This is a genomic window from Streptomyces sp. NPDC050564, assembly GCF_044457265.1.
In the GTDB taxonomy this organism is placed as follows: domain Bacteria; phylum Actinomycetota; class Actinomycetes; order Streptomycetales; family Streptomycetaceae; genus Streptomyces.
Genome location: NZ_JBITGS010000001.1, coordinates 57672 through 113489 on the forward strand (window position 1 = coordinate 57672; position 55818 = coordinate 113489).

The 55818-nt window shown below is 70.6% G+C and carries 51 protein-coding genes, 3 pseudogenes and 2 riboswitches (1 of these 56 cut by a window edge); of the genes and pseudogenes, 32 read left to right on the forward strand and 22 right to left on the reverse strand.

The window, feature by feature from the left end; translation table 11 throughout:
• From ACIBK0_RS00240 to ACIBK0_RS00255, 4 genes are all read left to right on the forward strand, one after another.
• Positions 1-817, forward strand: partial view of an ATP-binding cassette domain-containing protein gene (locus ACIBK0_RS00240; protein WP_399073954.1) — the 3' portion only. Its footprint begins 107 nt before the window's first position; the window shows 817 of its 924 coding nt (coding positions 108-924); its start codon lies off the left edge, out of view; it ends in the stop codon at positions 815-817.
• Complete coding sequence (locus tag ACIBK0_RS00245; RefSeq protein WP_399073956.1) at positions 817-1536, forward strand: ABC transporter permease; 720 nt, start codon at positions 817-819, stop codon at positions 1534-1536. The genes ACIBK0_RS00240 and ACIBK0_RS00245 overlap by 1 nt, the downstream gene beginning before the upstream one ends.
• 17 nt (positions 1537-1553) lie before the next feature.
• On the forward strand, positions 1554-2813 hold the full coding sequence (locus tag ACIBK0_RS00250; RefSeq protein ID WP_399073958.1) for a histidine kinase: 1260 nt from the start codon (positions 1554-1556) through the stop codon (positions 2811-2813).
• 97 nt (positions 2814-2910) lie between these two features.
• Entirely contained in the window at positions 2911-3543 is a 633-nt protein-coding gene (locus tag ACIBK0_RS00255; RefSeq protein ID WP_399075073.1) for a response regulator, read from the forward strand.
• 94 nt (positions 3544-3637) lie between these two features.
• Here ACIBK0_RS00255 and ACIBK0_RS00260 read toward each other — a convergent pair whose 3' ends face one another.
• The 4 genes from ACIBK0_RS00260 to ACIBK0_RS00275 form a co-directional block, all read right to left on the reverse strand.
• Positions 3638-4474 (reverse strand): hypothetical protein, encoded by an 837-nt coding sequence (locus ACIBK0_RS00260; RefSeq protein ID WP_399073960.1) that lies wholly within the window; start codon positions 4472-4474, stop codon positions 3638-3640.
• Positions 4474-5013, reverse strand: a complete 540-nt coding sequence (locus ACIBK0_RS00265) for a SigE family RNA polymerase sigma factor (RefSeq protein ID WP_399073962.1) — start codon at positions 5011-5013, stop codon at positions 4474-4476. Before ACIBK0_RS00265 ends, ACIBK0_RS00260 begins: the two co-directional genes overlap by 1 nt.
• A 75-nt stretch (positions 5014-5088) precedes the next feature.
• Entirely contained in the window at positions 5089-6528 is a 1440-nt protein-coding gene (locus ACIBK0_RS00270) for an MFS transporter (RefSeq protein WP_399073963.1), read from the reverse strand.
• A gap of 89 nt (positions 6529-6617) precedes the next feature.
• Positions 6618-7130, reverse strand: a complete 513-nt coding sequence (locus ACIBK0_RS00275) for a Fic family protein (protein ID WP_399073964.1) — start codon at positions 7128-7130, stop codon at positions 6618-6620.
• Between the two features lie 11 nt (positions 7131-7141).
• Here ACIBK0_RS00275 and ACIBK0_RS00280 point away from each other — a divergent pair, with 11 nt between their 5' ends.
• Positions 7142-7690: a Mu transposase domain-containing protein gene (locus ACIBK0_RS00280; protein ID WP_399073966.1), complete on the forward strand. Its 549-nt coding sequence runs from the start codon at positions 7142-7144 to the stop codon at positions 7688-7690.
• Complete coding sequence (gene istB, locus ACIBK0_RS00285) at positions 7687-8478, forward strand: IS21-like element helper ATPase IstB (RefSeq protein WP_399073968.1); 792 nt, start codon at positions 7687-7689, stop codon at positions 8476-8478. Before ACIBK0_RS00280 ends, istB begins: the two co-directional genes overlap by 4 nt.
• Positions 8479-8616: 138 nt before the next feature.
• Here istB and ACIBK0_RS00290 read toward each other — a convergent pair whose 3' ends face one another.
• The gene (locus tag ACIBK0_RS00290) at positions 8617-8910 is read right to left on the reverse strand and encodes a hypothetical protein (RefSeq protein ID WP_399073969.1); all 294 of its coding nucleotides are present in this window, start codon (positions 8908-8910) and stop codon (positions 8617-8619) included.
• A 1018-nt stretch (positions 8911-9928) separates the two neighbouring features.
• Between ACIBK0_RS00290 and ACIBK0_RS00295 the strand changes: the two genes are divergently transcribed.
• Positions 9929-10096, forward strand: a complete 168-nt coding sequence (locus tag ACIBK0_RS00295) for a hypothetical protein (RefSeq protein ID WP_399073971.1) — start codon at positions 9929-9931, stop codon at positions 10094-10096.
• A 173-nt stretch (positions 10097-10269) separates the two neighbouring features.
• Here the strand turns inward: ACIBK0_RS00295 and ACIBK0_RS00300 are convergent, their stop codons facing one another.
• Both ACIBK0_RS00300 and ACIBK0_RS00305 read right to left on the reverse strand, forming a co-directional pair.
• Positions 10270-11889: an ABC transporter substrate-binding protein gene (locus tag ACIBK0_RS00300; RefSeq protein ID WP_399073973.1), complete on the reverse strand. Its 1620-nt coding sequence runs from the start codon at positions 11887-11889 to the stop codon at positions 10270-10272.
• A gap of 237 nt (positions 11890-12126) precedes the next feature.
• Entirely contained in the window at positions 12127-12432 is a 306-nt protein-coding gene (locus ACIBK0_RS00305; protein ID WP_399073975.1) for a hypothetical protein, read from the reverse strand.
• Between the two features lie 251 nt (positions 12433-12683).
• Between ACIBK0_RS00305 and ACIBK0_RS00310 the strand changes: the two genes are divergently transcribed.
• On the forward strand, positions 12684-14048 hold the full coding sequence (locus tag ACIBK0_RS00310) for an ISNCY family transposase (RefSeq protein WP_399073977.1): 1365 nt from the start codon (positions 12684-12686) through the stop codon (positions 14046-14048).
• A 183-nt stretch (positions 14049-14231) separates the two neighbouring features.
• On the opposite strand, the gene ACIBK0_RS00315 is transcribed toward ACIBK0_RS00310, so the two are convergent.
• Positions 14232-16112 (reverse strand): protein kinase, encoded by a 1881-nt coding sequence (locus tag ACIBK0_RS00315; RefSeq protein WP_399073979.1) that lies wholly within the window; start codon positions 16110-16112, stop codon positions 14232-14234.
• A gap of 216 nt (positions 16113-16328) precedes the next feature.
• Between ACIBK0_RS00315 and ACIBK0_RS00320 the strand changes: the two are divergent.
• Positions 16329-16685: pseudogene (locus tag ACIBK0_RS00320) on the forward strand (DUF2867 domain-containing protein); the annotation flags it as partial.
• Positions 16686-16716: 31 nt separating this feature from the next.
• Here ACIBK0_RS00320 and ACIBK0_RS00325 read toward each other — a convergent pair.
• Positions 16717-17905 (reverse strand): annotated as a pseudogene (locus tag ACIBK0_RS00325) (lipid-transfer protein).
• Between the two features lie 10 nt (positions 17906-17915).
• Positions 17916-20249 (reverse strand): acyl-CoA dehydrogenase, encoded by a 2334-nt coding sequence (locus ACIBK0_RS00330; RefSeq protein ID WP_399073981.1) that lies wholly within the window; start codon positions 20247-20249, stop codon positions 17916-17918.
• Between the two features lie 264 nt (positions 20250-20513).
• On the opposite strand from ACIBK0_RS00330, the gene ACIBK0_RS00335 reads away from it, so the two are divergent.
• From ACIBK0_RS00335 to ACIBK0_RS00355, 5 genes are all read left to right on the forward strand, one after another.
• The gene (locus ACIBK0_RS00335; protein WP_399073983.1) at positions 20514-22253 is read left to right on the forward strand and encodes an MFS transporter; all 1740 of its coding nucleotides are present in this window, start codon (positions 20514-20516) and stop codon (positions 22251-22253) included.
• 94 nt (positions 22254-22347) lie between these two features.
• Positions 22348-22998, forward strand: a complete 651-nt coding sequence (locus ACIBK0_RS00340) for a class I SAM-dependent methyltransferase (RefSeq protein WP_399073985.1) — start codon at positions 22348-22350, stop codon at positions 22996-22998.
• Positions 22999-23020: 22 nt separating this feature from the next.
• Positions 23021-23986 carry an N-acetylmuramoyl-L-alanine amidase gene (locus tag ACIBK0_RS00345; RefSeq protein ID WP_399073987.1) on the forward strand — a complete coding sequence of 322 codons (966 nt, stop codon included), beginning with the start codon at positions 23021-23023 and terminating at the stop codon, positions 23984-23986.
• 158 nt (positions 23987-24144) lie between these two features.
• Positions 24145-24963, forward strand: coding sequence for a hypothetical protein (locus tag ACIBK0_RS00350; RefSeq protein ID WP_399073989.1), 819 nt, complete (start codon positions 24145-24147; stop codon positions 24961-24963).
• Positions 24964-25078: 115 nt separating this feature from the next.
• Positions 25079-26089, forward strand: a complete 1011-nt coding sequence (locus ACIBK0_RS00355) for an LLM class F420-dependent oxidoreductase (protein WP_399073991.1) — start codon at positions 25079-25081, stop codon at positions 26087-26089.
• Between the two features lie 4 nt (positions 26090-26093).
• Here ACIBK0_RS00355 and ACIBK0_RS00360 read toward each other — a convergent pair whose 3' ends face one another.
• Positions 26094-26654 carry a hypothetical protein gene (locus tag ACIBK0_RS00360; RefSeq protein WP_399073993.1) on the reverse strand — a complete coding sequence of 187 codons (561 nt, stop codon included), beginning with the start codon at positions 26652-26654 and terminating at the stop codon, positions 26094-26096.
• 184 nt (positions 26655-26838) lie between these two features.
• On the opposite strand from ACIBK0_RS00360, the gene ACIBK0_RS00365 reads away from it, so the two are divergent.
• A complete protein-coding gene (locus tag ACIBK0_RS00365) occupies positions 26839-27132 on the forward strand; it encodes a hypothetical protein (protein ID WP_399073995.1) in 294 nt (97 codons plus the stop codon).
• A gap of 25 nt (positions 27133-27157) precedes the next feature.
• On the opposite strand, the gene ACIBK0_RS00370 is transcribed toward ACIBK0_RS00365, so the two are convergent.
• Genes ACIBK0_RS00370 through ACIBK0_RS00380 form a run of 3 tightly spaced genes read right to left on the reverse strand, consistent with a single transcriptional unit; the run spans position 27158 to position 30410 of the window.
• The gene (locus tag ACIBK0_RS00370) at positions 27158-28228 is read right to left on the reverse strand and encodes a prenyltransferase (protein WP_399073997.1); all 1071 of its coding nucleotides are present in this window, start codon (positions 28226-28228) and stop codon (positions 27158-27160) included.
• Positions 28225-28959, reverse strand: coding sequence for a class I SAM-dependent methyltransferase (locus ACIBK0_RS00375; RefSeq protein WP_399073999.1), 735 nt, complete (start codon positions 28957-28959; stop codon positions 28225-28227). The genes ACIBK0_RS00370 and ACIBK0_RS00375 overlap by 4 nt, the downstream gene beginning before the upstream one ends.
• The gene (locus ACIBK0_RS00380; protein ID WP_399074001.1) at positions 28953-30410 is read right to left on the reverse strand and encodes a glycosyltransferase family 4 protein; all 1458 of its coding nucleotides are present in this window, start codon (positions 30408-30410) and stop codon (positions 28953-28955) included. Before ACIBK0_RS00380 ends, ACIBK0_RS00375 begins: the two co-directional genes overlap by 7 nt.
• Before the next feature lie 239 nt (positions 30411-30649).
• Here ACIBK0_RS00380 and ACIBK0_RS00385 point away from each other — a divergent pair, with 239 nt between their 5' ends.
• Complete coding sequence (locus ACIBK0_RS00385) at positions 30650-31333, forward strand: TetR family transcriptional regulator (RefSeq protein ID WP_399074003.1); 684 nt, start codon at positions 30650-30652, stop codon at positions 31331-31333.
• A gap of 38 nt (positions 31334-31371) precedes the next feature.
• Positions 31372-31547: riboswitch (TPP riboswitch) on the reverse strand.
• A gap of 62 nt (positions 31548-31609) precedes the next feature.
• Here the strand turns inward: ACIBK0_RS00385 and ACIBK0_RS00390 are convergent.
• Positions 31610-31843, reverse strand: coding sequence for a ferredoxin (locus tag ACIBK0_RS00390; protein ID WP_399074005.1), 234 nt, complete (start codon positions 31841-31843; stop codon positions 31610-31612).
• 2 nt (positions 31844-31845) lie between these two features.
• Positions 31846-33303, reverse strand: coding sequence for an aldehyde dehydrogenase (locus tag ACIBK0_RS00395; RefSeq protein ID WP_399074007.1), 1458 nt, complete (start codon positions 33301-33303; stop codon positions 31846-31848).
• A 211-nt stretch (positions 33304-33514) separates the two neighbouring features.
• On the opposite strand from ACIBK0_RS00395, the gene ACIBK0_RS00400 reads away from it, so the two are divergent.
• Together ACIBK0_RS00400 and ACIBK0_RS00405 are read left to right on the forward strand one after the other, a co-directional pair.
• Positions 33515-34552: an MBL fold metallo-hydrolase gene (locus ACIBK0_RS00400; RefSeq protein ID WP_399074009.1), complete on the forward strand. Its 1038-nt coding sequence runs from the start codon at positions 33515-33517 to the stop codon at positions 34550-34552.
• Positions 34553-34716: 164 nt separating this feature from the next.
• Positions 34717-35157, forward strand: a complete 441-nt coding sequence (locus ACIBK0_RS00405) for a nuclear transport factor 2 family protein (RefSeq protein WP_399074011.1) — start codon at positions 34717-34719, stop codon at positions 35155-35157.
• Positions 35158-35305: 148 nt separating this feature from the next.
• Here ACIBK0_RS00405 and ACIBK0_RS00410 read toward each other — a convergent pair whose 3' ends face one another.
• A complete protein-coding gene (locus tag ACIBK0_RS00410) occupies positions 35306-37378 on the reverse strand; it encodes an ATP-binding protein (RefSeq protein ID WP_399074013.1) in 2073 nt (690 codons plus the stop codon).
• Between the two features lie 186 nt (positions 37379-37564).
• Between ACIBK0_RS00410 and ACIBK0_RS00415 the strand changes: the two genes are divergently transcribed.
• Positions 37565-39187: a PP2C family protein-serine/threonine phosphatase gene (locus ACIBK0_RS00415; protein ID WP_399074015.1), complete on the forward strand. Its 1623-nt coding sequence runs from the start codon at positions 37565-37567 to the stop codon at positions 39185-39187.
• A 6-nt stretch (positions 39188-39193) separates the two neighbouring features.
• A pseudogene (locus tag ACIBK0_RS00420) lies at positions 39194-39475 on the forward strand (serine hydrolase); the annotation flags it as partial.
• On the opposite strand, the gene ACIBK0_RS00425 reads toward ACIBK0_RS00420, so the two are convergent.
• Complete coding sequence (locus ACIBK0_RS00425; protein WP_399074017.1) at positions 39469-40131, reverse strand: phosphotransferase; 663 nt, start codon at positions 40129-40131, stop codon at positions 39469-39471. The pseudogene ACIBK0_RS00420 and the gene ACIBK0_RS00425 sit on opposite strands and share 7 nt — an antisense overlap.
• Before the next feature lie 120 nt (positions 40132-40251).
• Positions 40252-40323: riboswitch (cobalamin riboswitch) on the forward strand.
• A 132-nt stretch (positions 40324-40455) separates the two neighbouring features.
• On the opposite strand from ACIBK0_RS00425, the gene ACIBK0_RS00430 reads away from it, so the two are divergent.
• The 6 genes from ACIBK0_RS00430 (at position 40456) to ACIBK0_RS00455 (ending at position 47248) form a co-directional block, all read left to right on the forward strand.
• Positions 40456-41682 carry a prenyltransferase/squalene oxidase repeat-containing protein gene (locus ACIBK0_RS00430; protein ID WP_399074019.1) on the forward strand — a complete coding sequence of 409 codons (1227 nt, stop codon included), beginning with the start codon at positions 40456-40458 and terminating at the stop codon, positions 41680-41682.
• A 56-nt stretch (positions 41683-41738) separates the two neighbouring features.
• The gene (locus ACIBK0_RS00435) at positions 41739-42332 is read left to right on the forward strand and encodes an SCO2322 family protein (RefSeq protein WP_399075075.1); all 594 of its coding nucleotides are present in this window, start codon (positions 41739-41741) and stop codon (positions 42330-42332) included.
• A gap of 466 nt (positions 42333-42798) precedes the next feature.
• Positions 42799-43899, forward strand: a complete 1101-nt coding sequence (locus ACIBK0_RS00440; protein WP_399075077.1) for a CbiQ family ECF transporter T component — start codon at positions 42799-42801, stop codon at positions 43897-43899.
• Positions 43896-45623: an ABC transporter ATP-binding protein gene (locus ACIBK0_RS00445; protein WP_399074021.1), complete on the forward strand. Its 1728-nt coding sequence runs from the start codon at positions 43896-43898 to the stop codon at positions 45621-45623. Before ACIBK0_RS00440 ends, ACIBK0_RS00445 begins: the two co-directional genes overlap by 4 nt.
• A complete protein-coding gene (locus ACIBK0_RS00450) occupies positions 45620-46483 on the forward strand; it encodes an ECF transporter S component (protein WP_399074023.1) in 864 nt (287 codons plus the stop codon). The genes ACIBK0_RS00445 and ACIBK0_RS00450 overlap by 4 nt, the downstream gene beginning before the upstream one ends.
• A gap of 339 nt (positions 46484-46822) precedes the next feature.
• A complete protein-coding gene (locus ACIBK0_RS00455; RefSeq protein ID WP_399074025.1) occupies positions 46823-47248 on the forward strand; it encodes a transglycosylase SLT domain-containing protein in 426 nt (141 codons plus the stop codon).
• A 197-nt stretch (positions 47249-47445) separates the two neighbouring features.
• On the opposite strand, the gene ACIBK0_RS00460 is transcribed toward ACIBK0_RS00455, so the two are convergent.
• Positions 47446-48387 carry a LysR family transcriptional regulator gene (locus ACIBK0_RS00460; protein WP_399074027.1) on the reverse strand — a complete coding sequence of 314 codons (942 nt, stop codon included), beginning with the start codon at positions 48385-48387 and terminating at the stop codon, positions 47446-47448.
• Between the two features lie 204 nt (positions 48388-48591).
• Here ACIBK0_RS00460 and ACIBK0_RS00465 point away from each other — a divergent pair, with 204 nt between their 5' ends.
• Positions 48592-49464 (forward strand): SDR family oxidoreductase, encoded by an 873-nt coding sequence (locus ACIBK0_RS00465; RefSeq protein WP_399074029.1) that lies wholly within the window; start codon positions 48592-48594, stop codon positions 49462-49464.
• Between the two features lie 74 nt (positions 49465-49538).
• On the opposite strand, the gene ACIBK0_RS00470 is transcribed toward ACIBK0_RS00465, so the two are convergent.
• Together ACIBK0_RS00470 and ACIBK0_RS00475 are read right to left on the reverse strand one after the other, a co-directional pair.
• On the reverse strand, positions 49539-49931 hold the full coding sequence (locus tag ACIBK0_RS00470) for a hypothetical protein (RefSeq protein WP_399074031.1): 393 nt from the start codon (positions 49929-49931) through the stop codon (positions 49539-49541).
• 188 nt (positions 49932-50119) lie between these two features.
• The gene (locus tag ACIBK0_RS00475; RefSeq protein WP_399074033.1) at positions 50120-50560 is read right to left on the reverse strand and encodes an ATP-binding protein; all 441 of its coding nucleotides are present in this window, start codon (positions 50558-50560) and stop codon (positions 50120-50122) included.
• Between the two features lie 92 nt (positions 50561-50652).
• Between ACIBK0_RS00475 and ACIBK0_RS00480 the strand changes: the two genes are divergently transcribed.
• From ACIBK0_RS00480 to ACIBK0_RS00495, 4 genes are all read left to right on the forward strand, one after another.
• Complete coding sequence (locus tag ACIBK0_RS00480; protein ID WP_399074035.1) at positions 50653-51501, forward strand: helix-turn-helix domain-containing protein; 849 nt, start codon at positions 50653-50655, stop codon at positions 51499-51501.
• Positions 51461-51739, forward strand: coding sequence for a DUF397 domain-containing protein (locus ACIBK0_RS00485; protein WP_399074037.1), 279 nt, complete (start codon positions 51461-51463; stop codon positions 51737-51739). Before ACIBK0_RS00480 ends, ACIBK0_RS00485 begins: the two co-directional genes overlap by 41 nt.
• A gap of 407 nt (positions 51740-52146) precedes the next feature.
• On the forward strand, positions 52147-52572 hold the full coding sequence (locus tag ACIBK0_RS00490) for a transglycosylase SLT domain-containing protein (RefSeq protein ID WP_399074039.1): 426 nt from the start codon (positions 52147-52149) through the stop codon (positions 52570-52572).
• A 111-nt stretch (positions 52573-52683) separates the two neighbouring features.
• Positions 52684-53559: a PhzF family phenazine biosynthesis protein gene (locus ACIBK0_RS00495; RefSeq protein WP_399074041.1), complete on the forward strand. Its 876-nt coding sequence runs from the start codon at positions 52684-52686 to the stop codon at positions 53557-53559.
• 95 nt (positions 53560-53654) lie between these two features.
• Here ACIBK0_RS00495 and ACIBK0_RS00500 read toward each other — a convergent pair whose 3' ends face one another.
• The gene (locus ACIBK0_RS00500; RefSeq protein ID WP_399074043.1) at positions 53655-54920 is read right to left on the reverse strand and encodes an alpha/beta hydrolase family protein; all 1266 of its coding nucleotides are present in this window, start codon (positions 54918-54920) and stop codon (positions 53655-53657) included.
• Between the two features lie 105 nt (positions 54921-55025).
• Between ACIBK0_RS00500 and ACIBK0_RS00505 the strand changes: the two genes are divergently transcribed.
• A complete protein-coding gene (locus ACIBK0_RS00505) occupies positions 55026-55712 on the forward strand; it encodes a YoaK family protein (protein ID WP_399074045.1) in 687 nt (228 codons plus the stop codon).
• The last annotated feature ends 106 nt before the right edge of the window (positions 55713-55818 follow it).

Below are 55818 nucleotides of genomic sequence, written 5' to 3' on the forward strand. Positions count from 1 at the left end.
CGAGACGGTCGCGCTGCTGGGGCGCAACGGAGCGGGGAAGTCGACGACGATCTCGTTGCTCCTGGGCCTGGACGAGCCGGACGAGGGCTCGGTCACGCTCTTCGGCGGGCCCCCGCAGGAGGCGGTGCACGCCGGGAAGGTCGGCGCGATGCTGCAGGAGACCCGGCCGGTGCCACGCGTCACCGTCCAGGAGCTGGTCTCCTTCGTCGCCGGGCGCTATCCGGCGCCGCTGCCGGTGACCGACGCGCTGGAGCTCGCCGGCATCGCGGAGCTGGCCGGGCGGCGCGTCGACCGGCTCTCCGGCGGGCAGGCACAGCGGGTGCGGTTCGCGGTGGCGCTGGCCGGGAACCCCGCGCTGATCGTGCTCGACGAGCCGACCGCCGCGCTGGACGTGGAGGCGCGGCACGCCTTCTGGGAGTCGATGCGAGCGTATGCCCGGCGCGGCCACACGGTCCTCTTCTCCACGCACTATCTGGAGGAGGCCGACGCGCACGCCGACCGGATCGTCGTCATCGACCACGGCCGCATCGTCGCCGACGGCACCGGGGAGCAGCTGAAGCGGTCGGTGGGCGGCAATCTGGTCTCCTTCGACCTGGCGGGCCGCGGCACGGAGGGCCTGACCCTGCTGCCCGGCGTGGTCTCCGTGGAGGTGCGCGGGGACCGGGCCCATCTGCGCACCGACGACTCGGACGCGACGGTGATCGCGCTGGCCGAGCAGGGGGCGATACGCGGCCTGGAAGTCGTCCCCGCGTCCCTGGACGAAGCGTTCATGGCGCTCACCTCGGCTGCGCCGTCGGATGTCCTGGAGACGGTGTGATGCTGGACTATCTGCGGCTCGAAGTACGCCGGACGCTGCGCGACACCGGATTCGTCATCGGCGGCATCGTGATGCCGGTGATGATGTACCTCCTCTTCACCAACCTCGGCGGCGGCGATGACGGCGACTGGAAGACCGCCTCCATGGTCGGCATGGCCGCCTACGGCGCGGTGGGCTCCGCCCTGAACACCGGCGGCGGGGTCGCCGAGGACAAGGTGATCGGCTGGCTGCGGCAGCTGCGGGTGACACCGATGACGCCGCGCGAAGTGGTGCTGGGGCGGGCGCTGACCGGCTCGGTGACCGTACTGCCCGCGATCACCGCGGTCCTGGCGGCGGGCGGCCTGGTCAACGGCGTACGGCTGGACATCTGGCAGTGGGCGGCGATCGCGGTGCTGCTGTGGCTCGGCTCGATACCCTTCACGCTGCTGGGCCTCGGCAACGGCTACCGGCTCACCGCGCAGACGACGGGCGTCGCCAACATGGTGTGCAACCTGGGGCTCTCGGTGATCGGCGGTCTCTGGTTCCCGCTCGCCCTGTTCCCGGGCTGGCTGCAATCCCTGTCGGCGTACACCCCCACGAACCGGTTCGCGCAGCTCGGCGTCTCGGTCGCGGACGGCCACGCTCCGGGCCTCGGCGCGATGGGGGTGCTGGCGGCCTGGCTGCTGGCGTTCGGTTCCTACGCTGTGTTCTCGTACCGTCGGTCCGCACGGACCGTCTGAACCGGGGGGAGTGGGCGATGTCCTGGATGCGAGGGGTCACCTGCCAGGTGCAGGAGTGGCGGGCGGCGCGGGCGCGCTGGAAGGCCGACATGGAACGCTTCAAGGCCGAGCAGCGGGCCGCCCGCAAGAGCGGCGGGAAGATGCCCGAGAATCCGGGTCCGCCCCCCACCGGCTTCGCCCTGCTGCCGTGGCTGCTGATGGGCATGGGCGCCTTCTCCAACCTGTTCCAGGGCAAGACGCCACAGCCCTGGATCGGCGCCATCGGCCTGCTCGCCTTCAACTCCCTGTACATCTTCGTGACCTTCCGGTCCTTCGTGAAGGACAAGCGCGAGTCCCGCTCCACATTGGTGGCGCTCGTCCTGATGGCCCTGGTCACCTGCGGGCTGGCCATCGGGTACGGCGGCAGCTGGCTGTACTTCTTCCCGCTGCTGGGGCTCGCCACCGGCGCCGTCCTGCGCGGCCCGTGGCTCGGCAAGATCGGCCTCGGTCTGACCGTACTCGCGGCGGTGGTCTCCTCCGTGCGGTCGGGCTGGGACGCGGTGAACGTCGCGTACGGCACCTTCCTGTCGACGATGGTGACGGCCGCGATCCTCTCCCTCTCCGAAGCGGTACGCGAACTGCGCGCCGCCCGCGAGGAGTTGGCGCGCCGCGCCGTCGAGAAGGAACGCATGCGCTTCTCCCGCGATCTGCACGACCTGCTGGGCCACACGCTCTCCGTCATCGTGGTGAAGTCGGAGGCGGCCCGCAGGCTGGCCCACCGCGACCTGGACGCGGCGCTCGTCCAGGTCACGGACATCGAGTCGGTCGGCCGCCAGGCCCTCACGGAGATCCGCGAGGCGGTCACCGGCTACCGCGAGGGCAGCCTCGCCACGGAACTGGACCGCGCCCGTTCGGCACTGTCCGCCACGGGCGTCGATCCGGTCGTCCGGCAGTCCGGCCCGCCCCTCGTCCCCCAGACCGAGGCCCTGCTGGGCTGGGTGCTCCGCGAGGCGGTCACCAACGTCGTACGCCACAGCGCCGCGACCCGCTGCGACATCACCCTCGACGGCACCCCCGACCGCGTCCGCCTGACCATCACCGACAACGGCAGCGGCACCTCCACCGCAGAGCCCGTCGAGGGCATCGGCGGCACCGGCCTCAAGGGCCTCACCGAACGCCTGGCCACGGCAGGCGGCTCACTGGAGGCGGGGCCGGCTTCGCGCGGAGGGTTCCAGGTGAGGGCCGAACTACCGGTGGATGCGCCGGATGCCGCGAACCTGACGGAGGCGCCGGCCTAGGACCACCGCCGAGACGGGCCGGGCGGCCGGGCAGCCCCGACCCACCGCCCCCGCATCGGCGCCGGTCGCCGCGCCCTACCCTTGGCCCGTGAACGAGATGCCGCAGGACCACCGGCCCGCCAAGTCCATTCGTGTCCTGCTTGCCGAGGATCAGGGAATGATGCGGGGCGCGCTCGCTCTGCTGCTCGGGATGGAGGCGGACATCGAGGTGGTCGCGCAGGTGTCCGCGGGGGACGCGATCGTGGACACGGCCTTGACGCATCGGCCGGATGTGGCGCTGCTGGACATCGAGTTGCCCGGGATGAGCGGGCTGGACGCCGCCGCCGAACTGCGCGAACAGGCGCCCGACTGCCGGGTGCTGATCCTCACCACCTTCGGACGGCCCGGGTATCTGCGACGGGCCATGGAGGCGGGCGCCGCGGGGTTCCTCGTCAAGGATGGGCCCGTGGAGGATCTGGCCGAGGCGATCCGGCGGGTGCTGACCGGGGAGACGGTCATCGACCCCGCACTCGCCGCGGCGGCGCTGAGCGCCGGGCCCAATCCGCTCACCGCCCGCGAGTGCGACGTACTGAAGGCCTCGGTGGACGGCGCCACCGTCGCCGACATCGCCGCCAAGCTCCACCTCTCCGAGTCGACCGTCCGCAACTACCTCTCCTCCGCGATCGGCAAGACGGGCACCCGCAACCGCATGGAAGCGATGCGGGAGGCCCGCCAGCAGGGGTGGCTGTAGCCGCGGCCCGGCGGTCCGGCGGAAACTCGTCCCCCGACGGGTGACGTGAGAGAACCCGTTGCCGACCCGAGAGCCGGCCCCTGGTCCTCTCAGGTCACTTCGTCACCTTCACCGACTGGGAGCTCTTGCCCTCCGGCCCCAGGCACACGAACCAGTCGGGCTGGGAGCCGTCCACCGGGCGGATCAGGTCCTCGAAGTCCGAGGTGAGGCCCGTGCCCGGGGCAGCCCTCATGACCTTGGTCGTCGTGCCGTCGTCCCAGGTGCAGGTGACCTGTTGCGCGGTCGGAGCGACCTTGCCGATCACCAGGCGGTGCGGTGCACCGACCTTGTCGGAGTCGCCCGACTCCAGCGGCATCGAGTAGGACAGGATGTCCGTGCCCGACAGGGAGTCGCCTTTCTCCACCGGTCCCTGCACCACCGTCGTCGGACGGTCGTCGCCCACGTCCAGGCGCACGAAGACCCAGCCCTTGCCGATCAGCTCCGAGGCCTTTCGCACTCCCACCGGCGCGGCCCCGTACTCACCCATCAGCGTGCGCTGGTACTGCGCTTCCGCCTCGTTCTTCGGGGCTCCCCAGACGTCGATGCTCACCTGCCAGACCCTGCCGTGGTCGGTGCCCCTTGCCACGGTGGTCCCCTGCGGCTCGTATACGTGCCGGTCCTCGGCCGTCGGCGGCTGGGTGGCGACCGGCTCGACCCGCTTCCCGTCACCGTCCGTCGTCCCGGCCAGCGCCAGCGCACCCGTCGAACCGGCGATCACCAGTGCCGCGGCGGCCGCGATCGTCCAGCGGCGGGCCTTGCGGCGCCGGCCGCCGCGGACCACCGCCTGGTAGGGGGCTATACCGATCTCGACCTCGTCCGCGGCCTCGGCCAGCAGGAGGGCGATGTCCCTGTGTGTCGCCATGTCGTGGTTCGTCTCCCGGTCCGCGCTCATCACTTCCGCCCTCCGTGCGTCACCATGTCGGCCAGCCCCGGTATGGCCCGCAGCTTCGCGATCCCCTTGGCGGCGTTGCTCTTCACCGCGCCCACCGAGCAGCCCATCGCCTCCGCCGTCTGGCTCTCGCTCAGGTCCTCCCAGTAGCGAAGGACCACCGCTTCGCGCTGTCGCGCGGGCAGTTGGGAGAGCGCCTTCAGCAGCGCGCTGCGGTCGTCGGCCTGGGCGATCCGGTCACCGCTGTCGGGCAGCTCGTGCGTGAGGCCCGAGTCGTCCTTCGGCGCGAGGAACTCCTTGAGTTTTCTGCGGTGTTTGCGAGCATGCGCGTTGATCATCACGCGCCGTACATACGCCTCCGGGTCGTCGGCCGCGCCGACCCTGCGCCAGGCCACGTACACCTGCTCCAGCGTCGACTGGACCAGGTCCTCCGCGGCGTGCTGCTCCCCCGTAAGGAGAAATGCCGTACGCATCAACCGCGGCCAGCGGCCGATGACAAAGCTCTGGAACTCCTCGTCCCGAGCCTGCTTCCGATCCCCCATGGGCACCTCCTAGATGTCTGAAGGAGTCCACGAGGATCGGATTTCGTTGCCTCGGCCCCGGAATTCCTCGTCGCCTCAGCCCCGGGCGATGCCGGAAGTCTTGCGCGGCAGCCACACCAGCATCAGCACCGTCCCGCCCAGCAGCAGGAACCCGCTCGTCCGGAACGCCAGCGCGTACCCGGCCGTCAGTGCCTCCCCCGAGGCGCTGTCGCCCGTGCGGGCCGCGGCGATCGTCGACATGATCGCCAGCCCGAGCGAACCACCCATCGTCCGCGAGGTGTTGACCAGACCGGACACCAACCCGGCGTCCCTCGGTGCCGCGCCCGAGGTCGCCAGCGCGGCCAGCGGTGTCGCGGCCAGGCCCGCGCCCGCCATCATCAGGATCCCCGGGAACATGATCGCCGTCAGATACGAGCCGTCCGCCGTCATCGTCGACTGCCAGCCGAAGCCCGCCGCCGCCACCACCGTGCCGAGGGCCGCCACATTGCGCGCGCCGACCACCGGCATGAAGCGCGGCGCCAGCTTCGAGCCGAGGACCACCGCGAGCGAACTGGGCACCAGCGCGAGCCCGGCGCCCAACGGCGAATAGCCGAGCACGTTCTGCGCGTACAGCGTCATGAAGAACCACATGCAGAACATCGCGGAGCCGCAGACGAACATGGCCGCGTTCGCCGACGACACCGCTCGCAGGCGCAGCAGTTTCAGCGGCATCAGGGGGGTCTTCGTCCGTGCCTCGACGAGGAGGAACAGTCCGACCAGGGCGAGGCCGGCACACAGCGGCACCAACGTCACCGCCGCCGTCCACCCCTCGGCCTCCGTCTGCACGATCCCGTACGCCAGTGTCGCGAGCCCCGCCGTCACCAGCAGCGCGCCCGGCAGGTCGAGGCGGCGGCCGTCTCCGGCCCGGCTCTCCACCAGCCGGCGGGCGGCCCCGGCCAGCACCACCGCGCCGATGGGCACGTTGATGAGCAGCACCCACCGCCACGACAGGCCGTCGACCAGCAGCCCGCCGACCAGGCCGCCGGCCGCGCCGCCCCCGGCACCGACGGCGGTCCACGTCGCGATGGCCCGCGCGCGTGCGGCGCCCTCCGGGACGGCCGAGGTGAGGATCGTCAGCGTCGAGGGGGCGAGTACGGCGGCGCCCAGGCCCTGCACGGCCCGCGCGACGAGCAGCTGCCAGCCCTCTTGGGCGAGGCCGCCGCCCAGTGAGGCCAGCGTGAACAGCGCGAGCCCCACCAGGAACATCCGCTTGCGGCCGTACAGATCACCGGCTCGGCCGCCGAGCAGCATGAATCCGGCGAAAGCGATCGAGTAGGCGTTCACCACCCACTGGAGTCCCGGTGCGCTCAGTGCGAGGTCGGTGCGCATGGAGGGCAGCGCGACATTGACCACGGACACGTCCAGTACGACCAGGAACTGGCCGGCGCAGGCGAGTGCGACCACCATCCACGTGGGCGGGGCGGTGCGTTCGGATATACGGGTGTCGTCTTCGGCGGCTCGGAGCATGGGTGTCATGCTCTCAACCGGGTTACGGTCCTTGCATCGGGATTTCGCCGCGCTCCAACTCGGCCGTGAGACCTAGGGCCTGCCTTTCGGATCACGCCTCAGGAGCCGAGGGACGCGGCGCCGCGTCGAGTCTCCGCGAGGTGGACGTCGATGTAGTTGGCGAGGGTCACCGCGTCCTGGGGGTCGTCGGCCTGGAAGGTGATGCGACGGAGCAGGGCGACCCCGTCGAGCGCGACGCCCTCGCGGGCGAGGACGAAGACGAGGGCAAGAAAGGCGGACCGGGCGTTGCCGTCGTCGAAGGGATGGAAGTAACAGACGTCGAGACAGGCGCGTGCGGCGCGGGCGGTCAGAGGAAGGGGCCGCCCGCCGCCCGTTGCGCTCTCGGCCAGGCAGGCATCGAGGCGGTCGCGGGTGTCCGGGCCGATGCCGTACCGTTCCCGGCCCCCCTTGGCAAAGGCGGGCAGGCTGCGGAACGGCGGCGGCTGCGGTGTGTCCAGGACGTGCTGCTGCCAGCCGCGAAGCAGTTCGAAGTCGAGCGAGGCGCCGCGCGCCGCGTCGGCCCGCATCAGCTCCAGGGCGGCGAGCAGACCCTCTGCGCGGGCCGGGTCCACGGCGCCGTCGAATGGACGAGCGGCGCCGCCGCATCGACGGAGTGGCCACCACGGTCGGCGAACTCGCCGCTGCTGAAGCCTTGTTGGACATCCCGGTGCGGCCCTTCCCGGCGGAGCTGGAGGTCGAGCGGACGGTCAGCCCGCAGAGCCTGGTGCAGTTCGACGGCAACTTCTACCCCGTCTCGCCGGGCCTGCCCGGGGTCCAGGTCAAGCTTCTGCACCGCCTGGGCGAGAGCGACCTGCGGATCGCCACCGCGGGCCAGGCGGTGATCGCTCAGCACCGCCGGGCCCCGCGGGGCGCCGGCCAGACCGTCCGGGACGACGGCCACGTCATCGCCCTGGAGCGAGCAGTACTGGCGTCGTTCTCCGACCGGGCCCCCTGCAAGAGCAAGGTCCGCAAGCCGCTGTCGGATGCCGCGCTCGCGGAAGCCGAGCGCCTGCGCGGACCGTCCCTGGTCGGTGATCCGGCCGAACGGGTCGTGATCGACCTGTCCCACTATGCCGCCGTGGCCGACCGGCTGCGGAGTGTTCCCCCGCCGAAGGAGGAGAACCCGGAGTGAGTACGTCGCCCATGCAGATGAGCGAAGCACGCCGCTTCCAGCAGCTGCGAGGCCATCTGCCCTACCTCAAACTCAACGATGCCGCCGAGGCGTTGAACCGGGTCCTGGACCAGGCCCGCACCGAACGGATGTCGCTGACCGCGGCCCTGGAACGACTGCTGGAGATCGAGGTCGAGGCCACCGAGGCCCGCCGGCTCGCCGCCCGGCTGCGGTTTGCCTGCCTGCCGGAGCCGTCGACCCTCAACGATTTCGACTTCGCCGCCCAGCCGGGCGTCGACGAGAAACTCATCCGCGACCTGGCCACCTTGCGCTTCCTCGACGACGCCTCCAACGTCCTGTTCGTCGGGCCGCCCGGGGTCGGCAAGACCATGCTGTCCGTCGCGCTCGGCCGGGCCGCGGTCGAGGCCGGACACCGCGTCTACTTCACCACCGCCGCGGAACTGGCGGCCAAGTGCCACAAGGCGGCCCTCGAGGGCCGCTGGAAGACCTGCATGAACTTCTTCGCCGGCCCCAAGCTCCTGATCATCGACGAGCTGGGCTACCTCCCGCTGCCCGAGGACGGGGCCTCGGCGCTGTTCCAGGTGATCAACCAGCGGTATCTGAAGTCGAGCACGATCCTCACGACCAATGTCGGGATCGCCGACTGGGCCGGCGCCTTCGGCGACGCCACGGTCGCTGCCGCGATGCTCGACCGGCTCCTGCACCGGGCCGCTGTCGCAGGCATTGACGGCCCCTCCTACCGGCTGCGCAGCCACCAGAACCAGGCCAATTTATCCGAGCTGGGCTGAACGCCCGTGTCAGCCGGCAGATCGCGATGAACCGGGCGTCACACGGCTACGCCGAAGCCTTGGGGTGTGGGGGTCAGGCAATCCTCCCCCACACTGAAGCTCATCCTTCCGTATGTTTATAGGCGCCGTCCGCCTAGGTCAGCACCCCTCTTCCTGATTTATGCACGACCCGCCGGATTCGACGAAGTTATCGACCGTGCTGGCGGAGTCCGATTCGTCACCAGAATCGTCATCCGAAAGCAGGCTGGGCGCGTGCATGCTGTGGCTGCCGACTAGGCTCACGACCGACGTGCGGGGCATGGGGGCCGCCATCGCAGCGGAAGCCGGAACGATGATGCCCCCGGCCACCATGGCCGAGGCGACAACCGTCGCAAGGCGAAGGCGTCGTTGCTTGGGGCGGGTGTCGTCGGGGGTATATTTATTGCGAATCATGGGTTTTCTCCCTATTGATACCGAGGAATTCTGTGGTGTGCCCCAGGAAATTCGGCGTGATGGTCGGTGGATCGGTTACGACCGCTGAGCGCCAAGCCGGATAACCGCGGTTCGGCGAAATGGAGAATCCTTGGAGGGATTCTTCCTCACCGTGCTGCCTCATTTGCTTTTCGGTGAGACTGCACTTCTAGTAGGCCTGACCGGCACAGTATGGTCATGTTCCGAGGACTCGGGACTTGACGGACCCGTAGACAGGGGGTAAAAGTCAGCGGAAAACGCCGCCGGAGGCGGCCTTTCGCCGACGAAAGGCCGCAGCGGGGTGATGCCAACGGCAGCCCAAGTGTCAGCGGCTGCGAGCCCATGAGGCAGCGATGGCCGTCAGCTCTGGGATCGTGCGGGGGTCGCGGCCCAATCCCCTTTGGTTCGTACCTGAGCTGGCAACTGACCGCGGAAAGGTGGCCTGAGCCTGTCACCGTGTCGACGGCCGTGTCTGCCGCTGAACGCTTGCATATGAAGGCTGCGTTCGCCGACGACGCGTCGCAGGGCTCCCTGCTCTACTCCGAGTGGGCAGCACAGCAAAACCTGCCACCTCTCGTGCCCGACGGGCGCTGTACGGCGGGTGCGAGGCGGGCATCGGAGTAGCCACCACGGCAGATACCGGGCTTCCCGAAGATCAGAGACTGCCCGGCGGCGTTTTCGTGGAGCCTTCACCCCAGGCATGCCGCTCTGTCAAGTCCCGAGTCGGAACGTGACGATCCTTTGTGGGTCAGGCCTACTTGTGGTGCGGCCTCACCCGAGAGGAATCGAGGCAGCACGGTAAGGCGGAATTCCTCGCCGAGAATTCTCCCTGTCGTCGAACTGCCGGTTATCCCGGCATGGCGGTTCAGGTCGTAACTGTTCCGCCGATCACCACTCAGAGTTCCCGGAGGTACATCAAAAAGCCTCTCTATACCAGTAGCAGAAAATCATGACTCGTAAGATTCACACCCACGATGACGCTCGTCCCCAGCATCGGGGCTTGCGCCTCGCGACGGTTGCCGCTTCGGCGGCGATAGCCGGGGGCATTGTCCTTCCGGCTTCCGCCGCGGTGGCGGCCCCGATGTCCGCCTCGCCGGTCGTGAGCCACCTCGACAGCCACGGCAAGCACTGCTATCCCGACATCTTCCCGGAATTGCGTCGCAGGTAATGCCAAAGCCGGAGACGGCACGAGCAGCAACGCCAACTAGGAGGTGACTGCCGCGGACAGTATCGAGTAAATTCGGAGTCTGGCTGGGTGGCAAAGTCTGGGGCCGCAACGCCCGGCCAGCCTGCCGTGGGCAGCTGGTTTCACGGAGTCGGCCGGTCGTGACGGGGGCTCGGTCAGCCGACCTTGATTTCTTCGTACACCGGAACGCCGAACTGGTTCAGCGCCACATTGGAGAGCTTCTCCGAATAGCCGGCGGTGCCGTGCACGTACCAGAGGGGAATGGCGGCCATGTCGTCCCGGACCACCTCCTCGGCCTGCTGGAAGATGGAAACGGACTTGGCGGTGTCGGTCTCCGCGTTGGCCCTGTCCACCAGGTCGTCGAATTCCCTGTTGGACCATTTTCCGTCGTTGGACGAGGCGCCGGTGTAGTAAAGCGGCTGCAGGAAGTTCTGGATCAGCGGATAGTCCATCTGCCAGCCAGCCCGGAAAGGACCCGTCATCTTGAACTGGGTGACCTGGTTGCGGAAGTCGGCGAACGTGCCGACCGGCTTTCCGACGCAGGCTCTGTCGTTGCCGAGCGTGTTGTTGATGGAGTTGCATACCGCGTCCACCAACTCCTTGAGGGAGGCGTCCGCGTTGTACGAGATCTTCACCTGCCCGCCGGGGAGGCCGCCGCCCTCCTGGACCAGCTTCTTCGCCTCGTCCGGGTGGTACTCGCAGGCCTCACCGCACAGTCCCGCCTTGAAGCCGCCCCCCTCACCGAGGACCGGCGAAGTCCAGTCGCTCGCCGGGGTTCGTTTCCTCTGCAAGATCTTGTCGATGATCTGGTTCCGGTCGATGGCCATGGACAGGCCCTTCCGGACCTTCTCCGTCCCCGGCTTGGACCAGGCCTCGTCGTAGAACGGGAAGGCGATGGTCTCGATGCCGCCGGCCGGCGTGTTGATGTACCGACCATCGAGGTCGCCCTGGACGTTTCTGAGCTGCGGCAACGGCACGTCGGTGACGAGGTCAAGACTTCCAGCCAAGACATCGGTGTAGGCGGTGTTGCTGTCGGTGTAAACCTTCAGGTGCACTCCGCCGTTCTGCGCCTTGTCGTCGCCCGGATAGCCGTCCCATCTGCGCAGCGACATCCCCGAGCCGCGGGTGTACGACTCGACGGTGTACGGGCCGTTGCCGATCGGTTTCTTCAGCCAGGCGTCGTGGTCGTCGAAGAACGCCCGGGGAAGCGGGGCGAAGGTCGCGTAGCCGAGGGTCTCGGGGAACGTCGAGAACTTCTGGTTGAGCCGGACGGTGAAGGTCTCGTCGTCGACGACCTTCAGTCCGGACAGTGTGTCGGCTGTCTGGGTGCCGGATGCCGGGTGCACCTTGTCGTAGCCCTCGATATAGCCGAAGAAATAGGCGTTCCGCTGGTTGTTCTCGAGGCTTGCGCCGTAGTTCCAGGCATCCACGAACGATTTCGCGGTGACCTTCTCGCCGTTGCTGAACGTCCAGCCGTCCTTGATGGTGATCCTGAAGTTCTGCGAGTCGGACGTCTCGATCTTCTCGGCGAGCATGTTCTCGGCCTCGCCGGTCTTCGGGTCATACCGCTTCAGGTTGCGGAAGATCATGTCGAGGACGGTGGTACCGAGCGTCTCGTTGGTGTTCGCCGGCTCGAGCGGCTTCTGCGGGTCGCCCCACGAGGAACTGAGGATTCCGGAGCCGTCGCCGCCGTCGCTCCCGCCCCCGCAGGCCGTCGCCGCGAGCGCGAGCGCCACCGCGCACACGGCCCACCGGGCGTACGTGGCTCCACGCATGGACTTCCTCCTCGGACTGCTCGGTCCCATGCCTGGTTCCCTGCTCGGCACCGCGCCCGGTCCCGCTGCTCGGTCCCATGCCTGGTCCCCTGCTCGGCACCGCGCCCGCCGCTGCTCTGTCTCAGACCTGGGTTACGTGCGGCCCAATATCGCCTCATACGCCATGAACCACACATTCACCCCGCCCATGACGGCCGAGGGTCATCCGGATATACGCATTGCGGGTGAAGAGAGGTGTCAAAGCGCGCCGATCAAGGCGTTGTCCTCCCAGACGTTGGCGTCCTCGAAGTACCCCACTCCATGGCGGCGCTGTGGTCGGCCCATCCGCCCTGCTTGGCGATCTCCTTGCTGTCGTTGCCGACGCGCTTGGAGCTGGTGGCCAATCCGCGGCGGGTGGGCCGGAAGGAGAGGTCGCCCCTTGCCCAGCCGGGTGATGACGTCGCCGATAGTCTCGTCTTCGAGCCCGCCGTCCATGACGGTGTGCCAGCGCGGGTGCAGCGGCTTGTAGGCGAAGTCGTCCGGGGCGGTCAGCGGGGGTCGCATCGGTCCCGGGCATGCTCGAAAAGGCGCTACTGGTCTGCCCCGCGTTCCGCGTCATTCGGGGGTTCTAGAGGATCCGGCGGGGTGAAGCCGCAGGCCAGGGCGTTGACGCTGGGGCCATGGGTCGAAAGTGCCTAGCTACTTGCCCCTGAAGAAGTCGGGGCCCCTGATGAGGTGACCTGCGCGGAGAGCTGGTACGAGTTGTCCGTGGCCGCCACGGTGGTGTTGGGTCGAGGCGGCCGGGGGTGGTGGTGATGTTGCGTGTGTCCGTGCCACAGGACACATGGTGGGAGGCACTGCCGGAGCAGGCGCGGCAGCTGCCCGCCGAACTGGCCTGCGTAGATGCCTACTTGGATGACGAGCGGTTCATCGCACCGTGGCGAGCGGTGTTCGCCGAACGCCTGGGGCGGCCGTCGGTTCCTGTCGAAACGCTCTTGCGTCCGCTGTACCTCAAGCACCGCTACCAGCTCGGCTACGAGACGCTGTGCCGTGAGGTGGCGGACTCGCTGAGCTGGCGGCGGTTCTGCCGGAACCCGCTGACCTCCCCGGTGCCGCACCCGACGACGCTGGTCAAACTCGTACGCCGCAGCGGCCCCAAGGCCATCGAGCAGCTCAACGCCGCACTGCTGGGCAAGCTCGTGGAGGACAAGCTGCTGCGGTGCCGCAAGCTGCGCATCGACACCACCGTCATCGAAGCCGACATCGACCACCCCACGGACGCCGACCTGCTGGAGCACGGAGTGCGCAAGCTGGGCCGACTGGTGCGCCGGATCAAGGCCGCCGGCGCCGCCAGGCGCACCCGCTTCCGGGACCGCAGCCGATCAGCAGGCCGCCGCCTGAAGCAGATCTCCCGCACACTGCGGGGGAGCACCGGTCAGGGGCTGGGCGAGATCGACCGGCTCACCGGCGAGGTCGCCGCCATCGCCGCAGCGACACTGCGAGATGCGGCCACGGTGGAGCACAATGCGCGGCGCGCACTGCGCGGGCGGCCGTCGGGGCGGCTGGCACACCTGGTCGGTGAGCTGGCCGAGACGGTGGCGGGCACCCGGCGCCTGCTGGAACAGACCGCGTTACGGCTGGCGGGGACCCGCAAGATCCCCGACCGGCTGGTGTCGTCAGCCGACCCAGACGCCCGGCCGATCCGCAAGGGCAAGCCCCAGCACCCCACCCAGTTCGGCTACACCGCGCTGGTGGCCGAGGCCGAAGACGGCTTCGTTGCCGACCACCGGGTTCACCGGGGGAACCCGGCCGATGCCCCGCAACTGGTGCCCTCCGTCGAGCGGGCGACGGCGCTGGTCGGCCGGGTGCCGACAACCGTGGTCGCCGACCGCGGTTTTGGCACCGCGGCCAACGACCGGGCGCTCGCCGAACTCGGGGTCCGCAGGATCGGTCTCCACCGCAACGGAACCCCGGGAAAGGCTCGCCGGGAGTACGAACGCAGCCGCCCGTTCCGACGGATGCGCAACTGGAGAGTCGGTATCGAAGCCCGGATCAGTCACCTCAAGCGCAGCTTCGGCTTCCGCCGCACCTGCCTCCGCCGCTTGGCCGGCGCCCAGACCTGGGCCGGACTCGGGATCTTCGCCTACAACCTCCACGGGATGACCGTCCTCAGCCGGTGAACAAGGACGGCCGCCCAGGCTCCGGCACCGGAACAACCCGCAGCAACAGCCCGGTCACCAGGCCAAACCCTTTTTCAGGGGCAAGTAGCCAAGCTAGGGCCCCGAGCCTTGGTGGGAGCAAGCCCCAGACCCTTCCTGAAGGAATCAAACCATGGGTGCGGTCTTCGCAATCGCGAAACTAGCTCAGTCACGAGCCGGTGTGGGTACGGCTGAGCCGGGCGGGAGCTTCTGGCCCTCTTTGGGCATCGTGAGCAGGCACATCACATACCGGAAGCCCTGGTTCCAGGTCTCCTCGGCATCGCCCCAGGCGAGCAGATCGCGGGTGTTGCTCCTGTAGGCGCCATACTGCTTGACGCACAGCTCGTAATCTTCTTCCCAAGCGCCGTACTTTATGTTCTGGGGCGCCTTGACGTAGCCCAAGCCCTGGTATTCGTGCGTTTTGTTGCAGTCCGCAAGGTTGAAGGCGTAATTGTTTTCTTCCAGTTTCTCGGTGTTGTAGCAGTCCCCGATTGAGCTGTTCTCAACGTAGATCTGTTCGCCGTGCTTCCGGTGGTCGCCCACCGGGCCGTAGAGGCTGACGGTCTTGCCGAAGAGCAGGCAGGCGGTGTTGCGCGCGCCGTTGTCCCAGCCGGCTTCGCTGGGTACCAGCGCGAAGGACTGGACGTCGACCATCTTGCGCGTCGTGTCCCGCAAGAGCCCGAAGCAGAGTCCTTGGCCGTTGGTCCTCGCGTCTGCCAAGGATGTGGCTGCGTTCACGTCCAGGACCTGGCCATCCGGGTAGGTCCTGCAGTCCACGATTTTCAGTTTGGGCATGCCTGTGAGCCTTCCCTCGGGCCAGGAGGCATTGACGCAGTCTCCGGGTTTCAGCTCGCGGGCCAGTCCGACCTTGTCCCCGTAGGGCAGGGACTGGCCGTTCTCGACGGTCTTGTCCGGGCTGTTGAGCAATGCGATGCCTCCCCATATGCCGCCACCGGTGAGCAGCAGTGCAGCGGCGATGCCGCCCAAGACCCGGGCCGAAGGGACCTTAGACCGCCAGGGGTGCTGCGGCTGCGGCTGTGGCGGAGCTTCCGCCGCTTGGGCGGCTTCTCCGGTCGGCGGTGCGGCAGGCGGGGGCTGTGAGGCGGGCGGCTCTTCCGGCAGCGGCGTCGTCTTCGCCGTAGGGACGGCCGACTTGTGCATCCGGGGTTCTGCACTCGGCGTGGCGGCGAGCTCGGCGAGTTTGCGCTTCGCTTCGTCGCCCCCCATCCGTTCTTCGGGGTCCTTGGCCATCAGGCCGGCCAGGACGGGCCCCAGGTCTCCTGCCCGGGTCGGTGGCGGGGGTTCTTCGAAGAGCAAGGCTCTCAGCGTCTCGTAGGGCGTAGGGTGCTCGAACGGTCCGCCCCCCTCTACGGCGTAGTACAAGGTGGCACCGAGTGAGAACAGGTCGGAAGCCGGGCTTGGTGCGACTCCGCGGGCGCGCTCCGGTGCCAGGAATCCTGGGGTTCCGACAATCCCGGATGTTCCGGTCAGCCGTGTCTCGCCGGAGTCCGGCTGCAGCGAGATGCCGTAGTCGGCCAGCAATACCTGCCCGCCCTCGCCATGGCCCGGAGCCTCAGGGGTTGGCCCTGCCAGCAGGATGTTGGCGGGCTTGACGTCCCGGTGCAGGATGCCCGCCCGATGGCCCGCCATCAACGCGTCGAGTACGGCCAGACCGATGCGCGCAGTCTCCGCGGGCGACAGGGGGCCGCGATCACGCACCACCTCGGCGAGATCCTTTGCCCCGGGCACGAACTCCATCACGATCCAGGGCAGGCCATTGTCCTCGACGACATCGTGCACGGTGGCCACATGCGGGTGGCTGCGCAGCCGGGCAGCGTGCCGGGCCTCGACTTGAGCACGGGCTATCCGGGCACCCAGCTCCCCATCCGGGATGCCCACGGGAAGCATGAGCTCCTTGAGTGCCACCTCGCACTCGAGTTTCTGGTCGTAGGCGAGCCACACTCGCCCCATTCCCCCGGTCCCGAGCCTGCCCAGCAGTCGGTACCGCCCCGCTACCAGGCGTTCGGCATCGTTGCCCTCCGTCATGGCAGACCTCCACAACGCCCGCTTTCAAAAACGTATGCTGTCTGGGCAAAAACTACAAATGGGCCATGCTGAATCAGCGAGAGATCAACCACGCACCGCTCGCGCGGACAAGCTCGGACTGAGGGTCACTGTCGGCTCGTGCCGTCGAGGCATCCTGGGTGCTGTCGGTCCTTAGTGTCGTTCCCGGACTCCTCGGCCGGTGCCTAGTCCAGTGGCGGCGTCGGCACCCGGCTGCCTTCCCTGCGCGACCGGTTGCCTGCCGACCTTCGCGAGGGGCCCCAGGGGCCCGACCTCGGCTCGTCCAAGTTCACCTCCCTCTATCAGAGGGACGACGAGTGGGCCGCCGAGATGGGCAACAAGACCGTGCACGCGGTGATGCACATCGGCTGGGTCCCGGACGGGGCCGACGGCTACCGCGGCCAGATGGCCGTCCTGGTGAAACCGAACGGATTCTTCGGCACCCTCTACATGGCCGCCATCAAGCCCTTCCGGTACATCGGGGTGTACCCGGCGCTGATGCGCTCCATAGGCCGCGAGTGGCAGGCGAACGCCGCCGGACGGAGCGTGCGCTGACCGGGTCCCAGAACCCAGCACTGAGCACTCCCTAGTCCCCCGCCCGCAGCAGCGTCACCACCGCTGCCCCGCCCAGCCCGATGTTGTGCGCGAGGGCCACGCGTGCGCCGGGCACCTGTCGGGCTCCCGCCTCGCCGCGGAGTTGCCAGGTCAGCTCGGCCACCTGTGCGATCCCGGTAGCGCCCAGTGGATGTCCCTTGGAGATCAGGCCGCCCGACGGGTTCACGACCCAGCGTCCGCCGTAGGTGGTGGCGCCGGACTCGATGAGCTTGCCGGACTCGCCTTGCGCGCACATGCCGAGCGCCTCGTAGGTCAGCAGCTCGTTGACCGAGAAGCAGTCGTGGAGTTCTACGACGTCCACGTCCTCGATGCCGAGTCCGGACCGCTCGTAGACCTGGCGGGCGGCCTCTCGCGACACCGGTTGTCCGACGACGTCGATGCACGAGCCGGAGGCGAAGGACTCCTCGATGTCGGTGGTCATCGCCTGGGCGACGATCTCGACGGCCTTGTGCGCCAACTCGTGCCGCTCGACGAACCGTTCGGACACCACGACGGCCGCCGCCGCGCCGTCCGAGGTCGGCGAGCACTGGAGCTTGGTGAGGGGACGGTGCACGGTCCGGGCGGCGAGGATCTCGTCGACGGAGTACACGTCCTGGAACTGGGCGTACGGGTTGTGCGCCGAGTGCCGGTGGTTCTTGGCGCCGACAGCGGCCAACTGCGCCTCCGTCGTACTTCTCCATGTGCTCTCGCGCCGCGTCGCCGAAGATCTGCGCGGTGGGCGGCGACATATCGAAGCCGTGCCGGGCCGCCATGATTCCGTAGTGCCGGGCCACCGGGGACGTCTCGAAGTCCCCGCCGTCCGCCCCGCCCCCGAGCGCTCCCCGCTTCATCTTCTCGAACCCCAGCGCCAGGACGCAGTCGGCGAGGCCGCCCTCGACGAACTGCCGCGCCAGCATCAACGCACTCGACCCTGTCGCGCAGTTGTTGTTGACGTTGTAGACGGGCACACCGGTCAGGCCCAGTTCGTAGGCGGCGCGCTGCCCGGCGGTCGAGGCCTGGAAGCAGTATCCGACGGGCACCTGCTCCACATCGGCGTACGAAATCCCGGCGTCGGCCAGGGCGTTGGTGCCCGCCTCCTTGGCCATGTCCCAGTACTGCCACTCCCGGGTCTCGGGCTTCTCGAACTTCGTCATACCGACCCCGACGACGTACGTCTTCATGAGTTCCCTCTCAGTCCCTGGGCAGGCCGAGGATGCGCTCGGCGACGACATTGAGCTGGACCTGGGTGGTGCCGCCCGCGATGGTCAGGCAGCGCGAGAGCAGGAAGCCGTGCACGGCTCGCTCCCCGACGCCCTCGCGCAACGCGCCCGCCGGGCCGAGGAGTTCGAGCCCGAGCTCGGCGACCTTCTGCTGGTGCGCGGTCTGCACCAGCTTCCGCACGGAGGCGCCCGCGCCGGGTTCCACGCCGGACACCTGCCGCAGGGTCGTCCGCAGCCCGATGCAGGCGAGCGCGTGCGCCTCGGCGAGCAGAGCACCCAACCTCGCCTCGTCGACAGGAGCCGCCTGCGCGATCAGGGCCTCCAGTCCCGTGTCGAACGTCAACTGGTCGGCCATGTGCACGCGTTCGTTGCCGAGCGTGTTGCGGGCGACGCGCCAGCCGTCGTCGACCTCGCCGACGACCGCGTCCGCCGGCAGCAGCACGTCGTCGAAGTAGACCTCGTTGAAGAGGGAGTCCCCGGTGATCTCCTTCAGGGGGCGGATGTCGATGCCGTCCGTGTTCTTCATGTCGACGACGAAGTAGGTGAGCCCCTTGTGCTTGGGCGCCGCCGGATTCGTCCGCGCGAGGAGGATTCCGTAGTCGGCCCACTGCGCGGCACTCGTCCACACCTTCTGTCCGTTGACCCGCCACCGCCCGTCCGCGGTCCGCTCGGCCCGGGTCCGCAGCGACGCGAGGTCGGACCCGGCGCCCGGCTCCGAGAAGAGCTGGCACCACAGGAGGTCCCCGCGCAGGGTGGGCAGCAGACAGCGCTCCCGCTGCCGTTCGGTGCCGTACGCGATGAGGGACGGTACGACCCAGGTGGCGATGCCCAGAGCACTGATCCGTACCTCCGCCGCCGCCAATTCCTGCTGTACGGCGAGCTGCTGGACGGGTCCGGCGCCGAGTCCGTACGGCGGGGGCAGGTGCGGGGCGGCGTACCCCGTGGGCGCCAGCAGCCGTCGTACGGCCGCCGGATCCAGCCCGCGCGCGCCGGCGATCACCTCGCGGGCCTTCGCCCGGTACGCGGACGCCTCCGCCGGCAGCTCCAGGCACAGCTCCCGCCGTACGCCGTCCCGTGCGAGCCGCGCGGCCCGCCGCAGGTGTACGTCCCCGGTCCCGAGCAACTGCCGCGCCACCACCGCCCGGCGCAGATACAGGTGGGCGTCGTGCTCCCAGGTGAACCCGATCCCGCCGAGGATCTGGATGCAGTCCTTGGCGCAGGAGTACGCGGCGTCGAGCGCGACACCGGCCGCGAGGGCGGACACCAACTCCCTTGCACCGCTTGGCTCTTGAGCTGCCTCCCCCTCTTCCCCATAAGGCTCTTGAGTCGTCTGCCCCTCTTCGCCAAGGGGCTTTTGAGCAGCCCGCCCTCCTGCCCCAACCGGCCGTTGAGCAGCCCGCCTCCCCGCCCCAACCGGCCCTTGAGCAGCCCCCCTCCCCGCCCCAACCGACTCTTGAGCCGCTCGGGCCGCGTCCCACGTGAGCGCCCGCGCCTGTTCGAGCCGTACGAGCATGTCGGCGCACAGGTGCTTCACGCCCTGGAAGCGGCCGATGGGGTGGCCGAACTGTTCGCGGACCTTGGCGTATTCGGCGGCGGTGTCCAGCGCCCACGCGGCGGTGCCGCACGCGTCCGCGGCCAGGAGGACGGCGGCGAGGTCGCGGACCAGGTCCGAGTCGGCGGCGAGGACGCGGTCGGCGGGCACCCGCACCCCCTCCGCCCGGATCTCGGCGGTCGCCCGCGTCGGATCGGCGCTCTCGTGGGGCCGTACGACGAGGTCGGCGGCATCCACGGCCAGCCACACCATCTCCATCGCGCCCGCGCCCGCGGCCGCCAGGATCAGGACGTCCGCGTCGGCGCCGGACAGTACGGGCGGCGCGGTCCCGTCGAGCACATAACCCTCGTCCGTCGCGACCGCGGTCAGGGTCCCCGCGTCGAACGCCACGGCGCCGACCCGCTCTCCGCACCCCAGCGACCGCAGGAGAACGTCCGGCCGCACCGCCCCTGCCGCCCGTTCCAGTACCACCGACGCCAGTGCGCTCGCGAGGTACGGCCCCGGTAGCGCGGCCCGCGCGGCCTCCTCCACGACGACGGCGAGGTCGACGAGGTCGCCGCCACCACCGCCGTACGGCTCCGGAAGGTGCACGGCCAGCAGTCCCTGCGCGGCGAGTGCGTCCCAGTAGGAAGGTCTGCCGCCGCCCGGCGCGTCGAGCAGTTTGCGGACCTCCTCGGGTGGCACGGCTCGCGCGATCCAGCCGCGTGCGGCCTCGGCCAGATCCCGCTGTTCCGGCGTGGTCCCGATGCCCATGCGCGCCTCCCCAAGGCCCAAGGTGCGCGCCAGACTAGAACACGTTCCATTCTGACGGTAGGTCAGATCCCCATGGAAAGGTCAAGAATTCGTTAGTACGCCGAAGCATCGGAATAGTTGCCCGGGCGCACCGGGTTCAACTTGCACGTATCCCGCACGGATCACCCACCCGGATCGTCGACCCGACCGCCCGTATCCCGCACGGATCACCCTCCCCCGCACTACCTGAGTACGTCTCTTCTTCCGGCCTGGAGGCCCCACCCCATGACGCACACGACGACCGACCAGCCCACGCGGAGGCCGAGCGGCGCGACCGTGCCGGTGCTCGCCTTCGCGGGCATCGTTGTCGCGGTGATGCAGACCCTGCTCGTCCCGGTCATCAAGGACCTGCCGACGCTGCTGAACACCGAGCCCAGCAACGCCACGTGGGTGCTGACCTCGACTCTGCTCTCGGGCGCCGTGGCCACGCCGATCATGGGGCGCCTCGGCGACCTCTTCGGCAAGCGGCGCATGCTGCTCACCAGCCTGGCCGTGATGGTGGTCGGCGCACTGGTCAGCGCCCTGACCAGCACCCTGCTGCCGATGATCGTGGGCCGTACGCTCCAGGGCTTCGCCATGGGCGCGATCCCGCTCGGCATCGGCCTGATGCGCGACATGCTGCCCCGCGAGAAGCTCGGCTCGGCGATGGCCCTGATGAGCTCCTCGATCGGCGTCGGCGGCGGACTCGCGCTGCCCGCCGCGGCCCTGGTCGCGCAGCACGCGAACTGGCACGCCCTCTTCTACGGCGCCGCCGGCCTCGGCGTCCTCTCGATCCTCCTCACCCTCCTCGTCGTGCCGGAGTCCCCGATGCGCGCCGAGGGCACCTTCGACGTGCTGGGCGCGATAGGCCTCTCCGTGGGCCTCGTCCTCTTCCTCCTGCCGATCACCAAGGGCAGCGACTGGGGCTGGACCTCGGCCACCACGCTCGGCCTGTTCACCGCGTCGGCCGTCGTGCTCGTCCTGTGGGGCGTGATGGAGCTGCGTCTGAAGGCTCCGCTGGTCGACCTGCGCACCACCGCCCGCCCCGCGGTGCTCTTCACCAACCTCGCCTCGATCATGGTCGGCGTGTCCTTCTACGTCGTCTCGCTGGTCCTGCCGCAGCTCCTCCAGCTGCCGAAGGCCACCGGCTACGGCCTCGGCCAGTCGATGGTCACCGCGGGTCTGCTGGTGGCGCCGCTCGGCCTGACGATGATGGTCACCGCGCCGGTCTACGCCCGCCTCTCCGCCAAGTACGGCCCCAAGGTCACGCTGATCCTCGGCATGCTGATCATCGCGATCGGCTACGGAGCGGGCCTCGGTCTGATGAGCGCCGCCTGGCAGAGCCTCGTCATCGCGGTGGTCCTCGGCGCGGGCATCGGCCTCGCGTACTCCTCGCTGCCCGCGCTGATCGTCGGCGCCGTCCCGGCCTCCGAGACGGGCGCGGCCAACGGCCTGAACACCCTGATGCGCTCCATCGGTACGTCGGTGTCGAGCGCCGTCATCGGCATGGTGCTCGCCAACACGGCCCATCACGTGGGCGGCGTCGCCGTCCCCACCATGCACGGTTTCCGCGTCTCCTTCCTGATCGCGACGGGCGCGGTGGCGGTCGGCCTGCTCATGGCCCTGTTCCTGCCCGGCCGACGCCAGGCGACCAAGCCCCAGCTGCGCGCCAGCAGCGAGGAGGACGCCGCCCTGGAGCGCGCGAACGAGGTGCTCCGCGGCTTCCGCGGCCGCGTCCTGAACGCCGACGGCGACCCGGTCGCCCGCGCCAAGGTCACCCTGATCGACCGGCGCGGCCGCCAGGCGGGCGCCACCCTCTCCGCCGAGGACGGCAGCTACGTGCTGGCCGTGCCCGCCGAGGGCCCCTACGTCCTGGCTGCCAAGGCCACCGGCCACGGCCCGCTCGCCTCCTCGGCGACGCACGCGGGCGACGAGCGTCCGGTCGAGGTGGACCTGGCGCTGCCGGCCGCGACCGTTCCGGCGTAACGGACGACCCTCCTGTGGCACCCCCGTCGCGTCCGCGGCGGGGGTGTGGTGCACGATGGGGCGCCCAGGGACCCGTACAACCAGGAGGACCCCCATGCCCGCGGCACCCAAGCCGGAGATTCTCGCCGCCTTCGAGGCCGCGAAGGGGTTCATGCCGCTCGGCGAGGGGCTCGCGCTGTACGAGGCCGCCGTCGAGGCGGGGCGGCTCGGGCTGCCGCTGCTGGAGGTCGGCACCTACTGCGGGCGCTCCACGATCCTGCTCGCGGCGGCCGCGCGTGAGGCCGGGGTGACGGCGATCACGGTCGATCACCACCGGGGCAGCGAAGAGCAGCAGCCGGGGTGGGAGTACCACGACCCGTCCACGGTCGACCCCGAGATCGGCCGGATGGACACGCTCCCCACCTTCCGCCGCACCCTGCACCAGGCGGGCCTGGAGGACCAGGTGGTCGCGATCGTCGGCCGCTCGCCGCAGATCGCCGCCTTCTGGCAGACACCGCTCGGTTTCGTCTTCATCGACGGCGGCCACACCGACGAGCACGCCAACGGCGACTACGAGGGCTGGGCCCCGCACGTCGCCGAAGGCGGCCTCCTGGTGATCCACGACGTCTTCCCCGACCCGGCCGACGAGTTCACCGGCCAGGCCCCGTACCGCGTCTATCTCAGGGCCCTGGAGTCCGGCGCGTTCACCGAGATCTCGGTGAACGACTCGTTGCGCGTCCTGCGGCGAACGGGAGCGGGGATCTGAGGGCACGGTTAGAGTCGCTGACGTGTCGTACGTAGGCCCTGACTTCGATCCGCCCCAACCGCGCCGTTCCCGGCGCGGACCACTCACCGTCGCGGTCGCCGCGCTCGTACCCGGTGCGCTGGCCGGGTGGCTGGTGTGGCAGGCGGTGGGCGACGACTCGGGGGGCGGGTCCGACAAGGCAGGGGTGGCACCGTCGTCCTCCGCGCCCGCCTCCCCCACGGCGTCCGCTTCCGGCACGGACGACTCCAAGCCGAGTACGTCACCGCCCTCGAAGTCGACCTCGACGCCCTCCGCGTCCGCACCCGCCGCCTCCGGCCCCCTCAAGGGCAAGGTCGTCGTCATCGACCCCGGGCACAACCCGGGTAACTTCCGGCACGCGGCCGACATCAACCGCAAGGTGAACATCGGCACGAACTGGAAGGAGTGCGACACGACGGGCACGTCGACCAACGCGGGTTACACCGAAGCCCAGTTCACGCTCGACGTCGCGCGCCGGATGCGGACGATCCTGCAACAGCAGGGCGCCACGGTGAAGTTCACACAGGACGGCGACCGCTCGTGGGGCCCATGCGTGGACGAGCGGGCCGAGATCGGTGACAAGGCTCACGCCGACGCGGTCGTCTCGATCCACGCGGACGGCTCGGCGGCCGGCAACCGCGGCTTCCATGTGATCCTGCCCGCGTCCGTCCACGCCGGCGCCGCCGACACCCGCCCCATCGTCGCCCCCTCCCGCGATCTGGGCGAGCGCATCGCGGGCCTGTTCGTCCGCGAGACGGGCAGCGCGCCCTCCAACTACGTCGGTGACGGCACCGGTCTCGTGGTCCGAAAGGATCTCGGCGGTCTCAATCTGTCAACGGTTCCGAAGGTGTTCATCGAGTGCGGCAACATGCGCGATAGCAAGGACGCTGCGTTGCTCACCAGCGGCGCGTGGCGGCAGAAGGCGGCGCGTGGGATCTCTGAGGGAATCGTGAGTTTCCTGCGCGGGTAGTGATCACGAGGTTGCACCGGGCGTACACCCTGATCGGGCGGGCGATAGTGTCGTCCGTACGATGAGGGGCCACCCCCGCGCTTCACACCAGGGCCTGACGGCGCCATGGTGACAGCGATGCCTCCACCGATGACGAGACGACTGACGAAGGACCTGAAGTGAATATCCGCTCCCTCACTCGAGGCGACGGCGTGGTGATCGGAGCAGCGGTATTGCTGTTCATCGCGTCGTTCCTCAGCACGTACGACCCGGCCGGCAGCAACTCGCTCAATGCCTGGGACAACCTGGGCCTCGTGATGAGCATGTACATCGGGGGCATCGCCGGTGCGGCCCTGATCGTTGTCGCCCGCGCGCTCCCGCAGCCGCGGAAGGTCATCGGGCTCGACCTCGGCCAGCTCGGGGTGGCCCTGACGCTCTTCGCCCTGTGGACCTCGTTCTGGACCATCATCGACCCGCTGGGCGCGTTCAGCGACACCTTCGGCACCTCGAACGTCAGCGCGGGCTCGGGCCTGATCCTCGGCCTGATCGCCGCCCTGGTCCTGGCCGCCGCCGCGATCGCCACCCCGCTGGTCCCGGCGCTGAACGCGGCTCTCGTCGGCGCCCCCAAGCCCCCCACCCCCCAGCCCTACGGCGCCCAGCCGCAGGGCGGTTACGGCTACCCCGGCGCCCAGCAGCCGGCCCAGCCCTACGGCGCTCAGCCGCAGCAGCAGCCGTTCGGTGGTCCGTCGCAGCCCCAGCCGCAGCAGCCGGCCCCGCAGGCGCAGCAGCCCGCCGCCCAGGACTTCTCGCCGTTCTGGTTCGCCGTGCCGGTGCCGCGGCCGCTGTTCGCGGAGGACGGTTCGCAGGCGCCGATCGCCGAACTGGCGCCGGGCACCTGGTACCTGGCCGTCGAGCAGCGCGGTGCCACCCTGGTGGCGCAGACCCAGGACGGCCGTCGTGGCGTCCTGCAGGACACGTCGGGGATCCAGCGCGGCTGACGCCCGCTTCCCGCACATGCGGCCCCTCGCCCTTCCGGGCGGGGGGCCGTTGTCGTACAGTCGCCAGCCGAACGTATAGCTGACAGTCCATCAGACATCGGCGCCTGGAGGGGACATGCGGCTCGGTCTCGCACTCGGCTACTGGGGGCGCGGCCCCTCCGCGGACCATGTGCCGCTCGCCCAGGAGGCGGAACGGCTCGGATACCACTCCGTGTGGACCGCCGAGTCCTGGGGCTCGGACGCCTTCACCCCGCTCACCTGGATCGCCGCGCGGACGTCCCGTATCCAACTCGGCACGGCCGTCGCCCAGATGGCCGCCCGCTCCCCCACCACCACCGCGATGCACGCGCTCACCCTCGACCACCTCTCCGGCGGGCGCATGATGCTCGGCCTCGGGCTTTCGGGTCCGCAGGTCGTCGAGGGCTGGTACGGGCGGCCGTTCCCGAAGTCGCCGCTGACCGCGACCAGGGAGTACGTGGATGTCGTACGCCAAGTCCTCAGGCGCGAGGCCCCCGTTGAACTGGACGGGCGCTTCCACTCCCACCCGTACCGGGGCGCCGACGGCACCGGCCTCGGCAAGGCGTTGAAGCCGATCACGCACCCCCTGCGCGCCGAACTGCCCGTCCTGCTGGGCGCCGAGGGCCCGAAGAACATCGCGCAGACGACCCGGATCGCGGACGGCTGGCTGCCGCTGTACTGGTCACCGACCCGCCCCCAGGCGTACGAGGCCTCGCTCACCGACCTGTCTGAAGGCTTCCTCGTCGCCCCCATGGCCCGCGCCCACGTCTGCGACGACCTCGCCGAAGGGCTGCTGCCCGTCAAGGCGATGCTCGGCTTCTACATCGGCGGGATGGGGCACGCGGCGCGCAACTTCCATGCCGATCTGATGGCGCGCATGGGGTATGAGGAGGAGGCGCGCCACATTCAGGAGCTGTTCCTCGCCGGGCGTCGCGAGGAAGCCGTCCTCGCCGTCCCGGACGCCTTCGCCGACGAGATCTCGCTCGTCGGACCGCGCGAACGCATCGCCGAGCGGCTGGAGTTGTGGCGCAAGGGTCCGGTGACCGACCTGCTGGTCCTGTCCCCGGACCCGCGCACACTACGGGTGCTCGCCGAACTCAACTCGTAGTCGGTCAACCACCGGTGAGCTGCGACGCCGACGGCACCTGGTCCTTGACCTCGGCGCCCGCGCTCTTGCCGGCGTCCTTCACCTTGTTGATGACGTCGTCGAAGGAACTCACGGCACCGTCGGTCCCGTCACCCTTGCGCAGCTTGGAGGGCAGGCCCTTGAGCGTTTCGATGCCCGCGGTGAGCGGGGCGATGGCCTTGGAAAGCGCCGGGTCCCCTTCGGCGTTCTTCGCGGCCGCCTTGAGGCGGTTGTACGCGAACGTGCCCGCGAGGCCCGCCTTGACCAGGGCGAGCTTGTGCCCGTTCGCACCCTTCTTGAACTTGCCGGCCTTCCACGGCTTGACGATCCACTGGTAGGTGGCTCCGGCCGCGAGCCCCGCGTTCGCCACGAAGCGGGTCTTGGCGAACTTCTGTTTCTCCGCGGAGGTCGATGGACTTGGAGGGGCGGTTGCGGCCACGGCGGCGGTGTCCTTCGTAGTGCTGTCACTGCCGCAGGCGGTGGCGCCGGCGAGCAGGGCGCAGGACAGGGTGAGCGCCACGATCGGGCGCCGTATCGGTACGGGCACGGGGTCCTCCGGGAAGGGAACGGTTCCCCTGATCAGGGACAGAGTTCTCCCTGGACAGGGACATGGTTCTCCCTGGTCACGGGAGAACACGGCTCTCCCGTGAGCCTCACCCCGTCGCGGCGACTGCGCCACTTGAGCGAACCCGTTCGGGTTTCACCCACGATGCGCTGGCTACCCGGCAGGTATGTCCCCTCGATATCGCAACGGCTCGAATCAGGCGGGGACGGTCATCGCGATCGTCGCGGACGTGATGGCCGTCATCCTCGGTCTGTGGATCCTGATGTATCTGCTGGACGCCAACCGCGCCAACGACCTGGTGCAGTTCGTCCATGACGCGGCCGCCTGGCTCGCCGGCTGGTCGCGTGACCTGTTCACCTTCGACGAGGCGTGGGCGCGCGTCGTCGCGGGCTACGGCCTGGCGGCCGTCGTGTACCTCTTCGTGGGCCACGCGATCGCCAACCGTATGCACCGGCACTGAGCCTGCGGACGGTCCGCGGACTCAGCTACGCGCAGCAGTCGGGGTCCAGGCCCCACGGGAGGCGTTCGCCGCCGAAGACCGCGCAGGTGGGCTCGTCGCCGCCCAGCGCGGCGACGGCCAGCAGGAGTGAACCGGCGGTCCAGGTGGTGAGTTCCTCGGGCCAGATGGCCTGGTCCTCGAAGACGTAACCCGTCCAGTACAGGCCGGTCCTGGGGTCGCGCAGGTGCTGGATGGACTGGAGAATCTCCAGAGCACGGTCGGACTCGCCCACCGCCCACAGGGCGAGGGCGAGTTCGGCCGACTCGCCACCGGTCACCCACGGGTTGGGGACCACGCAGCGGACACCGAATCCCGGGACCACGAAACGGTCCCATCCCTCGTCGATACGTGACTTGGCCTCGGCGCCCGTCAACGCGCCGCCGAGCACCGGGTAGTACCAGTCCATCGAGTAGCGGTCCTTGTCGAGGAACCGCTCGGGGTGGAGCCGGATCGCATGGCGCAGCGCGCCGACCGCCAGCTCCCAGTCGGGCTGCGGCTCTTCCCGCTGCTCGGCGATGGCCAGCGCACAGCGCAGCGCGTGGTGGATCGACGAACTCCCGGTCAGCAGCGCGTCGTTCACCGCTGTGCCGTCGTCCTCGCGCTTCCAGCCGATCTGCCCGCCGGGCTGCTGGAGTCCGAGCACGAACTCCACGGCCGCGTAGACGGCCGGCCACATGCGGTCCAGGAACGTGTCGTCGCCGGTGGCCAGGTAGTGGTGCCAGACGCCGACGGCGATGTACGCGCAGAAGTTCGTCTCGCGGCCGCGGTCGGTGACGTCCTCGAAGTCCCCGTCGGCGTACGCCGCGTACCAGGAGCCGTCCGTGTTCTGGTGCCTGACCAGCCACTCGTACGCGCGCTCAGCCGCCTCGTGCTCCCCCGCGGCGTCGAGCGCCATGGCCGCTTCGGTGTGGTCCCACGGGTCGAGGTGGTGCCCGCGGAACCACGGTATGGCGCCGTCCGGGCGCTGCACCCCGAGGATCCCGCGCACCGTGGCGGCAGCCTGCTCGGCGGTGAGGACCCCGGGCAGGACGAGGTGTTCTGTCCGGGGGGTGGTCACTTGGCGTCCACCAGGGGGAGGTGGGGCTTGGTCGCATACGCCACGAAGCTCTTGCCGATCAACGGGTTCAGCGCCTGCTCGGCGACCCGTGTGGCCAGGGGTTTCTTCATGATGTCCCAGACCAGGAGCTTGTGGTACGCCCGCACGGGCAGCGCCTTGTCGTTGTCGACGCCGAACGCGCACTTCAGCCACCAGTACGGGGAGTGGAGGGCGTGCGCGTGGTGGGAGCCGTAGGGCTTGAGGCCGGCCTCGCGGATCTTGGCCAGCAGTTCGTCCGCCTTGTAGATGCGGATGTGGCCGCCCTCGACCTCGTGGTACGCGTCGGACAGCGCCCAGCAGACCTTCTCCGGGCCGTAGCGCGGAACGGTGATCGCGATGCGGCCGCCCGGCTTCAGGACGCGGACCATTTCCGCGAGGACGCCCTTGTCGTCCGGGATGTGTTCCATGACCTCGGAGATGATCACGACGTCGAAGGACTCGTCGGGGAAGGGCAGCGCCAGCGCGTCGCCCTCCATGGCCGTCGCGGTGGCTCCGGCGGGCGCCTCGCCCGCCTCCTTCATCGCCGCGAACCACTTGGCGACCTCGCGGATCTCCTCGCCGTTCTGGTCCAGCGCGACGACCTGGGCGCCGCGCCGGTAGCACTCGAACGCGTGCCGGCCGGCACCACAGCCGAGGTCCAGGACGCGGTCGCCCGGGGCGAGCGGGAACCGGGAGAAGTCGACGGTCAGCACGTGGCCCTGCTTTCGCGGTTGGCTACAACTAGTTCTTCGGCGGCGTCCTGGGCGGGGGCTTCGGCCCCCTCGGTGGCCGCGGAGCGGTCGGGAGGCGTGGGCGCGATGGGGAGGCCGGGGCCTGCCGCGGAGCGGCGGGGGGCCTGGCCCGCGGAGCCGGCCATGGCCTCGCGGTAGTGGGCCACCGTGCCCTCGGCGGCTCGGGCCCAGGTGAAGCGCTGCAGTACCCGCGCACGGCCGGCGACGCCCAGGCGCACCCGCAGCTCCACGTCGCCGAGCAGTCGGCTCAGAGCGGCGGCCAGCGCGCCCGAGTCGCCGGGCGGCACCGCCAGGCAGGTCTCGCCGTCGGGCCCGGCGACCTCCGGGATCGCCCCGCCGGTCGTGGCCACCAGCGGCGTGCCGGTCGCCATGGCCTCCGCCGCCGGGAGCGAGAAGCCCTCGTACAGCGACGGCACACAGGCGACCTCCGCCGAGCGCACCAGGTCGACCAGTTCCGCGTCGGAGATCCCCTTGACGAACTCGACGGCGCCTTCGAGCCCGTACCGCTCGATGGCCTGGGCGACGGGCCCGTCCTCGGCGCGCTTGCCGACGACGACGAGGTGGGCGCCGGGGTGCTCGGTGCGCACTTTCGCGAGCGCCTCGACGAGGAAGACCAGGCCCTTGAGCGGCACGTCCGCGCTGGATGTCGTCACGATGCGGCCCGGCACCTGCCGTACCGCCGGATCCGGCGAGAAAAGGTCGGTGTCCGCGCCGATGTGCACCACGTGTATACGGTCCTGAGCCACACCCAGGTGGTCGACGATCTCCTGGCGTGACGTACCGGAGACGGTGAGCACGGACGGCAGGCGGCGCGCGACGCGCTTCTGCATGCGCGTGAAGGCGTACCAGCGGCGGACGGACGCGCGGCGCTTCCATCCCTCGGCGGCGTCCAGCTCCAGCTGCCGGTCGACGGTGATGGGGTGATGGATGGTGGTGACGAGGGGTGCGCCCACGTCGCCCAGCAGGCCGTAGCCGAGGGTCTGGTTGTCGTGGACGACGTCGAACTCGCCTCGGCGGGCGCGCAGATGACGCCGGGCACGCAGCGAGAAGGTCAGCGGCTCGGGAAAGCCTCCGGTCCACATCGTGCCGACCTCGAGCGCATCGATCCAGTCCCGGAACTCCTCGCGCTTCGGGGTGCGAAAGGGGTCGGGCTGGCGGTAGAGGTCGAGGCTGGGCAGCTCGGTGAGGCTCAGCTCGGGCAGGCCTTCGTCCAGCACCGGATAGGGCTGGGAGCCGATGACCTCGACCCGGTGGCCGAGGCGGGCGAGCTCGCGCGAGAGGTGTCGTACGTAGACACCCTGGCCGCCGCAGAACGGGTTCCCCTTGTACGTGAGGAGCGCGATGCGCAGAGGTCGGTCCCCGTCGGCGGCCGCACCCTCCCCGGGGCCCGCCTCCATGGCCTCAGCGGTCACTTACGGCCCCCTTCTCCCTGCACTTTCCCGCGAGATTACGCCGGGACGCTAATCTAGAACAAGTTTCAGACTTGATCGTTCAAGGAGCACTGAATCTACCGGCAGGTAGCGCTGCTGTGAGCGGTGGATCAGGTGATTCACGCCACGACGGAATGGCGGAGTCCGATGATTCGCACGGCAGCCGGAGCCCTGCCATGCTGACTCATCGCTCCCTCTCGCTGATGTCACGGAACGGACCCATGCCTGCGGAAGCCAAGGCGGACTCGAAGAACGCGCGGTCGGCGTCGCAGCCGTCCACGCCCTCCTCCGCGCACCACTCCACCCCGCACCCCGCCACTGCCCCGCTCACCGAGCGGCAGGAGGCGCGCCGCCGACGGATCCTGCACGCGAGCGCGCAGCTGGCCAGCCGGGGCGGCTTCGACGCCGTACAGATGCGCGAGGTCGCGGAGTCGTCGCAGGTCGCCCTGGGCACGCTGTACCGCTACTTCCCCTCGAAGGTTCATCTGCTGGTCGCCACGATGCAGGACCAGCTGGAGCACATGCACGGCACGCTGCGCAAGAAGCCGCCGGCCGGGGACACGGCGGCCGAGCGGGTGGCGGAGACGCTGATGCGGGCGTTCCGCGCCCTGCAGCGCGAGCCGCATCTCGCCGACGCCATGGTCCGCGCGCTCACCTTCGCGGACCGCAGCGTCAGCCCCGAGGTCGACCAGGTCTCCCGGCAGACCACGGTGATCATCCTCGACGCCATGGGCCTCGACGACCCCACCCCCGCCCAGCTCTCCGCCGTCCGCGTCATCGAGCACACCTGGCACTCGGCCCTGATCACCTGGCTCTCGGGCCGGGCCTCGATCGCCCAGGTCAAGATCGACATCGAGACGGTGTGCCGCTTGATCGACCTGACGGACCCGGCCGCGGACGACTAGGGCCGCGGGCGCACGGGGCGTGGCACGCGGGCACGCAAAAACCTACGAGACGGGTTCCCTTCGCCGGTATTACCCGGATCAGGTAGTGGAGGTCGCCTTCCGGTCCAACTGCTACCTTCCGGCCTCTCAGCCCGACCGTCGACGTCGGCCCCAGCGGATGCCTAAGCGTCTCGCCAAAGTCGGCTACTCCGGTTGAACTCCCTCACTCGCCTCGTAGGCAATACCAGGATAGAACGCCTATGGCCGGATAGAAACCCCCGAAAGGGATTTTTTTCTTCAGTCTTCCGGTGGGAACACCGGCTCCCCGCTCCCCAGCAGCGTGATCGTGATCGCCTCCACCGGGCAGCCCTCCGCCGCCGCGAGGATCTTCTCGTTGGCATCGGCCTCCGGCTCGACCGGGTGGGACTGCATACCGGTGTCCAGGCGGAAGGCGTCCGGGGCATGGTGGACGCACTGGGCGGAGCCGATGCACACCGAGCGGTCGACCTCCACCTGCCAGCGGTCGCCCATGCTCACGCCTCCCAGCCGGCCGGCAGATGGATCATCTTGTGCTCCAGGAACTCGCCGTACCCCTCGGGGCCGAACTCCCGACCCAGGCCGGAGTTCTTGTAGCCGCCGAAGGGGCCGAGCATGTCGAGGCTGAAGGTGTTGACGGAGTAGGTGCCGGTGCGGACCTGGCGGGCGACGTCGATGCCATGGGCCACGTCGGCCGTCCAGACGCTGCCGCTCAGCCCGTAGTCCGAGTCGTTCGCGATCTTCACGGCCTCGGACTCGTCGCCGTACGGGAGCAGGCAGATCACCGGGCCGAAGATCTCCTCGCGCGCGATCCGCATGGAGTTGTCGACGTCGCCGAAGAGGGTCGGCTCGACATACCAGCCGCGGTCGAGGCCCGGCGGACGGCCGCCGCCGGTGAGGATCTTGGCCCCTTCCTCCTGGCCGATGCGGATGTAGTCGAGGTTGCGCTGCTGCTGGCGCCTCGCGACCAGCGGGCCCACCTGGGTCGCCGGGTCGAGCGGGTCGCCGACCACCAGCGCGCCGGCCGCCGCCGCGAAGGCGTCCGCGAACTCGTCGTAGCGCGAGCGCGGCACAAGGATGCGGGTCTGGGCGACACAGGCCTGGCCGTTGTTCATCCAGGCCGCCGAGACGATGCCGGGGACGGATGTCCCGATGTCGGCGTCCGGGAGCACCACCGCCGCGGACTTGCCGCCCAGTTCCAGGGTCACGCGGGTGAGATTGCGCGACGCGACCTCCATGACGCGCTTGCCGGCCGCGACCGACCCGGTGAACGAGACCTTGTCGATGTCCGGGTGTCCGACCAGGTACTCGCTGACCTCACGGTCCGCCGGGAGGATCGAGAGCACGCCCTCGGGCAGCCCGGCCTCCTTGGCGATCTCGCCCAGCAGATAGGCGTCGAGCGGCGACTCGGGCGACGGCTTCAGTACGACCGTGCAGCCGGTCAGCAGCGCGGGCGCGAGCTTGGCCGCCGCCACGAACTGCGGGACGTTCCACGGGACCACGGCTGCGACGACCCCCACCGGCTCGCGCCGGACGAGGATCTTCCCGAGGACTCCGTCGCGCGTCTCCTCGTAGGTGTAGGTGCGCGCGACCGTGATCGCCGCGTCCCACACCATCATCGCGCCGAGGGCCTGCGCGAGGACGCTCCAGGAGTACGGGGAGCCGTTCTCGGAGGAGATGACGCGGGCGATCTCCTCGTGGCGCACCGCGATCGCGTCCTTGATCCGGGTGACGACCTCGACCCGCTCGTCGAGGCTCATGCGCGGCCAGGGACCCTCGTCGAACGCCTTGCGCGCGGCGGCGACGGCCCGGTCGACGTCCCCCGTCGAGGCGTGCGGCACCCGCCCGATGACCTCTTCGGTGTGGGGCGAGATCACCTCGATGACGTCCTTGCCCAGGGGGTCCGTCAACTCCCCCCCTATGAACAGCTGTCCGTGTTCCACGAGCTCCGTCATGGCTGACTGCCTCCCGAGGGACCGTTCCCTGACGCTTCTCTGACGCTTCATCAGATACGAGAACTGATACCAGTTCCAGTCAGCGGAGTCCACGGGCCGGACGCCGGACGCGGAGAGATAACAGTCGACTTGGGCACCCAATGGAATCTGTTCTAGTTATAGTGGCCGGCAGACCGGACAGTGACCGGAACACGGCGATTGGTGGGAGCCCATGGCGCAGGTGACCGATCACGGCGGGGGCGTACGGTCGATCCGTGTCCCCATCCCGGACAACCCCCTGGGCCACACCCTGGTGTACGTCGTGGACACCGACCGCGGTCCCGTCCTGATCGACACGGGCTGGGACGACCCCGCCTCCTGGGACACCCTCGCCGAGGGCCTCACCGCATGCGGCACCACCGTCGCCGAGATCCACGGCGTGGTCATCACCCACCACCACCCGGACCATCACGGCCTGTCGGGCCAGGTGCGCGAGGCGTCCGGGGCCTGGATCGCGATGCACGCGGCGGACGCCTCGATCGTCCGGCGGACGCGGGAGAACCGGCCCGAGCGCTGGTTCGCCTACATGGCGGCCAAACTGACGGCCTCCGGCGCGCCCGAGGAGCACCTGGCGCCCCTGCGCGGCGCCCGGACATCGGCCCGTCCGAGCACCCTCCCCGGCTTCTCCCCCGCCCTGCCCGACCGCGAGATCGTCCCCGGCGAACTCCTCGCCCTGCCCGGCCGCCGCCTGCGCGCGATCTGGACCCCCGGCCACACGCCCGGCCATGTCTGCCTCCACCTGGAGGAGGACCATCCCGCCCGCCTCCCGGGCCACGGCCGCCTGTTCTCCGGCGACCACCTCCTGCCGAGGATCACCCCGCACATCGGCCTGTACGAGGATCCGGACGACGTCACCGTCACCGATCCGCTCGGCGACTACCTCGACTCCCTGGAGCGCGTCGGCCGCCTCGACCCCGCCGAGGTGCTCCCGGCCCACCAGCACGCGTTCGCCGACGCCCCTTCCCGCGTACGGGAGTTGCTCGTCCACCACGAGGAACGCCTGACCGGACTGCTGACCCTCCTCTCGACACCGCTCACCCCCTGGCAGCTCGCCGAGCGCATGGAGTGGAACCGGCCCTGGGACCAGATCCCGTACGGATCACGCACCATCGCGGTCTCGGAGGCCGAGGCCCATGTGCGGCGGCTGGTGAAGCTGGGACGGGCGGAGGCGGTGACGGGGAGCGATCCGGTGACGTACGTGGCTGTGTGATGCGTCGGCCGCGGTAAGGCGTTTGTCGAGGCGGATGCGTTGACCGCGCCAATGCGTTGGCCGAAGCGGGTGCGTTGACCGCGGTAGTGCGTTGGCCGAAGCGGGTGCGTCGGTCGCGGTAATGCGTTGGCCGTGGCGGGCGCGCGGCTGATAGCAACGGCGTCATGGATGACCTCGCACAACTCCTCGCCGAGCGCGCCTGTGAGCGGCTCGTTCTCGACTTCGTCCGCCGTCTGGACCTCGGTGAACCCGGCTCGGTGACCGAACTGTTCACCGAGGACGGCTGCTGGCAGTGGCCGGAGGGCGACCGGATCGTGCGGGGGCGTGACGCACTGCGGGAGTACTTCGGCTCCCGTCCCCCCGACCGGCTGTCGCGCCGCGTGATGACGAACATCCTCGTGACCGTGGGCTCGCCGACGACGGCCACCGCCACCTCGTATTTCACGACCTATCGCGTCGACGGCCACACCGGAGGCATGGTCCCGGCCGGGCCTCCTGTCCAGATCGGGCACTACGAGGACGTCTTCCGCAAGGTCGACGGCCGCTGGCTGCTCGCCTGCCGGACGCTCTTCCTGCCGTTCGGCGGACCGACGCCCCGCCAGTGACCGGGAGCTTGTTTCGCCCCCTCCGCCCCTACCCGTCCCGTACCTGGGGGCTCCGCCCCCAGACCCCCCGAGATCGCGCTCCGCACTCGTCCTCAAACGCCGGACGGGCTGACCCCCTTCAGCCCCTCCGGCAGGCTGGAGATGGTCGTCAGGAACCGTGCGTCGCGTAGTCCAGCCCCTCCTCGTACGACATGGCGAGGCCCTCCTCGTACGCCTTCTCGTACTCCGTGTCACCGATCTCCTCGCGGACGCGCAGTTCGTGCGAGCAGCGGGTGGCGATGAGGTCGGGTGAGTCCATCTGGGCGCGGCCGGTGAGTTCCCAGACGCGTTCGCCGATGCCGAGGAGGCGGGCCGCGCGGTGGCCGTCGCCGGCCGCGACGACACCGGCGGCGAGCACGTCGAGGGCCATGGCCGCGCCGACGGTGTTGTGCAGCAGCCCGTGCCCGGCCAGGGCGGTGCGGGCGTTGCCGACCGCCGCGCGGACATCGCCGCGGGCCAGGTCCGCCTGGGCCACGATCCCGTCGGCGAAGGCACCCGCCCACGACTCGCCGCACGCCACGCTGGCCGCGCGCACCTCCTCGGCCACCGCACGCGCCCGCTCGTGGTCGCCCCGCAGCATGTACGAGAAGGAGAGCGCCACGCGGACCTGGAGCTGGGCGGCCCCGAACCCGTCCTGCCGGATGGGCAGCCGGGGCGTGGCGGACAGCACGTCGATCGCCTCGGACAGCTTGCCGCTCAGGGCCAGTTGACCGCCGATGAGGTACGCGGCGGCCACCACCGCCGCCGGATCGCACTGGTCCCGCGCCGCGTCGGCGCACCGCACCGCCCACTCGGCGGCGACCTCCAGGTCGCCCTGGAGCAGCGCCACCGCGCCGCGCGACCACACGGCTCGGATGCGGTCGGGGCCCGGCGGCGGGTCGGTGGCGAGCGCCAGGTCGAGGCAGTGCTGGGCATCGCGCAGATAGCCGCAGTGCCGCCACAGGAAGCCGATGTCGGCCGCCATCTCCAGGGCGACACGGCCGTCGGTTTCGGTGAGCGCCCAGTCCATTGCGGCGCGGAGGTTGGCGTGTTCGGTCAGCGTGCGCTCGCACCACGCCACCTGTCGTCCGGTGTTCCACTCGGCGCAGCCTTCGCGGGCCAGGCGCCGGTAGTGGTCACGGTGGCGCAGCCGTACGGCTCGCTCCTCGCCGAGCGCGCGCAGCCAGTCGGCGCCGAACTCCCGTACGGTGTCAAGGAGCCGGAAGCGGTCCGGGTCGGCGCGGTGACGACGCACTAGGGACTTCTCGACGAGCCGGGCGAGCAGACCGGCGATCCGCCCGGCGGGCAGCGGACCGCCCGCGCAGACCTCCTCGGCGGCGCGTACGCAGAAGCCGCCCGCGAACACCGAGAGGCGGGCCCACAGCAGCCGTTCCAGCGGTGCGCACAGTTCGTGGCTCCAGCCGATGGCCGTACGCAGCGTCTGGTGGCGCGGCGGCCCCTCTCCGTCACGCGCGACGAGCAGATCGAGCCGGGACGGCAGACGTTCGCCGAGGCGGTCGTGCAGCTGGGCCAGGGAGAGCTCGGAGAGCCGGACGGCGGCGAGTTCGATGGCGAGCGGGATGCCGTCGAGACGGCGGCAGACGGCTTCGACCGCGGCGCGGTTGGTGTCGTCGAGAGCGAATCCGGTGGCGGCCGCTCGTTCGGCGAACAGGGCCACCGCGTCGTCGGCGACCGGCAACGGGTCCAGGTACAGCACGCGTTCGCCGGGCAGGCCGAGTTGCTCGCGGCTGGTGACCAGGATGCGCAGCCCCGGCAGGACCGGCAGCAGCGCCTCGGCGAACGCCACGCAGTCCGCCAGAACGTGCTCGCAGGAGTCGAGGACCAGCAACAGCCTTTTGCCCTCGGCCCATTCGGCGACCACCTCGGTGACCGGGCCCGTCGACTGGTCCGCGAGCCGCAGCGCCTCCACGACGGCCAGGCCCACCAGGCCCGCCGTGTGTAGCGGGGAGAGCTCCACCAGCCACACGCCGTCGGGGTACGCGTCCCGGACCCGGCCCGCGGCCCGCAGCGCGAGCCGGGTCTTGCCGACGCCGCCGACCCCGACGAGGCTCACGAGCCGGTCGATCCCGACCCCGGGATCCAACTCGTCGTCCAGCCAGTCGAGTTCGTCCCGCCGCCCGACGAAGCTCCGCGTCTCCGGGGGCAGATTGCCGGACCGTCCACCGGTCGTCTTGTCAGACACGTGGACCAGTCTGTCCGCGTCGCACTCCCGCGATGCCTCGCTCCAGCAACTCGAACAGAAAGGCCGCAACCCCCATCACTTCCGTACACCTTCCGACGAGATGCGATCAATTCCCCGTCAATGAGGGCGGGAAGGGTGATATTCGGAGATTGTCAGGTGATGGGCGAGAGTGACCAGGGAGGACGGATGGCCGCCAGGGGCGGAGGCGGTGGGGGCGACATGACCACGGGCGCCGGCGTCGGAGACGACAACTCGGCCGCGGGAAGGCGTTTCGGGAGCCGCGGCTCGGCCGCGGGCACCGGCCTCGGAGACGGCGCCCCCGTCACAGGTCCCGGGAACCGGACTGACGCCCTGAGCACGGACGTCGGTCTCAGGGACGGCAAGCCGAACGCAGACACCCGCACCGGAGACGGCGCCCCGGTCACAGGTGCCGAGGGTCGGAGCGACGACCTGAGCGCGGACATCGGTGTCAGGGGCGGCACGCCGACCGCGGGCGCCGGTGTCAGGGACGGTGACGTAACCGCGGACGTCGGTGTCAGGAGCGGCCGGCCGACCACGGACGCCGATATCGGAGACGTTGACATGACCCCGGACGTCAGCGTCAAGGGCGGCCGGCCGACCGCAGGCGCCGGCGTCAGAAACGGCCGGCCGACCGCGGGCGTCGGTGGCGGGGACGGTCAGCCGACCGCGGGCGTCGGTGGCGAGGACGGTCAGCCGACCGCGAGCGCCCGTATCGGGGACGGGGACGTGACCGCGGGTGTCGGGCGGCAGGTGCGGTGGCTGGTGCTGGTGCCGCTGGCCGCCTGTCTGGCGATCGCCGTGCCGGATCTGCTCTTCGACCGGGTGCCGCCGCTCATCGTGCTGCTGCTCATCGGCCCCCTGCTGGCCTGCGTCCGGCTGGGCGTCCGGCACACCGTGCTGGCCTGCTGCTGGTCCGCGGTGCTGGGCCTCGCGATGGGGATCGACGACCGCACCGTGCAGACTTTCGCGTTCGCCGTCCACTGGAGCGGCCTGCTGTTCGGCTGCGCGCTCACCGTGTACGCGGCCCGGCAGCGCGAGCGGCTCGTCGCGACGCTCGACCGGGCCCGCGAAGTCGCCCGGATCACCCAGGAGGCGGTCCTGCGGCCCATCTCCCGCACCCTGGGTGGCACTCAGGTGTGCACCCGCTACCACAGCGCCGCCCTCGAGTCGACCGTCGGCGGCGACCTGTACGACGTCGCGGTGACCCCGTTCGGACTGCGTGTCCTCGTCGGCGACGTCCGTGGCCACGGGCTCGACGCCCTCCGGCTGACTGCCGACACGATCGCGGGCTTCCGCGAACTCGCCTACATGGCACCCGACTTGACGACCCTCACCGCCGACCTCGACGCACGGCTCGCTCCGGAGCTGGGCCCCGAGGACTTCGTCACCGCCGTGCTCGCCGAGTTCGCGCCCGGCGAGGTGCGACTGGTCAACTGCGGTCACCCGGCACCCCTGCGCGCCGGCCACCGCATCGAACTCCTCGAACCCCGCGTCACCGCCCCGCCGTTGGGACTGTGCCCCGACCCGCGCCAGTACCGCGTACGGCTCCAGCCCGGCGACCGGCTCCTCCTCTACACCGACGGCCTGACCGAGGCCCGCGACCCGGAGGGCGCCCCCTTCCCCCTTCTCGGCGAGGCCGCGCTCGCCCTGCGCGAGCCGCTCCCCGACGAGGCCCTGCACTCCCTGTACGCCCGCCTGATCGCCCACACCGGCTCGGCCCTCGCCGACGATCTCGCCCTGGTCCTGTGCCAGCCCATGGAGGCGACGGTCCCCGCGCGCGTGCCGTGAAGCCATGCGGTACGGCAGATGACCACCAACCACCTCACCTCCGCCCAGCGCGAGATCGGGGCGCTGTTCATGGAGAGCCAGGGCCGGGGCTGCGGCGCCCAGGTCGACATCGAACCCACCGACCCCTGGAACGTCCCGGGCCACTACGGCTGGACCGGCGGCACCGGCACAACGGCCCACATCGTCCCGTCGTCCGGCACCGTCGCCGTCCTGCTCACCCAGGTCGCCATGGAGAACCCGACGCCCACCCCGCTGATGCGGGACTTCTGGCGCCGCACCGCTCAGTGAAGCAGCGTCCGGATCAATTCCTCGGCGTCGCCCAGGAGTTGGACCTCGCGCACGCTCATCGTCGGATTGGCCGCCCGGCGCCGTCGCGCCTCGGTGAGACCGTCCTGCGTCACGCCGTGCACGCCCTCCCCGAGCATCGCGGCCAGCGTCTCGCGCGCCACCTCCGCGTGCGGCTCACCGCCGACGGCGACCTGGGCGAGCATCACGGCGGACATACCCCAGTCGAGGCCGGGCGCGCCCTCCTCGGCGTTGGCCCAGTCGATGACCTTCGGGCCGTCCGGGGTGAGCATCACGTTGTCCGGGTGCAAGTCCAGGTGCAGGACGCGGACCGCCGGGTCCGCCGAGACCCGGGCGGGCAGCGCGTGCAGCCCGCGCAGCAGCCGGGCGAGGGTGACGCCCGCCTCCCGCGGGGAGAGCACACCGGCGCCGAACGCCTCCAGCATGGTCGGCCCCGACAGCCGCTCCATCACCAGATCGCTGCGGGTCGCCGCCCGCACCCCCGGCACCGGATACCCGTGCCCGCGCACATGCTCCATCACCACGGCCTCGGCGGTGGCGTCGCCCCACCCCTCCCGGTCCCGCCGCAGTACCCACGCCTCGTCGATCTCGTAGACGTCCGCCGAACGCCCCGAGCCGAGCAGTCTCCCCGTTCGCATGGGCCGACTTTAGGGCCAGTCCTGCGGATTGGCCCGGCATCCGCCCGGGCCCACAGGCGGCCCTCAGGCGCTTTGCTACGGCCCGGTAGAGTGAGCGCGTCGTCATCACGCCCGTACGGGGGGAAGCCGGTGCAATTCCGGCGCTGACCCGCAACCGTGAGCCGCCCACCAGGGACGGTGAGCCGGATCGCCGCGCACGGGACGTGACCGGCTCGTGCCACCGGCAACCCGCCGCTGGCCGGCACCGTCGAGGGATACGGAGCCGGAGCCGCCCGGATGCTCCAGCGTGCGCCCGGTGCTGCCCGGCTCCCCGCAGGGAGAGTCATGATTGTTCGCCGCAGCGCCGCGGTACTGGCCGCCACCGTCGTCATCGGTACGGCCGTCGCACCGGCAGCCTTCGCCGCCGACGCGTCCCCCTCTCCCTCCCAGGCGATCCCGTCCGGGCTGTACGGCTCCACCGACCCCACCTACGACGGTGTCTGGCGGCAGTCGCTCGCGCTGCTCGCCCAGCACACCGTGGGCGTCGAGCCCGCTGCCAAGGCCGTCGACTGGCTGACCGGACAGCAGTGCGCGAACGGGGCGTTCGCTCCGTACCGCGCCGACGCCACCGCCAAATGCGATGCCAAGACGATGGTCGACACGAACAGCACGGCCGCGGCCGTGCAGGCCCTCGCCGCGCTCGGCGGGCAGGACGCCGAGACGGGCAAGGCCGTCGCCTGGCTGAAGTCCGTACAGAACAAGGACGGCGGCTGGGGGTACACCGCGGGCGGGGCGAGTGACGCCAACTCGACGTCCGTGGTGATCGGGGCGTTGACGGCCGTGGGCGAGAAGCCCGCCGATGTCGCCAAGGGCGGCAAGTCGCCGTACGACGCCCTCGTGGCTCTGTCTCTCGCGTGCGGCTCGGACGGTGGCGGCGCGTTCGCCTACCAGCCCGACAAGAAGGGCAAGCTCGCGGCGAACGCGGACGCGACGGCGGCAGGCGTGCTCGGCGGTCTGGGCAAGGGGTTCGCGACGAAGGCCGGCGCGGCGTACGACCGTACGCAGTGCGCCACTACCGACTCCCTCGGACCGCAGGACGCGGCGCAGAACGGCGCCGACTATCTGGCCAAGTCGCTGGAGAAGACCCCTTACCTGAAGTCCGCGCTCGCCGGTGCCAAGGACCAGCCCGACTACGGCAACACGGCGGACGCGGTCGTGGCGCTGTCCGCCGCGGGAGCGACGACGTTGGCGAAGGAACCCCTCGCCTGGCTGGAGAAGAACTCCGGCGCCTGGGCGGCGAAGGCCGGTCCGGCCGCGTACGCCCAGCTGATCTTCGCCGCCCATGCGACCGGCACGGACCCGCGTGACTTCGGCGGCGCGGACCTCGTCAAGCAGCTCGGCGCGACCGGTCCGGCGGCGGACGCCTCCGACCACTCGGCCGCCCCGAGCGACGAGAAGAAGAAGGACGACGACAAGGGGCTCGGTGTCTGGTGGATCGTCGGCGTCGGTCTCGTCGCCGGTATCGGCATCGGCTTCCTGATCAGCGGCCGCAACAAGAAGCAGCAGCTGTGAGCCGCCGTCGGACATCCGCGCCGGTCTTCGCCCTGACCCTGGCCCTGCTGCTCCTCATGCTCGGCGGCGCGGGGCAGGCCCGTGCCGTCGGCTACCGCTACTGGTCCTTCTGGGATCTGACCGGCGGGAAGTGGGCGTACGCGACGCAGGGTCCGTCGACCGCGCGGCCGTCCGACGGCGACGTCGAGGGGTTCCGCTTCGCGGTGAGCGAGGACTCGCAGGACGCCTCGAAGCCGCGCGGGGCGGCGGACTTCGCGTCCATATGCGCGAAGACACCCGCCCAGCAGGGCAAGAAGCGCGTGGCCCTGGTCATCGACTTCGGCACGACGGCGGACGCGCCGTCCGGCGAGACGCCACCGGCCGCGCGTACGGCGTGCGCCCGCGTCCCCTCCGACGCCACGACGGCCGACGCCCTCGCGTCGGTCGCGAAGCCCCTCCGCTACGACACCAACGCCCTTCTGTGCGCCATCGCGGGCTACCCGCGCACCGGCTGCGGCGAGCAGGTCTCCGCCACGAAGCCGACGGCCTCCGCCCGTTCCCGGGCGACGGCCACCCACCACGGCCCGTCGGTCGGCCTGCTCGCGGGCGCCGCCGCGGTGGCCCTGCTGGGCACGGCCGCCATCTGGCAGGCACGCCGCCGCCGGGGCTGAGGCGGGGGTGGGAGCGATGACGACGGACGACGACGCACGGGCCGAGACGACCGCCGCTGCTGCGGAGGCGGCCGAGACTGCTGCCGCCGCCGCGGCTGCCGCCGACCAACGACTCGCGCGGCAGGAGCGCACCTCCGCCGCCCCCACTCCCGCTGTTGCTGCTGCTGCCGCCGAACTACTCGCCCGGCAGGAGCGCACCTCCGCCACTCCCGCTGCCGCCAACGCTGCCCCTGCCCCTACCCCTACCCCTACCCCTACCCCTACCGACGAACGACTCGCGCGGGAGGAGCGCACCTCCGCCGCCGCTGAGGGCCATCGGTTCGCACGGCCGGGGCGCGCCGGCGCCGCTACCACTGTGGGCAGTCGTCCCGCAGGGCGTCGGGGGTTCCCCCTGCTCAAGCGAACCCGAGAGCTTGGGAGAAGGCGGACACCTGCAGCGCCGGGTGCCGCCCCGGCCAGGCGCCCACTGCACCTGCGTACCCGCACGCCGCAGGCGAACCGCAGCAACGCGCTCCACCCGGGCGCCTGGTGGATCTGGGCCCTGGGCCTGGGAACCGCTGCCTCCCGGACCACGAACCCCCTCCTCCTGGCCCTCCTCGTCGGCGTAGCCGGATACGTCGTGGCGGCGCGCCGGACCGAGGCACCCTGGGCCCGCTCCTACGGCGCATTCGTGAAGCTGGCGGCCGCCGTTCTCGGCATCCGGCTCGGCTTCGCCGTGTTCCTGGGCTCCCCGATCCCGGGAACGCACGTCATCGTCACGCTCCCCGAAGTCCCCCTCCCCCACTGGGCCCAAGGCATCCGCATCGGTGGCCGCATCACCGCCGAGGGCCTGGTCTTCGCGCTGTACGACGGCCTGAAACTCGCCACGCTCCTCATCTGCGTGGGCGCGGCGAACGCCCTCGCCAACCCGGCGCGTCTGCTGAAGTCGCTGCCGGGAGCGCTGTACGAGGCGGGCGTCGCGGTGGTCGTCGCCCTGACCTTCGCCCCGAACCTGATCGCCGACGCACAGCGACTGCGCGCCGCGCGCAGGCTGCGCGGCCGCCCCGACCGGGGCCTGCGCGGCCTGCTGCACGTAGGGCTCCCGGTCCTGGAAGGCGCGCTGGAGCGCTCGGTCGCCCTCGCGGCGGCGATGGACGCGCGGGGCTACGGCCGCACCGCCCAGGTCCCACCCGCCGTCCGCCGCACCACCGCCGTACTGACACTGGGCGGTCTGCTCGGCGTCTGCGCGGGCACGTACGGACTGCTGACCGCCGAGGGCGTCGGCTACGGCCTACCGGTGCTGCTGACCGGGCTGGCCGCGGCGCTCGGCGGCCTGTGGCTGGGCGGCCGCCGCTCGCTGCGGACGCGGTACCGGCCGGACGTATGGGGCGCACGGGCATGGCTGGTCGCGGGGTCGGGCGTGGCCGTCGCGGCGCTGATGATCGTCGCCGCCTCCTACGATCCCGTGGCGCTGCGCCCCGGCGTCGTCCCCCTGGTGGCCCCCGCTCTCCCGCTCTGGCCCGCGGCGGCGATCCTCCTCGGTCTCCTGCCGGCCTTCGTCACCCCGATCCCCAAGGAGTCGTCATGATCCGCTTCGAGGATGTCTCCGTGACGTACGACGGTGCGGCCGAACCCACCGTCCGGGGCGTGGACTTCGAGGTGCCCGAGGGCGAACTGGTGCTGCTCGTGGGGCCCTCCGGGGTCGGCAAGTCGACGGTGCTGGGCGCGGTGAGCGGTCTCGTCCCGCACTTCACGGGCGGAACGCTGCGCGGCCGGGTCACGGTCGCCGGACGGGACACCCGCACCCACAAGCCACGCGAACTCGCGGACGTGGTGGGCACGGTGGGCCAGGATCCGCTGTCCCACTTCGTGACCGACACCGTGGAGGACGAACTCGCTTACGGCATGGAGTCGTTGGGCCTCGCGCCGGACGTGATGCGCCGCCGGGTCGAGGAAACCTTGGATCTGCTGGGCCTGGCGGCACTGCGCGACCGACCGATCGCCACGCTCTCCGGTGGGCAGCAGCAGCGGGTCGCCATCGGCTCCGTCCTCACCCCGCACCCGAAGGTCCTGGTCCTGGACGAGCCCACGTCCGCCCTGGACCCCGCCGCCGCGGAGGAGGTCCTCGCCGTCCTCCAACGCCTCGTCCACGACCTCGGCACCACCGTCCTCATGGCCGAACACCGCCTGGAACGCGTCATCCAGTACGCCGACCAGGTCGTCCTCCTCCCGTCCCCGGGCGCCGCACCGCTCCTCGGCACCCCCTCCGAGGTGATGGCCGTCTCCCCGGTGTACCCGCCGGTGGTGGATCTGGGGCGCCTCGCCGGCTGGTCCCCCCTCCCCCTGACGGTGCGCGACGCACGACGGCGGGCAGGGGCGCTGCGGGAGCGGTTGGCCGAGGTCGCGGGTAATAGGGCATCAAGTGCCGGCGACGCGGTCAATCCCCCCTTCCCCTCGCGCCCCCACTCCACGTCCCGCCTGTCCCGGCTCCTGCGCAGGGCCACTCCTACCGCCCCCGCCCCCGCCCAAACAGCCGTGGTCGAATCCCTCGCCGTCCGGCGCGGTCGCGTCGAGGCGCTCCGCCGTGTCGATCTCACCGCCGCCCCCGGCGAGACCATCGCGCTGATGGGCCGCAACGGCGCCGGGAAGTCCACCCTCCTCGGAGCGCTGGTCGGGCTGGTGGAACCCGCCGCCGGATCCGTCCGGGTCGGCGGGGCGGTGCCGCACCGCACGGCGCCGCGCGAGCTCGTACGGCGCGTGGGCCTCGTACCGCAGGAACCGCGGGATCTGCTGTACGCCGACACGGTCGCCGCCGAGTGCGCGGCCGCCGACCTCCCCCACGCTCGGCTTCGCTCGCGCGGGGGGACCCCCAGCGCGGGCTCCGAGCAGGGCACCTGCCGGGCTCTGGTGTCGGAGCTGCTGCCGGGGATCGCGGACGACACCCACCCACGGGATCTGTCGGAGGGCCAGCGGCTGGCACTCGCGCTGGCCGTCGTGCTGACGGCCCGCCCCCCGCTGCTGCTCCTCGACGAGCCGACCCGCGGCCTCGACTACGCGGCGAAGGCCCGCCTGGTCACCGTGCTGCGCGGGCTGGCCGCCGAGGGCCACGCCATCGTCCTGGCCACCCACGACGTGGAACTCGCCGCCGACCTGGCCGACCGGGTGGTGATCCTCGCGGACGGCGAGATCGTCGCCGACGGCCCCACCGCCGAGGTGGTCGTCGCGTCCCCCTCCTTCGCCCCCCAGGTCACGAAGGTGCTGGCCCCCCAGCCATGGCTGACCGTGGCCCAGGTCAGGAACGCACTCTCATGACGTCGCCGGAAGCCCAGCCTCAAACCCAGGCCCGTCCTCAAACCCAGGCCCAGGCCAAAGCCATCCACCTGGGGCCCCGCTCCATAGCCGCCCTCGTCCTCGTCAGCGCCACCGGCATCGCCGGGTTCGCCTGGCCGCTCTTCGCGGGGCCCGGCTCGCAGGTCAGCGCACACGCGCAGGATGCCCCCTGGCTGTTCGCGGGGCTTCTTGTGCTGCTCGTCGCGGTCGTGGCGGCGACGATCTCCGAGTCGGGGCTCGGCCCGAAGGCGGTGGCGATGCTGGGCGTACTGGCCGCGACCGGCGCCGCGCTGCGGCCGGTCGGGGCCGGGACCGCGGGGATCGAGCCGATGTTCTTTCTGATGGTGCTGAGCGGGCGGGTGCTCGGGCCGGGGTTCGGGTTCGTGCTGGGGTCGGTGACGATGTTCGCTTCGGCGCTGCTCACCGGCGGGGTCGGGCCGTGGATGCCGTTCCAGATGCTCGCCATGGGGTGGTTCACGATGGGCGCCGGGCTGCTGCCGGGCCCCGACCGGCTGCGCGGGCGGGTCGAACTGGTGATGCTCGCCGCGTACGGCTTCCTCGCCGCCTTCGCGTACGGCACGGTCATGAACCTGTCCGGCTGGCCCTTCATGGACGCGCTGGCCTCGACCGTCGCCTTCGACCCGCACGACACCGTCCCGGCCAACCTGACCCGCTTCCTCGCGTACTGCCTGGCCACTTCACTCGGCTGGGACCTCGGCCGGGCGGTGGTCACCGTCGTCCTGACCCTCACGCTCGGCCCGGCGCTCCTCAAGGCGCTTCGCCGGGCGACCCGCAGGGCCGCTTTCGAGACCGCGGTCACATTCGACGCACCCGCTGCGTGATCCCGCGAGCACGGATCGTGGGGCGACCGGTGAAGCACCCCACATGACGCACGTCACCTACGAAGCGGCATAGTAGTCCAGGTTGTCCGATATATCCGCAGACACACCCCCTCTGACCTGCACTTTGAGAGCCAGTTCACACAGGAGACGTTTCCGCTCGATTCGGCCACCACTAGTAAAAGGGTTCATTGCGGACAGGGTCCGAGCCTGTTTCTCTTGAGCTCGTCGCCAGGCACCGACGAGCCCACCCGGGCCGCGGCGCCGACGTATACCGACACCACCCACCGCGTGGCACCGGCACACAGCGACTCCCCTGCCCCCGAAGAAAAGGTGCCCCGCGTGACCGTCTCCATCATCCGCCGCGTCGTTGCCTCCCCGAAGAAGGCCCTCGCCGGTGCCGCCGTGGCCGCCGCCACCACCGGCATGGTTCTGGCCGCAGCCCCCGCACAGGCCGCCCCCGCCACCACCACCTCGGCCTCCTCCGCCCAGGCGATCGCGCACCAGATGATCCCCGACGCCACGCAGTTCAACGCCTTCAGCAAGATCGTCGAGCACGAGAGCGGCTGGAACCCCAGCGCCACCAACGCCTCCTCCGGCGCCTACGGCCTCGTCCAGGCACTGCCCGCCTCCAAGATGGCCACCGCCGGCAGCGACTGGAAGACCAACCCCGCCACCCAGATCAAGTGGGGCCTGGACTACATGAACTCCCGCTACGGCAGCCCCACCGCCGCCTGGAGCTTCTGGCAGGCCAACGGCTGGTACTAAGAACAGCCAACCCGGGCTGCCCACACCAACCAGGGCTGCCCCCACAACAGGCTCCCCCAAAGCCTGCACACAGCAGCCCCCCGAGCGAAGGCGGCGGCCCCCGATCCCCGGGCCGCCGCCTTCGCCATGCTCGCCCATGGCCGCCACCGCTTCGGCGGCACCACCCGCGGCTTGCGCCGATGAGGTAGCCGGTGCGATCACTCCACGGATCGTGATGGCGGGGCGCTCGCCGGGCCGGCCGGATCGAGACCCGTGAGGTGGGCTCGGGTGTAGGTGCGGAAGGCCGCCACGAGGCCGTTGCGGTCGCGGGCGCGAGTCGCCAGCACGACGTGGCTGGGCTCGACGCCCTCGAGCGGGACCGTGGTGAGGTCTGGGCGCATGGTGTGGGTGTGGACGTGGACGGAGATGGCCACGGCCTGCCCGGCGGCGATGAGTTCGAACTTGTCCTCGACGGCCTCGATCAGCGGGCCGCTGGGTGCCGGGCGTCCGTCGGGCCGGGGGTCGATGCGCCAGAAGGCGCTCAAGAGCGGGTCGGACCCCCGCACCTGGGGCAGGGGTTCGTCGGCGATGTCGTCCAGGGTGACCGATTCCTTGCCGGCCAGCCGGTGCTCCCGCGACACCACCAGAACCCGGGGCTCGTCGTACAGGGCCGTCACGTCAAGGCCGTCGGTCGGGAACGGCAGCCGGGCGACCACGGCGTCCACCCGGTGGTCCAGCAGTGCCGGGCGCGGTTCGTCCGGGGCGAGATGCAGGGTTCGCACTTCGGCGTCGGGGTGCCGGTGGCGCAGCTCGCGTACGACCGGGGTGATGATGAGGCCTGGCGTGTAGCCGACGGTGATGCGGCTGGGTCGGGCGGCGGCCCGGGTGCGCGCCGCGGCCTGGTCGGCGGTGCGCAGCAACTCCGTGGCGAGCGGCAGGAAGACCTGGCCGGCCTCCGTGAGGTGATTGCCGTGAGGCGTGCGCTCGAACAGGCGGGCACCCAGTTGCTGTTCGAGGCGGTGGATCTGCCGGCTCAGGGACGGCTGGGTGGTGTGCAGGGCTTCGGCGGCACGGCCGAAGTGCCGGTACTCGGCCACGACGGTGAAGCACCACACCAACCGCAGATCGAAGGCTGCCGGAGGCGGTGACGAGTCGGGCACCGATCCAGCGTAGCCCTCGCGCGATCCGTCACCGCCGCCGTGGCCGCCGTGAGCACGGCGATACACGCGGCGTATCGCCCCTTACGAAACATTCAATGGACCTGCCGCGCCCTGTCGCCGCAGAGTGGGATCACCGGCCGGGCGCCGTCCGAGCGCCCCATCGGGCCGGTCCTCGATTTCCTTTCGTCCAAGGAGTGCACCGCCATGCGTGTGTTCGTCACCGGCGCGTCCGGGTTCATCGGTTCCGCTCTCGTGCCCGATCTCATCGCCGCCGGGCATCAGGTCGTCGGGCTCGCCCGCTCGGATGCCTCGGCCGCCGCCCTGACCGCCGTCGGCGCCGAGGTGCGCCGCGGCACGGTGGAGGACCTCGACGGCCTGCGCGCCGGAGCCGCCGAGTCCGATGGTGTCGTCCACCTGGCGTTCCACCACGACTTCACGCAGCACGAGGCCGCGGCGCGCGCCGAGTTGCGCGCCATCGAAACGTTCGGCGATGCCCTTGAGGGATCGGACCGGCCGCTGGTCATCGCCTCCGGGGGGCCTGTGGGGAGTGAACAGGACGCGTCCCTCGCCTCGCCGAGCCCCCGGAACGCGGGCGCACGGGCGGCACTTGCTCTCGCGGAGCGCGGCGTACGCTCGTCCATCGTGCGGCTCGCGCCAACGGTCCACGACCACAGCACGTGCGGCATGGTCGCGACACTGGCCGGCATCGCCCGCGAGAAGGGCGTCTCCGGCTACCTCGGCGACGGGACCAACCACTGGCCCTCGGTACACCGGCTCGACGCCGCGCCCCTGTTCCGCCTGGCGCTGGAGAAGGCCCCGGCGGGATCCGTGCTGCACGCCGTCGGCGAGGAGGGCGTGCCCCTCCGCGCCATCGCCGAGGTCATCGGCCGCCACCTGAATGTGCCGGTGACCCCCGTCGCCGCCGAGGATGCCGGCGCCCACTTCGGCTTCCTGGCCCGCATCCTCGGGCTCGACATGTCGGCCTCGAGCACGCTGACCCGCGAACTGCTGGGCTGGCAGCCGACCCGTCCCGGGCTCCTCCACGACCTCGACAACGGCCACCACTTCGACAGCTGACCTCGCGCCATCGCGCTGCCGACCACCCAGAATGCGATGACCGATGGCGACCATCGCTTTGGCCGAGCGGTTTCTCAGGACGGAATGAACCCCGGCCACCACGGCGGGACATTTCCCGGACACACGGCATCAGGATATGAACCCATCGCGCCCATTCCCGTCACGACGAACCAGAGGAACCACAGGTTGAAGACGGTTCCGACGGCGACAGCGGCGCCTTGGCGGAACCTTCCGATCGCACCGTAAAGAAGCACCCAGGCAACCGCGGTGGCGAACCAGATGAACGGGGCGACGAAAAGCAGGAACAGTGAATTGGCCGAGGCGTTCACCCCGACATCGCACGACGTCCATGTCCGGCCGACGACGAAAATCGCGATCAGCGATGTGGGAATCCCGAGCAGCGCGCCCATGCGGAACCCCGCCGACCAGAGCCCTGGCGCCTTCCGCACCTCCGGCACCGTTTCCACAACCAGCCCCCCCTCGTCGCACAGGTGAATCACGCAGCCGGGCAGCGGCGCAGCGGGTTCCGACCATTCCGCCGACTCGTAGTCAACAGCACAGACAAAGGAGGCACTTGGCGCTCGTCCTGTACGGCGCGCTCGGCACCGGCGCGGACGACAGGAACCCGAAGCCGTTTCGCTCCCCGCGACGCGGGTCAACCGTCGCAGCCGCCCCGGCACTCGAACCACACCGTCTTGCCGCCCCCAGGTCCGGGGTCCACACCCCACTTGTCGACCACGGCGTCCAGCAGGACAAGCCCACGTCCGCCCTCCGCCTCCGCCCCTGCCTCCGCAAGCAACTCGGGTGAACTGCACGGGAGTTGCGCGGATCCGTCCGCCACCTCCACACGGACTCCCGCCGCCTGTCGCAGCATCAGCAGCGAACAGCGCCGGTCCGGGACATGCCGTACGACATTGGCGACCAGCTCGGTCACGCCCAGTTCCACGGCGTCGGTCAGCTCCGTCAAGTCCCAATCGTCCAGCAGCGAGCGGACGATACGCCTGATGTGCCACGCCGAGTGCGCGCCGACCGTGAGCCGCATGCCGTACTGGGCGGGGCGAGGACCCAGCAGGGTGGGGGGAAAGTATTCGTTCACACTACGAGGCTGACCTCGCGCGACTACCGTCGGCTACGGAACGGATACAACAGGTCCCGCAGTGGGCCGCGTTGTGCGAGAGGGGGCTCCGCGTGACCCACATCAACGTCCTCGACCCGGGCGCTTCACCACTCGACTACTACGGCTTCGAGCTACGGCGCTATCGCGAAGGCGCCGGGCTGACACAGAAACAGCTCGGCGACATCGTCAACTACACCGGCTCCCTGGTCGGCCAGATCGAAACGGCCCGCAAGCTGCCGACACCGGAGTTCAGCGAACGGGCCGACGCGGCGCTGGGCACGGGCGGCCTGCTCTCCCGGCTCGTCGAACTCGTGATGCGCAGTCAACTTCCGGCCTGGTTCCAACAGGTGGCGGAGTTGGAGGCGCGGGCCATCGAGATCTGCACCTTCCAGGCCCACATGGTGCACGGTCTCCTCCAGACCAGCGCCTACGCGCGTGCCACGCTCGGCGCCCTGGACCGGACCGACGTCGACGACCGCACCGCCGTGCGCCTGGCCCGTCAGCGCATCTTCGAGAAGAGCGAGCCGCCGGTCCTGTGGATGGTTGTCAGCGAGGCCGCCCTGTACCAGGAGATCGGCGGCCCGGACACCATGCGCGGCCAACTGGCCCACCTGTTGTCGTTCGAGGGCAACCCGCGGATCAACATCCAGATCCTGCCGTTCTCGGCCGGGGCGCACGCGGGACTCCAAGGCTCATTCACCCTCTTCCGCTTCGCGAGCGACCCGGACATCGTCTACACCGAGGGCTACGGCAGCGGGCATCCGACCGCCAACTCGGACACGGTAAAGGACTGTTCGCTCCGTTACGATCATCTGCAAGCCGCCGCACTCTCCCTCGGAGACTCGGCGGAGCTGATCCGGTGCGCGATGGAGGAACGCTATGGGGAACACCGCGATTCCGACGGGGATCCAGTGGCGTAAGTCCAGCTACAGCGGCGATCAAGGCGGCGAGTGCGTCGAGTGCGCACCGCTCGGCCCCCTGGCCTGGCGCAAGTCCTCGTACAGCGGCGACCAGGGCGGCGACTGCGTAGAGATCGCCGAAGCCCCCCACACCACCATCGCCGTCCGCGACTCGAAGAACCCGGCGGGACCGATCCTCACCCTCGCCCCCGTCGCGTTCACCACGTTCGTCGACTGGACGGCTGCAGCCGCGGGCTGAGCGACCCCGATCACATTCGGGCCCGGCTGCGTGCGGCCCCCGTCACACTCCGCGGCGGCGCTCCGTGGACGCTCGCGCACCCTCCGTCAGTAGCGGGGTGAAGCACCCCACAGGGCCTAAGTCACATACTAAGGACGACAGTAGGGCAAATAGGACGCCATGCACGCGTCATAATGCCCCCTGACCTGCACTTTGAGAGCCACGTCACACGAGGGACTTTCTTCTCCCATGCGACCACCACTAGTAAAAGGGGTCATTGCGGACAGGGCCCGAGCCTGTTTCTCTTGAGCTCGTCGCCAGGCACCGACGAGCCCACCCGGGCCGCGGCGCCGACGTATACCGACACCACGCACCCCGTGGCACCGGCACACAGCGACTCCCCTGCCCCCGAAGAAAAGGTGCCCCGCGTGACCGTCTCCATCATCCGCCGCGTCGTTGCCTCCCCGAAGAAGGCCCTCGCCGGTGCCGCCGTGGCCGCCGCCACCACCGGCATGGTTCTGGCCGCGGCCCCCGCACAGGCCGCCCCCGCCACCACCACCTCGGCCTCCTCCGCCCAGGCGATCGCGCACCAGATGATCCCCGACGCCACGCAGTTCAACGCCTTCAGCAAGATCGTCGAGCACGAGAGCGGCTGGAACCCCAGCGCCACCAACGCCTCCTCCGGCGCCTACGGCCTCGTCCAGGCACTGCCCGCCTCCAAGATGGCCACCGCCGGCTCCGACTGGAAGACCAACCCCGCCACCCAGATCAAGTGGGGCCTGGACTACATGAACTCCCGCTACGGCAGCCCCGCCGCCGCCTGGAACTTCTGGCAGGCCAACGGCTGGTACTGATCAGCCGAGCCACACCCCCGTACGCGAAGGCGGCGGCCCCCCGATCCCCGGGGCCGCCGCCTTCGCCCGCGTCCAGGAATAGCCGCGCGAGCACCCCGCGTTGCCGCGAGCATGACGACGAATGCGCCACGGCCCGAGGTGCTGCGATACACGGCCTTCTCCAGCTCCCCCGACGGCGGAAACCCCGCCGGCGTCGTTCTGGACGCCACCGCCCTGAACGACAGCGACATGCTGGCCATCGCCGCCGACCTCGGATACTCGGAGTCCGCGTTCCTGACCGCGCCCCCGGAGGGCCTCGGCGGGCAAGAGGGGCGGGCGTACAGCATTCGTTACTTCAGCCCCAAGGCCGAGGTGCCGTTCTGCGGGCACGCCACCGTCGCGGCCGCCGTCGCGCTCGCCGAGCGGACAGGCCCCGGGGAGCTGGTGTTCGCGACGCGCGCCGGCACTGTGCCGGTGGAGGTGGCCGAGGAGGGTGGAACGCTCAGGGCCACACTCACCAGTGTCCAGCCGCACATCGAGGAGATCGCCGACGCCGACCTGGCGGAGGCGCTCGCCGCGCTCGGCTGGCCGGCCGCCGATCTCGACGCGGCCTTCCCGCCCCGTATCGCGTTCGCCGGCGCCCGCCATCTCGTTCTCGGGGCGGCGACGCGCGCTCGCCTCGCAGATCTCGCGTACGACTTCGCGCGCCTGGAAGCCCTCATGCACCGCTTGGACCTGACCACGGTCCAGTTGGTGTGGCGGGAGTCGGCCACCGTCTTCCATGTCCGTGACCCGTTCCCCGTCGGCGGCGTCGTCGAGGATCCGGCGACCGGCGCCGCGGCCGCCGCGTTCGGTGCATACGCCCGTAAGCTCGTCCTGGTCCCGGAGGATGCCGTTTTGACCCTGCATCAGGGCGAGGACCTGGGCCGCCCCGGCGAGCTCACGGTGACGCTGCGGACGGGCGACGCGCGTGTCCGTGTCAGCGGCGCGGGAGCTCGCATCGGCTGAAGCGCCGGCCAGGACGGCAGTGCGAGCACAGGTCTCCCCGGTCGTCGCAGAGTGTTCCTTGCACCAAGGCGGCGGCCCCCAACCTTCGCCATGCCCTAGTCACTCAGGGCGTCGAACCACCGCACCACCTGAGGCGCCGACACCTGGAACGACCCGAAGTGGTCCACGTCCCCCTGGTCGAACACCTTCACCGACTTCCCCTGCTCGGCCAGCTGCCGCGCACAGCTACGAGCGTTCCCGATCGGTACGTCGGTGTCGGCCGCCCCCGCGTACAGCCGCACCGGCACGGCCGGCGTCCAGTCGCAGGTGTGATCGGCCGCGCGCATCGCGTCGAGGAGCCCCCCGGCGGGATGCCGCATCTTCTCGGCGAAGGCCGGGGTGAGCATCTCCCGCACCGTCTGCGGCAGCGCCTTCAGGATGTCCTCCTCCTCGTGCGTCCCGTCGTACAGTCCCTCGACGCGGCTCGCGTACGGCGCGCGGAAGGCCTCGGACGGGTCCTTGTAGATCGGATGCAGCCTGCTCTGCGCGACCAGCCAGTAGGAGCTGTAGAGGAGCCCGCTCGCGTCGTTGACCCGCCCGTCGAACAGCGCCGGAATCTCCTCGCCCGCCAAGTCGTACGGCCCGCTGATCGGAGCCAGCGCCTTCAGCCGGAAGTGCCGGTCGGCCCCGCCCTCAAGCGCCCGCCCGAGCGCCATGGCCACCTGCCCGCCCTGCGAGAAGCCGGTCGCGTACACATCGCCACTCAGCGGCCTGCCCAGCCGATCCGCCGCCGTCCGGGCCGCCCGCAGCATGTCGACCGAGGCGGTCACGGATGAGCGGGTGTCCATGTAGGGATGCCGGCCGGGCCCCTTCCCGAGGCCCAGATAGTCGGGCGCGACGACGGCGCGTCCGGCCGTGGCGTTCAGATAGGAGGGGATGCGCCCGAAGTCCTCGCCGACGGAGGGCGCGTAGTCGCGGTTCACCATCGTGCCGTGCGTGTCCGAGACGATGTCGAGACGGTGCCTGCCGCCGACGGGGAGGGTGAGCAGCCCGGTGGCGGTGGTGGACTTCCCGTACGGGTCGACGGTCCGGTACGTCAGCCGGTACGCCCGTACGCCATACCGCACGGAGTCCGTGGCCATGTCCCGTTCGGCGAGGAACTGCTTCACGCCCCCCGCGTCGTGCGAGGCGACGGGTGTGACGGAGAAGAGGGTGCCGCGCGATTCCGGCCGATGGGCGGACGCGGATGCGGCCGCCGTAGCCGCCGGGGCCCCCGCGAGACCCGCCAGGAGCGCCGCCGTGAGAAGGGCGCCTCCTCTGCGCGTACGCCAAATGCGGCGTGTTTCCATGGATTTGACGGTCTTTTGTGTGTTATCGCTCATGTCCTCGACGCTACGGAAGCACGGTTCGCGTCGACATCCGAGAGTCCCCCGCGTCCGCGGTGGACCTGAGTCCACCGCGGACGTCCTGCTGACCGGAGGCCCCCATTGACCACGCCGACGGAGAAGACGCGCGCCCCGGAGGAGCGCGGAGTGCGGCTGGTGGCGGTGCTGTTGGGGATGACCGTGGTCAGCGGGCTCATCGACGCGGTGAGTTATCTGGGCCTCGGGCATGTCTTCACGGCGAACATGACCGGCAATGTGGTGGTACTCGGCTTCGCCGCGGCGGGCGCGCCGGGCTTCTCGACCCGTCATGCACTGGTGTCGCTGGTGGCGTTCCTGGTGGGGGCGGTGGCGGGCGGACGCGTCGGACGGTGGATGGGCGGGGGCTCGCGCCGCACCTGGGTCCGCGCCACGCTCGGCGCGGAGGCGGTCATGGTCGGCGCGGCGTCGCTGGTCGCCTTCGTCGCCCCCGGCGCCACCGGCACCCTCTACGCACTCATCGCGCTGACCGCCTTCGCCATGGGTCTGCGCAACGCGACCGTCCGCAAACTGGGCGTCCCCGACCTGACCACCACGGTCCTGACGATGACTCTGACCGGCCTGGCCTCCGACTCCCGCCTGGGCGGCGGCGCCGGCAAACGCTCCCCGCGCCGCACGGCGTCGGTGTTCGCCATGCTGGCGGGCGCGCTGTTCGGCGCGTGGCTGGTGCTGCATCACGGGCTGGGCATCCCGCTGGTGATCGCGGCGGGGGCGGCGGGGGTGCTGGCGGTGACGGCGTCAGGAACGGAGTAGCACGACCGCTCCGGGCCGCCGATGAGAACCGCCGCGAGCACGAGCACGTACGCGACGCCCAACGGCCATTCCCATACCCGGTATGCCGGGCACAGGTGGCTCAGGC

What these genes read in the sequence shown, in the direction of transcription:
- ACIBK0_RS00245 (WP_399073956.1), top strand. Translation starts at nt 817, where the DNA reads ATGCTGGACTATCTGCGGCTCGAAGTACGCCGGACGCTGCGCGACACC.
- ACIBK0_RS00250 (WP_399073958.1), top strand. Translation starts at nt 1,554, where the DNA reads ATGTCCTGGATGCGAGGGGTCACCTGCCAGGTGCAGGAGTGGCGGGCG.
- ACIBK0_RS00255 (WP_399075073.1), top strand. Translation starts at nt 2,911, where the DNA reads ATGCCGCAGGACCACCGGCCCGCCAAGTCCATTCGTGTCCTGCTTGCC.
- ACIBK0_RS00260 (WP_399073960.1), bottom strand. Translation starts at nt 4,474, where the DNA reads ATGAGCGCGGACCGGGAGACGAACCACGACATGGCGACACACAGGGAC.
- ACIBK0_RS00265 (WP_399073962.1), bottom strand. Translation starts at nt 5,013, where the DNA reads ATGGGGGATCGGAAGCAGGCTCGGGACGAGGAGTTCCAGAGCTTTGTC.
- ACIBK0_RS00270 (WP_399073963.1), bottom strand. Translation starts at nt 6,528, where the DNA reads ATGACACCCATGCTCCGAGCCGCCGAAGACGACACCCGTATATCCGAA.
- ACIBK0_RS00280 (WP_399073966.1), top strand. Translation starts at nt 7,142, where the DNA reads ATGGACGAGCGGCGCCGCCGCATCGACGGAGTGGCCACCACGGTCGGC.
- ACIBK0_RS00290 (WP_399073969.1), bottom strand. Translation starts at nt 8,910, where the DNA reads ATGATTCGCAATAAATATACCCCCGACGACACCCGCCCCAAGCAACGA.
- ACIBK0_RS00300 (WP_399073973.1), bottom strand. Translation starts at nt 11,889, where the DNA reads ATGCGTGGAGCCACGTACGCCCGGTGGGCCGTGTGCGCGGTGGCGCTC.
- ACIBK0_RS00305 (WP_399073975.1), bottom strand. Translation starts at nt 12,432, where the DNA reads ATGCGACCCCCGCTGACCGCCCCGGACGACTTCGCCTACAAGCCGCTG.
- ACIBK0_RS00310 (WP_399073977.1), top strand. Translation starts at nt 12,684, where the DNA reads ATGTTGCGTGTGTCCGTGCCACAGGACACATGGTGGGAGGCACTGCCG.
- ACIBK0_RS00315 (WP_399073979.1), bottom strand. Translation starts at nt 16,112, where the DNA reads ATGACGGAGGGCAACGATGCCGAACGCCTGGTAGCGGGGCGGTACCGA.
- ACIBK0_RS00330 (WP_399073981.1), bottom strand. Translation starts at nt 20,249, where the DNA reads ATGGGCATCGGGACCACGCCGGAACAGCGGGATCTGGCCGAGGCCGCA.
- ACIBK0_RS00335 (WP_399073983.1), top strand. Translation starts at nt 20,514, where the DNA reads ATGACGCACACGACGACCGACCAGCCCACGCGGAGGCCGAGCGGCGCG.
- ACIBK0_RS00340 (WP_399073985.1), top strand. Translation starts at nt 22,348, where the DNA reads ATGCCCGCGGCACCCAAGCCGGAGATTCTCGCCGCCTTCGAGGCCGCG.
- ACIBK0_RS00355 (WP_399073991.1), top strand. Translation starts at nt 25,079, where the DNA reads ATGCGGCTCGGTCTCGCACTCGGCTACTGGGGGCGCGGCCCCTCCGCG.
- ACIBK0_RS00365 (WP_399073995.1), top strand. Translation starts at nt 26,839, where the DNA reads ATGTCCCCTCGATATCGCAACGGCTCGAATCAGGCGGGGACGGTCATC.
- ACIBK0_RS00385 (WP_399074003.1), top strand. Translation starts at nt 30,650, where the DNA reads ATGCCTGCGGAAGCCAAGGCGGACTCGAAGAACGCGCGGTCGGCGTCG.
- ACIBK0_RS00390 (WP_399074005.1), bottom strand. Translation starts at nt 31,843, where the DNA reads ATGGGCGACCGCTGGCAGGTGGAGGTCGACCGCTCGGTGTGCATCGGC.
- ACIBK0_RS00395 (WP_399074007.1), bottom strand. Translation starts at nt 33,303, where the DNA reads ATGACGGAGCTCGTGGAACACGGACAGCTGTTCATAGGGGGGGAGTTG.
- ACIBK0_RS00400 (WP_399074009.1), top strand. Translation starts at nt 33,515, where the DNA reads ATGGCGCAGGTGACCGATCACGGCGGGGGCGTACGGTCGATCCGTGTC.
- ACIBK0_RS00405 (WP_399074011.1), top strand. Translation starts at nt 34,717, where the DNA reads ATGGATGACCTCGCACAACTCCTCGCCGAGCGCGCCTGTGAGCGGCTC.
- ACIBK0_RS00415 (WP_399074015.1), top strand. Translation starts at nt 37,565, where the DNA reads ATGGCCGCCAGGGGCGGAGGCGGTGGGGGCGACATGACCACGGGCGCC.
- ACIBK0_RS00425 (WP_399074017.1), bottom strand. Translation starts at nt 40,131, where the DNA reads ATGCGAACGGGGAGACTGCTCGGCTCGGGGCGTTCGGCGGACGTCTAC.
- ACIBK0_RS00430 (WP_399074019.1), top strand. Translation starts at nt 40,456, where the DNA reads ATGATTGTTCGCCGCAGCGCCGCGGTACTGGCCGCCACCGTCGTCATC.
- ACIBK0_RS00435 (WP_399075075.1), top strand. Translation starts at nt 41,739, where the DNA reads ATGCTCGGCGGCGCGGGGCAGGCCCGTGCCGTCGGCTACCGCTACTGG.
- ACIBK0_RS00445 (WP_399074021.1), top strand. Translation starts at nt 43,896, where the DNA reads ATGATCCGCTTCGAGGATGTCTCCGTGACGTACGACGGTGCGGCCGAA.
- ACIBK0_RS00450 (WP_399074023.1), top strand. Translation starts at nt 45,620, where the DNA reads ATGACGTCGCCGGAAGCCCAGCCTCAAACCCAGGCCCGTCCTCAAACC.
- ACIBK0_RS00465 (WP_399074029.1), top strand. Translation starts at nt 48,592, where the DNA reads ATGCGTGTGTTCGTCACCGGCGCGTCCGGGTTCATCGGTTCCGCTCTC.
- ACIBK0_RS00485 (WP_399074037.1), top strand. Translation starts at nt 51,461, where the DNA reads ATGGGGAACACCGCGATTCCGACGGGGATCCAGTGGCGTAAGTCCAGC.
- ACIBK0_RS00495 (WP_399074041.1), top strand. Translation starts at nt 52,684, where the DNA reads ATGACGACGAATGCGCCACGGCCCGAGGTGCTGCGATACACGGCCTTC.
- ACIBK0_RS00500 (WP_399074043.1), bottom strand. Translation starts at nt 54,920, where the DNA reads ATGAGCGATAACACACAAAAGACCGTCAAATCCATGGAAACACGCCGC.